This window comes from Acinetobacter sp. CIP 102129, assembly GCF_000368305.1.
GTDB lineage: Bacteria > Pseudomonadota > Gammaproteobacteria > Pseudomonadales > Moraxellaceae > Acinetobacter > Acinetobacter parvus.
In genome coordinates, this window is sequence record NZ_KB849342.1 from 1 (window position 1) to 53,581 (window position 53,581).

36 protein-coding genes and 5 pseudogenes are annotated in these 53,581 nt (G+C 39.6%); 13 read left to right on the forward strand and 28 right to left on the reverse strand.

Annotation, left to right across the window (positions count from 1 at the left end):
- The first annotated feature begins 91 nt into the window (after positions 1-91).
- The 3 genes and pseudogenes from F973_RS13930 to F973_RS13945 form a co-directional block, all read left to right on the forward strand.
- A complete protein-coding gene (locus F973_RS13930; RefSeq protein WP_004762536.1) occupies positions 92-919 on the forward strand; it encodes a copper resistance protein B in 828 nt (275 codons plus the stop codon).
- 249 nt (positions 920-1,168) lie between these two features.
- A protein-coding gene (locus F973_RS13940; protein WP_125316795.1) for an IS3 family transposase occupies positions 1,169-2,334 on the forward strand; the annotation gives its coding sequence in 2 pieces (ribosomal slippage) (positions 1,169-1,436 and positions 1,436-2,334; 1,167 coding nt in all).
- 43 nt (positions 2,335-2,377) lie between these two features.
- A pseudogene (locus F973_RS13945) lies at positions 2,378-2,608 on the forward strand (DDE-type integrase/transposase/recombinase); the annotation flags it as partial.
- A gap of 60 nt (positions 2,609-2,668) precedes the next feature.
- On the opposite strand, the gene F973_RS13950 reads toward F973_RS13945, so the two are convergent.
- Complete coding sequence (locus F973_RS13950; protein ID WP_004658364.1) at positions 2,669-2,890, reverse strand: helix-turn-helix domain-containing protein; 222 nt, start codon at positions 2,888-2,890, stop codon at positions 2,669-2,671.
- Positions 2,891-3,084: 194 nt separating this feature from the next.
- Between F973_RS13950 and F973_RS13955 the strand changes: the two genes are divergently transcribed.
- Positions 3,085-3,336 carry a hypothetical protein gene (locus F973_RS13955; protein WP_004658363.1) on the forward strand — a complete coding sequence of 84 codons (252 nt, stop codon included), beginning with the start codon at positions 3,085-3,087 and terminating at the stop codon, positions 3,334-3,336.
- A 252-nt stretch (positions 3,337-3,588) separates the two neighbouring features.
- Here F973_RS13955 and F973_RS13960 read toward each other — a convergent pair whose 3' ends face one another.
- The 3 genes from F973_RS13960 to F973_RS13970 all read right to left on the reverse strand — a co-directional run bounded on the left by F973_RS13960 (position 3,589) and on the right by F973_RS13970 (position 6,150).
- Positions 3,589-3,810 (reverse strand): hypothetical protein, encoded by a 222-nt coding sequence (locus F973_RS13960; protein ID WP_001986288.1) that lies wholly within the window; start codon positions 3,808-3,810, stop codon positions 3,589-3,591.
- Between the two features lie 33 nt (positions 3,811-3,843).
- Positions 3,844-5,043, reverse strand: a complete 1,200-nt coding sequence (locus F973_RS13965; protein ID WP_000059658.1) for a tyrosine-type recombinase/integrase — start codon at positions 5,041-5,043, stop codon at positions 3,844-3,846.
- A 393-nt stretch (positions 5,044-5,436) separates the two neighbouring features.
- On the reverse strand, positions 5,437-6,150 hold the full coding sequence (locus tag F973_RS13970) for a phosphoribosyltransferase (RefSeq protein WP_001986287.1): 714 nt from the start codon (positions 6,148-6,150) through the stop codon (positions 5,437-5,439).
- A gap of 857 nt (positions 6,151-7,007) precedes the next feature.
- Here F973_RS13970 and F973_RS15150 point away from each other — a divergent pair.
- The 4 genes and pseudogenes from F973_RS15150 to F973_RS13995 all read left to right on the forward strand — a co-directional run bounded on the left by F973_RS15150 (position 7,008) and on the right by F973_RS13995 (position 10,613).
- Positions 7,008-7,718: pseudogene (locus F973_RS15150) on the forward strand (hypothetical protein).
- 12 nt (positions 7,719-7,730) lie between these two features.
- Entirely contained in the window at positions 7,731-8,837 is a 1,107-nt protein-coding gene (locus F973_RS13980) for an ImmA/IrrE family metallo-endopeptidase (RefSeq protein ID WP_000482094.1), read from the forward strand.
- Between the two features lie 235 nt (positions 8,838-9,072).
- A protein-coding gene (locus F973_RS13990) for an IS3 family transposase (RefSeq protein WP_155756441.1) occupies positions 9,073-10,238 on the forward strand; the annotation gives its coding sequence in 2 pieces (ribosomal slippage) (positions 9,073-9,331 and positions 9,331-10,238; 1,167 coding nt in all).
- Between the two features lie 75 nt (positions 10,239-10,313).
- On the forward strand, positions 10,314-10,613 hold the full coding sequence (locus tag F973_RS13995) for a transposase (RefSeq protein ID WP_004762541.1): 300 nt from the start codon (positions 10,314-10,316) through the stop codon (positions 10,611-10,613).
- 140 nt (positions 10,614-10,753) lie between these two features.
- Here the strand turns inward: F973_RS13995 and F973_RS14000 are convergent, their stop codons facing one another.
- The 4 genes from F973_RS14000 to tnpA form a co-directional block, all read right to left on the reverse strand.
- A complete protein-coding gene (locus F973_RS14000; protein WP_004762542.1) occupies positions 10,754-11,305 on the reverse strand; it encodes a hypothetical protein in 552 nt (183 codons plus the stop codon).
- Between the two features lie 35 nt (positions 11,306-11,340).
- Positions 11,341-12,987, reverse strand: coding sequence for an IS66 family transposase (tnpC, locus tag F973_RS14005; RefSeq protein WP_004762543.1), 1,647 nt, complete (start codon positions 12,985-12,987; stop codon positions 11,341-11,343).
- A 74-nt stretch (positions 12,988-13,061) separates the two neighbouring features.
- A complete protein-coding gene (gene tnpB / locus F973_RS14010) occupies positions 13,062-13,451 on the reverse strand; it encodes an IS66 family insertion sequence element accessory protein TnpB (protein WP_155756478.1) in 390 nt (129 codons plus the stop codon).
- Positions 13,394-13,777, reverse strand: coding sequence for an IS66-like element accessory protein TnpA (gene tnpA / locus F973_RS14015; protein WP_004762545.1), 384 nt, complete (start codon positions 13,775-13,777; stop codon positions 13,394-13,396). The genes tnpB and tnpA overlap by 58 nt, the downstream gene beginning before the upstream one ends.
- 391 nt (positions 13,778-14,168) lie before the next feature.
- Here tnpA and F973_RS14020 point away from each other — a divergent pair, with 391 nt between their 5' ends.
- From F973_RS14020 to F973_RS14030, 3 genes are all read left to right on the forward strand, one after another.
- The gene (locus tag F973_RS14020) at positions 14,169-15,623 is read left to right on the forward strand and encodes a SulP family inorganic anion transporter (protein WP_004762546.1); all 1,455 of its coding nucleotides are present in this window, start codon (positions 14,169-14,171) and stop codon (positions 15,621-15,623) included.
- 670 nt (positions 15,624-16,293) lie between these two features.
- Entirely contained in the window at positions 16,294-21,342 is a 5,049-nt protein-coding gene (locus F973_RS14025; protein WP_004762547.1) for an AAA domain-containing protein, read from the forward strand.
- Complete coding sequence (locus F973_RS14030) at positions 21,335-22,723, forward strand: hypothetical protein (protein WP_000073963.1); 1,389 nt, start codon at positions 21,335-21,337, stop codon at positions 22,721-22,723. Before F973_RS14025 ends, F973_RS14030 begins: the two co-directional genes overlap by 8 nt.
- A gap of 376 nt (positions 22,724-23,099) precedes the next feature.
- On the opposite strand, the pseudogene F973_RS14035 reads toward F973_RS14030, so the two are convergent.
- From F973_RS14035 to F973_RS15540, 3 genes and pseudogenes are all read right to left on the reverse strand, one after another.
- A pseudogene (locus F973_RS14035) lies at positions 23,100-23,558 on the reverse strand (recombinase family protein); the annotation flags it as partial.
- Positions 23,559-23,604: 46 nt separating this feature from the next.
- Positions 23,605-24,309, reverse strand: a complete 705-nt coding sequence (locus F973_RS14040; protein WP_001067790.1) for an IS6-like element IS1008 family transposase — start codon at positions 24,307-24,309, stop codon at positions 23,605-23,607.
- A gap of 62 nt (positions 24,310-24,371) precedes the next feature.
- Positions 24,372-24,491, reverse strand: a pseudogene (locus F973_RS15540) (recombinase family protein); the annotation flags it as partial.
- A gap of 416 nt (positions 24,492-24,907) precedes the next feature.
- Between F973_RS15540 and F973_RS14050 the strand changes: the two are divergent.
- Positions 24,908-25,687: a TorF family putative porin gene (locus tag F973_RS14050; RefSeq protein WP_004762550.1), complete on the forward strand. Its 780-nt coding sequence runs from the start codon at positions 24,908-24,910 to the stop codon at positions 25,685-25,687.
- 55 nt (positions 25,688-25,742) lie between these two features.
- Here the strand turns inward: F973_RS14050 and F973_RS14055 are convergent, their stop codons facing one another.
- From F973_RS14055 to kdpA, 7 genes are all read right to left on the reverse strand, one after another.
- Positions 25,743-25,949, reverse strand: coding sequence for a hypothetical protein (locus tag F973_RS14055; RefSeq protein WP_004762551.1), 207 nt, complete (start codon positions 25,947-25,949; stop codon positions 25,743-25,745).
- A gap of 10 nt (positions 25,950-25,959) precedes the next feature.
- A complete protein-coding gene (locus tag F973_RS14060; protein ID WP_004762552.1) occupies positions 25,960-27,372 on the reverse strand; it encodes a glutamine synthetase family protein in 1,413 nt (470 codons plus the stop codon).
- Between the two features lie 170 nt (positions 27,373-27,542).
- Positions 27,543-28,256, reverse strand: coding sequence for a response regulator (locus tag F973_RS14065; protein WP_004762553.1), 714 nt, complete (start codon positions 28,254-28,256; stop codon positions 27,543-27,545).
- Between the two features lie 31 nt (positions 28,257-28,287).
- Entirely contained in the window at positions 28,288-30,933 is a 2,646-nt protein-coding gene (locus F973_RS14070; protein ID WP_004762555.1) for a sensor histidine kinase, read from the reverse strand.
- A 330-nt stretch (positions 30,934-31,263) separates the two neighbouring features.
- The gene (gene kdpC, locus F973_RS14075) at positions 31,264-31,896 is read right to left on the reverse strand and encodes a potassium-transporting ATPase subunit KdpC (RefSeq protein ID WP_004762556.1); all 633 of its coding nucleotides are present in this window, start codon (positions 31,894-31,896) and stop codon (positions 31,264-31,266) included.
- A gap of 21 nt (positions 31,897-31,917) precedes the next feature.
- Positions 31,918-33,972 (reverse strand): potassium-transporting ATPase subunit KdpB, encoded by a 2,055-nt coding sequence (gene kdpB, locus F973_RS14080; protein ID WP_004762558.1) that lies wholly within the window; start codon positions 33,970-33,972, stop codon positions 31,918-31,920.
- Between the two features lie 11 nt (positions 33,973-33,983).
- Positions 33,984-35,708: a potassium-transporting ATPase subunit KdpA gene (gene kdpA / locus F973_RS14085; RefSeq protein WP_004762559.1), complete on the reverse strand. Its 1,725-nt coding sequence runs from the start codon at positions 35,706-35,708 to the stop codon at positions 33,984-33,986.
- A gap of 312 nt (positions 35,709-36,020) precedes the next feature.
- Between kdpA and F973_RS14090 the strand changes: the two genes are divergently transcribed.
- Positions 36,021-36,809, forward strand: a complete 789-nt coding sequence (locus F973_RS14090) for an undecaprenyl-diphosphate phosphatase (protein ID WP_034432881.1) — start codon at positions 36,021-36,023, stop codon at positions 36,807-36,809.
- Here F973_RS14090 and F973_RS14095 read toward each other — a convergent pair.
- The 10 genes and pseudogenes from F973_RS14095 to F973_RS14145 all read right to left on the reverse strand — a co-directional run.
- Entirely contained in the window at positions 36,800-37,828 is a 1,029-nt protein-coding gene (locus F973_RS14095; RefSeq protein ID WP_081399917.1) for an IS701 family transposase, read from the reverse strand. The genes F973_RS14090 and F973_RS14095 overlap by 10 nt on opposite strands.
- A 222-nt stretch (positions 37,829-38,050) precedes the next feature.
- Positions 38,051-38,467 (reverse strand): annotated as a pseudogene (locus F973_RS14100) (AAA family ATPase); the annotation flags it as partial.
- A 64-nt stretch (positions 38,468-38,531) separates the two neighbouring features.
- Positions 38,532-39,607 (reverse strand): IS3 family transposase gene (locus F973_RS14105; protein ID WP_149931230.1). Its coding sequence is split into 2 segments (ribosomal slippage): positions 38,532-39,355 and positions 39,355-39,607, totalling 1,077 coding nucleotides; the frame shifts between segments, so codons are not numbered across the junction.
- Positions 39,608-39,806: 199 nt separating this feature from the next.
- Positions 39,807-41,846 carry a protease Lon-related BREX system protein BrxL gene (brxL, locus tag F973_RS14115; RefSeq protein ID WP_004762566.1) on the reverse strand — a complete coding sequence of 680 codons (2,040 nt, stop codon included), beginning with the start codon at positions 41,844-41,846 and terminating at the stop codon, positions 39,807-39,809.
- Positions 41,847-41,875: 29 nt separating this feature from the next.
- The gene (gene pglZ, locus F973_RS14120; RefSeq protein ID WP_004759020.1) at positions 41,876-44,500 is read right to left on the reverse strand and encodes a BREX-1 system phosphatase PglZ type A; all 2,625 of its coding nucleotides are present in this window, start codon (positions 44,498-44,500) and stop codon (positions 41,876-41,878) included.
- A gap of 43 nt (positions 44,501-44,543) precedes the next feature.
- Positions 44,544-48,080, reverse strand: a complete 3,537-nt coding sequence (gene pglX / locus F973_RS14125; RefSeq protein ID WP_004758927.1) for a BREX-1 system adenine-specific DNA-methyltransferase PglX — start codon at positions 48,078-48,080, stop codon at positions 44,544-44,546.
- A 46-nt stretch (positions 48,081-48,126) separates the two neighbouring features.
- Positions 48,127-51,807 carry a BREX system P-loop protein BrxC gene (gene brxC, locus F973_RS14130; protein ID WP_004758928.1) on the reverse strand — a complete coding sequence of 1,227 codons (3,681 nt, stop codon included), beginning with the start codon at positions 51,805-51,807 and terminating at the stop codon, positions 48,127-48,129.
- Between the two features lie 41 nt (positions 51,808-51,848).
- On the reverse strand, positions 51,849-52,424 hold the full coding sequence (locus tag F973_RS14135; protein WP_004758930.1) for a DUF1788 domain-containing protein: 576 nt from the start codon (positions 52,422-52,424) through the stop codon (positions 51,849-51,851).
- Positions 52,425-52,440: 16 nt separating this feature from the next.
- Positions 52,441-53,052 (reverse strand): DUF1819 family protein, encoded by a 612-nt coding sequence (locus tag F973_RS14140; protein WP_004758931.1) that lies wholly within the window; start codon positions 53,050-53,052, stop codon positions 52,441-52,443.
- Between the two features lie 10 nt (positions 53,053-53,062).
- On the reverse strand, positions 53,063-53,581 hold a 519-nt coding region (locus tag F973_RS14145), incomplete at its 5' end, for a WYL domain-containing protein (RefSeq protein WP_004759022.1).

Consider the following 53,581-nt stretch of genomic DNA (forward strand, 5'->3'; position numbering starts at 1 on the left):
ATGAATAAACTCATTGTAGCTCAAGTGGAAGATGGTAATTCTACAAAGACTGTTCCTCAGTCCCAAGTAAATGAGAAGGGAGTAAATCCACATGCAAATCACTAAGAATTTCTTCTCAAAAACAGTCTTATCAATTGCATTAGTAAGTATATCAAACTTAACTTTTGCTGATAACAGTACTTCGCAACAAGAAAGTAATATTACAAATGGGGGAGATAATATTATTCTGACCGCAAGTAAGAGATCAGCCCCATCTAATGATGATCATCTTAAAGAACATGGCGGACAAATTTATCAATTAACAAGACTTGAAAATGCATGGTTAGTTGATGAAGACGGTAAGGGCAACCTAGGAACAAGGTTTGATACTTTAATTGGGACAGATGAAAATCGTTTATTCCTTAAAGCAAATTTAGATAAGGCAGAAGGCAATGATCCTAAATATGATGTATCTGCACTTTACAGTCGTAATGTAGCACCCTTTTGGGATATACAAGCTGGTGTAAGATATAGTGAAGATAGAAATAACAACAGCAATAGAGTGGATGGCGTTGTTGGTATATTAGGGTTAGCTCCTTACTTCTTTGAAACTCAGGCTTATTTATACGGTGGTGAAAATAATTTCTGGGGAGCTAGTTTTGACGTAGATCGAGACTTATTACTCACCCAAAAGTTAATTACTCAACCATATATCGAAGCAGATATTGTATTCAATGATAATTCTGACTTTGCTTCTAAGACTGGTTTGTCTGAATTAAAGGCTGGTATAAAAACCAGATATGAGATTACTAAAAGGATTAGACCCTTTGTGGATGTTGCATATCAATATGAAAAAGGACAGAAAGCCACTTCTATGCAAGAGGCAACAGAGTCTGAAAAGGGATGGAAATATGGTGCAGGTATCGAATTAGTTTTTTAAAATAATATGACTTGGAATCATGAATGGTAGCTTCGGCTACTATTCATGAAATTGTTGTCATTTCCTTTCGAATCTGTAAAACTAAAAAAGCTTAAATTTTGGTCTTATCTCTATGCAGTGGTTAAAAACATGCCTATCGCTGTTTTTATCGTTTGCTATCCTTTTAGTAGGATCGGCTGCTGCTGATGTGTGCTGATAAAAACGGAAGCTTTCACTTGGTAAACTAAACGTACTCATCAGGAGTTTACCATGAGCAAAAAACCAAAGTTTTATACAGCGGAATTCAAAGCTGAAGCTATAAAACAGATTGAAGAAAATAAAGGCAATGTTTCGGAAACAGCAAGACAGCTTGGCATATCCATGCAAACGCTTTCCAATTGGTACAGCAAAGCTAAATCTGGAACATTAGTTGGAACACAACAATATTCCCCTGAACTTGCTGCTCTGCTCGAAGAAAATAAGAAGCTGAAACAGCAACTTAAAACTGCGGAATTGGAAAGAGAATTCTTAAAAAAAGCAGTAGCGTACTTTGCCAAAGAAAGTCAGTGAGGTACGCCTGCATGAAACAGTATAAAGATACATACCCAATCACCATGATGGCGAAGCTGTTAAAAGTTTCAGTATCAAGATTTTATGAGTGGTTGAAAAGTGGCTTAAGCCAAAAACAAATTCGAAGAAATCAGCAGACTATCATGGTGAAAATAGCACATCAGGAGACCAATGAAAGCTATGGCTATATTCGCCTGAGTAAGCATTTACACGCTCAAGGTGTTCAAATTAGCCAATATGCAGTACGTACAATAAAGAAGGTCAATAAACTCTTTTGCAAGCGCCATAAGCGCTTTAAAAGAACAACAAACAGTGATCACAACCGTCCCGTCTACAAAAACTTATTAGAGCAAAAATTTAACGTGAGCACTCCAAACCACGCGTGGGTAAGTGACATTACCTACATTTGGACAAACGAAGGATGGCTATATCTGGCTGCTTCAAAGGATCTTTATACAAAGCAGGTTGTTGGCTATAGTCTAAATGAACGTATGACAGCACAGTTGGTCTGTGATGCTCTTAAAATGGCTATTCGGAATCAAAAACCGCCACAAGGCTTAATTGTTCACTCAGACAGAGGCAGTCAATATTGCAGTCATGTATATCGAAATATGATTGAAAAATATGATTTTCAAGGTTCAATGAGTAAGCGTGGAGACTGCTTTGATAATGCACCAATTGAAAGCTTCTGGGGCATATTAAAGAATGAACTTATACACCATCGTACTTATGAAACGAGGGAAAAAGCGAAAGCAGATATTACAAAATACATAGAGCTATTTTATAATCAGCAAAGAATCCAAAAAGGATTGGATTTTAAGACACCAAATCAAATGGCAGAGGACTTTTACAGGTTGGCTGTCTAGAATCCTCCCAAGCGAAAGCCTCCGTTTTTATCAACACACATCAGACCTTGAGCACAGGCAGATTAAGTATAAAAATAACGTGATTGAATGTGATCATGGCAAGCTAAAGCGGATCATCAGGGCCACATTAGGATTCAAATCTATGAAGACGGCTTATGCCACAATTAAAGGTATTGAAGTCATGCGTGCACTACGTAAAGGACAAGCATCGTCATTTTATTATGGTCAGCCTCAGGGTGAAGTGTGTCTAATCAACAGGGTTTTCGGTCTCTAAGTACTTTTTAAAGGGAACATCATCGACTCAAATCTCTATTTGCAACAGTGCCGTATTAAGTTAATCTTTTTCTTCAACTTCTTCCTTAAACTCAAACAAATCATTCATCGTACAGTTAAAGTACTTACACAACTTATCGGCGACTGGTAATTCAATACGTACAGCACGGTCATAATACATACTTGTGAGCGTATTGCGATTGATACCTGTTGCATGCACCACTTCACTTAATTTTAAAATTTTTCTATCGCCCATGAGGCTAGATAACTTACAAGTAATCATATTTAAATTAATTTACAAAAAATAACTTGCTGTGGGTTATTTGAAGTTGTTGACTGAGTAATACTTTGCTAAAATCAACCTACAGCAGGTTATTACAACTTATAGAAAGTATATTTTATCCATTTCAACTAAATTATAACTTTTTAAATATAAGGATTGAACCTGCATTAGATTATTTTGTGGAGATGACCGCCGTGTTACCAAATGAGTTATTGATCAGCCAGCAAGCTCGTGACTTAGGAAATCAATTAATTAAAGAAATGAACATCAATAGAAGTTATGGAATGGCTAATTTTCTTGGAGTAAATACTTGCTATGATAATCATCAGGCTGTACTTATTTGGACATTTCAACTGCTTGAAAGGGAACCTGCCTTAAATGAATTAGCAGAAATTAAAAAATATTTTCTTTTAATCTTTCCAGATAGTGTTTATCAATTAGCCTAAGTTGTTTTTAAAATTAATTTATTAAATAAAAAGCACTAAATCAAAGAAAGCTTTATTTAAAAATACCTATTAATTCAAAAACATACCATTTACTGAATATATGAAGCATAAGTTCCTGCTCTATCACTCACTCGTACTAAAATTACATCGCTCTTTTTACTGATACTAAACAATTTATGTCCACGCCACGTTCTGCGGCTTCGAGGGCTAGTTTTTGTTGAACCACTGAGAACAAGGACAACAAACTGCCTACTATATTTTCCCGGAGAGTGGTGTAGGAACTTTTTCATTATTGCTAATCATATCAGCGACAACATCAGCAACGAGCTCCTCTATTCCTGAGAATGCTTTAGACTGATCCGCATCAAGCCAAGACAATGATGGAAACTCAGCACACAACCCAACATACTCATTATATTCTGCTGACCATGTAACACGGCAAGTATATTGTTTACTATCCATTTGAAACCCCATAATGTTTTAAGTCTATGTATAAAAGTACGATTTTCACTTAGCAGTACTTAAATAATCACCCCACCACTGCATCATTTCAGTCCGCTGGGCTAAATAGTCAGCGTGATTATAGCTGGCACGGGTACGGTTCTTATCAATATGTGAAAGTTGTGCCTCAATCCAGTTATCCTGGAACAAACCTGAGTCATTCAAAATGGTACTAAAAGTGGAACGTAGTCCATGAGAGGATAATTGATGTTTTCCATAGCCCATCTTACGTATAGCCATATTTAATGTATTAAAATGAATCGGTTGATTATGTTTCCGTGGGCTAGCAAAAATGTACTTTTCACCGTATGACCATTGCATGACGTCTTTTAAAATATCTAAAGCCTGATCTGAAAGTGGAACTAAGAAGTCGGGAATCTCATGGCCTAATATGACTTTTCGTCGAAACTGTTTAATATGCAAGGCAGGTATTTTCCAGATTTTTTCATTTAAATCAAAATGATGAGGCTCAGCCAATAACAATTCAGCCCCTCGCACGCCAGTATGTAATTTGAACAGCAGTGCTTTTTTAATAATCGGATGGGCATCCAATTTTAATAAATTTTTCTTAAAATCTGATATATCCTCCGCTTTCAAATACGGATAATTCTTCTTGATTTTACTGTTAATGGCGATTTTATTTAAACCATGCGCGATGTTGAATTCACAATAACCCATCGCTACAGCGTAGTCATAAATTTGGTTCAAATAACTACAAGCTTTCTTGACAGGTTCTTTTACTTGGCGTCCCTCTATTTTTTTGATTACTGAAACCAGGTCATAACGCTTGATGTTTTGAAAAGGTAAATCCTGAAGGTCTGGATAAATATCTTGCTGTAAACATCTTTCTGCTAACTGTAGTACACCGCAGCGGGGTGAATCATTAAATGCATTTTTCAGTTTGAACTGCAGCCACTCCTCCCCTACCTTACGAAAGGTGATGACATTAGAGACAGTATCATGCTCAAAACAATAATTATTGTCTTTAAAGTCATCTTTGACTTGTCGTGCCTTTTTCAGCGATAAATCAGGATAAAGCCCCAACTGAATGCGGCGACGTTTTTTTGTTTGTGGATCTGTATAGCGATAGCACCAAGATTTTCTTCCAGTCGGCTCAATCTTCAGGCTAAGTCCATCTTCATCGGATAAAAAACAAGTTTTTTCCTTGCAATGAGCTTGGCGAACTTTAATTTCAGTAAGACTCATGAAATTTAAATGAAACCTATCAGCGGATTGACGAGATCCATTATATCAAAATAGAAGAAAATATATATGATGCGTACACTACGCATCATATATATTTGTAATATATTGTTTTATATATTTAATATTTTAAGTATTTGTATTTTAGTAACCATTATAAGTACCACCTCTTCTTTAAGTTCCCAACAACTCACTTTTTCTGTCATCAATGTTAAATAAGTCTTGTGCTTTAAATTCTTAGATGACCTCCTCTACCCTTTATTATCATTTTTATAAAAGTAACTATATGTACTCATTAAAATTTGTAGAGCTCAAAAACAAAAAAGACCGCTATATAGCAGTCTTTTAACTTAATTAAATAATAATTAATTCATTTTCATCATAAGTGCATAAGCATCACGTTTGTTTTGACGCAATGATTCTATCTCGGACTTCGTCAGCTGTTTTACGAGAGTTGAGGATATACTTTGCTTCCCACTCTGTGAGCCTTTCGAAATCGTACCCGTAAATCGATTTCCACCATGCTTCAAGATTACCATATACATCCCTCAATTGCTGAAGAGTTTCTTTACTTAGAGCTAATTGTGATGAGTATTGTTTACCCGTCAGTGCATATGCTCCAATAACTTTATTCGTCCCAGTTGTTTCAATATGACCTTTTAATGCTGCAAAAGTACCACCTTGGGTCTGGGTATCATCAACAATAATAACACATTTATCATTGTTTATTGTCCCATCAAATGCTGGTGGGTTGGCTAATCTATGCCACCCATCACCGCCAGTTCTTGATACTTTTATAGCTTGAACTATATTCGTATCAACTTCAAGCCCAAGTTTCTTTGCTATAACTGCTGAAGTAGCTAAAGGAATCATATTACGACCGACTGCTTCCTCAGCATGTACAGGTACTATAATAGTTTCCCGACCATCGATAATTCTTTCTAGTTCAGCAATCGCCTCATCCGAAACTAAATCTTTAGCTAAAATATACGCACTTTCAACATCCCCTGCTTTAGCAGCTTCATACATGTAATGAGAGGTTGCATCTCCAAGACCACGGTCAATAACCGTTTTAGGAAACATATTCCAATCTGTGCGATATAACTTCATATTTTTAAATAAGTTTTAATGATGGCTAGCATTAAATTTTACACTAAATTTACCGCTAGCATCTCTTGGATATTATTTTTCGTATCAGGCAGCACTCTCAAAAGCCGTTTGTTTGGACAGTCCCCATGATCATACACGAGGCAGCTTCAAATACTTATGGGCCCATCCTATCCAGTTGTATCTTCTTGCATCACATGAATATTGTATACTCATTTTGACTACTTGAAAATTATGGAACAACGTCAATAAAAACAATAACTCTAGAGTCTTTAGTCGACATTCCTAAAAAGGTAAATTCAACATTTCTTTCCATATCATTTCTTTGTGTCTCTGGATGAACAAAAGAAACATAGCTTATTTCAAAGAATCGGGCTAGGGTTTTTATGCCAATGATTTTGTTCTCTTCATTAGCAATTAAAACATCTAATTCCAGATCAAACTCTTCTAATTATTTAATTAAATCTTTAACTTTCATTTTACTATCAACCTCTATGAATTATTTAAAAAATTAGCACAATGAAACTTGTGAAAAAAATGGATTTGAACAAAATTTTTTAGCAAAAAAAGCATAGCAACCAGAAAAATCTTTCCAGCAATCAACAAAAATATCCCCGTGTGCTTCCAGTTTACAACATTTTGACTACCACACTGCCCACAGTAGTAATAATAGCCTTTGATACGGCCACCGCATTCAGGACAATTTTTATGATTAATGAATAAGTTACTCAACGTCTCTTCTCCAAAATTCTTATTATCAAGTTGTAAGTGAAGATAGCACACATTTATAAAAATGTCTTTTTTAAAACATCAAAAGATGTTATAAAAAAGACATTCGCTACTTTAGGATAACTTTTAAGATGAATTTAAATCTCCTTGATGAAGAATCAATCCAACCTTCTGAACCCACGCCATGTGATTTTTTCAAAGGTGAAAATGCTATCAAAAAAGCTAAACAGTTAGGATTACCTGATCTCGAGTTAGTCAGAAACGCAATTATGATCGGTGATGCTGACTATAGAACAAATACTCACTATAACCGTGCACGCTTTATTGCACGATGGGGAAAAATTGGAGAACAGATTGCTTTACTGCTTCGACAATCTGATCCTGCTTGGATATTCCACAATGACAGCCAGCCAAGAATTGAGAATACAGTAAAGAAAATACAAATTATCTTTATGAGCGGGAATATTGCATTGGGGTTAGCTGATCAAGTTGTATCAGCACACTGTGAAAAAGGATTAATGACATTAAATAATATTAAGGAGAATCAGTCTGCTTATGATGATGAGACAAAATTGAGAACATGAATTTTATACTTTCCTTCAGCATCACATCCAGCCTATAAAGACATTGATATCCCAAATATTCCTTTTGAATTTGCATACCCAACTAGCTTCGTACAGGACTTAAAAGCGAAAAAAATTTCAATTTTACCAAGTGACCATACTTGCAGAATTGCATTTGAAATAGATAATACAGTTCCTGTAAAAACTGATCCTAAGCCAGTATTGGAACCATCTAATGAAATTAAACCAGATGATTTTGATATTCAGCTTGTAGTTTAATCTGAGGTTAATGTGTTTAATAAAGATCGTTTACGTATTGCTAAAGAATTACGAGGACTTAGCAATACCGATTTCGCAGAAAAATTGAGTTGCTCTATCTCTAAGGTAAAGCAACTTTTAGACGTGGATAAAGAAATCAATGAAAATGATCAAGATGATATATGCCGTGTATTAAATTTACCCAAGTCATTCTTTGCAGGTAATGACACACAACCACATGAAACAGACCAAATCTTCTATAGATCGGTTGCTCGTATTAAAGCACAGCATAGAAAAGCTAATGAGGCATATACTCTTTTAGCAATAAATATTAACAAGTACTTAAATCAGAAAGTAAAGTTACCTACTTTTCACCGTCCTGATTTAGATATTACTGAGTTTTTGGGTGAATCTAAGTATGCCGATCACCTAGCGTCAGAGTTGAGAGGTTTATGGGCTTTAGGTAATCAACCTATTAATAACATTGTTTCGTTGTGTGAGCTAAAGGGAATCCGTGTCTTTAGATTACCGACTGAAATTCGAGAAATTGATGCACTATCTTTTTTTGATGATGAAAGTGGTAGCCCTTTCATATTTCTAAATACATTTAAGTCTGCCGAAAGAGCCCGCTTCGATTGTGCACACGAACTTGGTCATATCGTTATGCATACGCATAACAAAAAAATTCGTGTCGAGAAAGATAATCGTGTTCTCGAAACTGAAGCGGATCAATTTTCATCTGAATTTTTAATGCCAACAGATGCATTTCTTTCTACTGCTCCACGCTATTTTTCACTAGAAAATATGATTGAGTATAAAAAGATTTGGCGAACATCCCTGAAGGCTATTAACTATAAAGCTCACAAGCTGGGATTAGTTAGTGATTGGGTTAATCGTAGTAACTCTATAAAGATCAATTCGTTGGGCTACAACATTAATGAACCTGAAGAAACTCATCGAGATGAGAGTTTGATGTTGCCCAAAATTATCTCTGTTTTAGCCTCACAACCATCTTTTGATAAAAATAAAATGCTTGATGAAATTGGAATCTCTGAAGAAGATTTTAATCAATTAACATTTGATGCTTTAGCTAAAGTTGAGCCCCCGAAGAAAAAACATAAGTTATATATTGTCGAGTAATACAAACCTTCCTTAAAAATAATGCGCCTTACGGCGCACTATTTATGCAAAATCCTGATTAATTTTTTTATGACTTCACGCCCAACGTAGTTTTGCATCCTATAAGTCATACTTTAACTGAAAATGTAACTTGCCCCATCATGACTTTTTTCATATAGCCTACTTGAACTGATGTGTGCTTAAAAAACAGGAGGGTTTAACTTGGTAAACTATACATACTCATTAGGAGTTTACCATGAGCAAGAAACAGAAGACTTACACCGCAGAATTTAAAGCTGAAGCCATAAAAGCCATTGAAGAGAACCAAGGTAATGTATCGGAATCCGCTAGACAACTTGGCATTTCAATGCAAACCCTTTCGAACTGGAATAACAAAGCAAAGGCTGGAACTTTAGCAGGCACAAAACAGTATTCGCCCGATCTAAACGCCTTACTCGAAGAAAATAAGAAGCTTAAACAACAGCTCAAAACAGCTGAAATGGAACGTGAATTTTTAAAAAAGGCAGCAGCGTACTTTGCCAAAGAAAGTCAGTGAGGTACGCCTATATGAAATCGCAAAGCCACTTATTTCCGATTATTTTAATGGCTCGATTACTTCGTGTATCCGTTTCTCGCTTTTATGATTGGCTAAAGCGAGGCATGAGTAAAAGATCAATTCAGCGAAATCAGCAGACAATTTTGGTCAAAATAGCCCATGAAGAAACCAAACAAAGCTATGGCTATGTTCGATTAACCAAGCATTTACAAGCGCAAGGTATCAAAATAAGTACGTATGCTGTGCGCCAAATAAAAAAATCAAATCAGTTGTATTGTAAGCGCCATAAGCGTTTCAAAAGAACCACGAACAGTGATCACAACCGTTCTATTTATGACAATTTACTCAAGCAACAGTTTTCAATGACGAAGCCTAATCTTGCGTGGTCGAGTGACATTACCTACATTTGGACGGCTGAGGGCTGGTTGTACTTGGCAGCTGTCAAAGATCTTTACACGAAACAGGTTGTTGGCTATAGCTTAAATGAGCGCATGACAGCCAAGCTTGTTTGTGATGCATTGAATATGGCTATTCGCAATCAGAAACCTGCTAAAGATCTCATTGTACATTCAGACAGAGGCAGCCAATATTGCAGTAATGAATATCGAAACTTACTTGAGAAATTTGATTTTCAGGGTTCAATGAGCAAAAAAGGCGACTGCTTTGATAATGCACCGATAGAGAGTTTCTGGGGCATACTCAAAAATGAACTAGTCCATCATCGCAACTACAAAACAAGGGAAGAAGCCAAAGCGGATATTACAAAATATATAGAGTTATTTTATAATCAGCGAAGAATTCAAAAAGGCTTGGATTTTAAGACACCAAATCAAATGGCAGAAGACTTTTATCGGTTAGCTGTCTAGAATCTCCCAAGTGAAAGTCTCCTGTTAATTCAGCACACATCATCTGTTACAGGTGAGTATTTTTATGCTTATGTGATGGGTGTTGCCAAACAGATCAAAGAGAAATACAACATCCCCCTCACTTTGATTGTGGATAATGCTTCTATCCATAAAAGCAAAAAAATGCAGGCATGGCGAGATTTACTGGAACAAGATTTCAATGTGAGGCTATATTTTCTTCCACCTTATAGCCCTGAACTAAATCGTATAGAAATGTTATGGCGATCAATGAAATATCAATGGCGTGAATTTAAATGGATGCCTACGAATGAGATTGTACAATGGGTAAATGGTATCTCAAGAGGGTTTGGTAATAAATACTTGTTTACTTTTTAGGAGTGACTTAAAACTATCACTTGGTTTACCTGTAAGTAAATTGAATACTTGGCATAATCCCAAATGGCTTGTTCATTGTAAGGTAAAGTGACAAAAGTAAAATAAGTCTACACAGCGCATTAAAAATACTGTGTCTGATTTTATGGTGATTCTGATGCTATCGCGATGAGTTTGCGCACTCTCTGAATATAGTATTTCGCTTCTTCATCGCGAGAGAAAGCACTGATACTGACTTTGACACCATCAGGCATTCTTAGTGTAACTATTGCAGCATCGTAAACAGGGTAGTCTGATTCCAGTTCAACTTTATATACTTGTAAATTTGAAAGGGGGTAATGTGTTAGCCTGCTTCTAAAAGGAGACTTTCTTTGAAGAATGATTTCTCTAGATATGGAATTTAACGTCAAATCAATTGAATCACCTAAAATTGCAAACCACAAAATCATAGTTGAAAAAACAAGAGGAAGGATCAAAAATCCGAAAGTTGCAAAAATGACTCCGAAAATTGGAGTATTTGTCCAATCTGTCGATTGTGCTAAGCCTAAATAGTACAAGACGAAAGGAATACAAAACAGAGACCAGGGCAGCAGAAAAAGCCGAATCCAAAAAGGAAATTCTCTTACGTAGCGTACTACATCTTCTTCGAAGATAATAAACTCCTCTGATCTTTGTAACTTATTTTTACTTATCATTTTCGTAAGCGTGCGCTGAACCCCATAGCTATTTTTTAATTTTGGTCGGGTTTCCAGCGGTGCGGCAGCAATTCTTCTATTTGGCTCACTTTATGTGTCGGCAACCTTTTCAGCACATTACTTAAATAGGCATACGGATCCAAGCCATTCAGTTTTGCTGACTGGATTAAAGTCATGATATTGGCAGCTCGTTGGCCGCTGCGCAGCGAGCCAGCAAACAGCCAGTTCTTGCGCCCCAACGCCCAGGGACGCATCTGATTCTCGACCCAATTATTGCAAATAGGTAGATTGCCATCATCCAGATAGCGGCTTAAAGCTGGCCAACGCTTCAGAGTGTAATTGATGGCCTTGGCGGTGGGAGAACTCGATGGCACTGTCAGATGATGTTGGTTGAGCCATTCATATAGTTGTTGCATCACTGGTTGGCTGTGCTGTTGTCGGTATTCGCGGCGGTGTTCTGCTGTACTATCGGTCTTTTTCCTGAGTTCTGCTTCTATCGCATACAGTTTCTGAATCATCAGTAATGCCTGTTCAGCGATCTGACTTTTCCCAGTCACATGTAGCTCATGGAATTTACGACGTGCATGCGCCATGCAGCCCACCTCAATGACATCGCCTGATTTAAAGCGTGCTTTATAACCACTGTAATCATCACAGACCAGATGGCCCTGCCAGCCATTCAGGAACTCTTCTGCATGCTGACCTGAACGGCTATCCTGAAAGTCATAGATCACCGCTTGAACTGGATTGTACTGTGTGGTGGCATAGGCCCAGACATAACCTTTCTTCGGTTTTTTCTCATCATCACCCATCCGCATAATGGTGACTGGTGTTTCATCCGCATGCAGCACCTGCTGTTGCAGCACCACCTGTTTTAAGGCATTGGCCAGAGGTTCCAGTTCTACACCGCAGCGACCTATCCAGTCAGATAACGTGGATCTGGACAGATCAATGCCAGCCCGCTGATAGATCAGGCGCTGACGGTACAGCGGCAAATGATCGGCATACTTCGATACCAACACATGGCTGAGCAATTCAGGTGAAGCAATGCCTTTATCAATCACATAGGCAGGCATCGCTTGCTGAGTCAGAGTGTCGCACTGATCACAGACCCATTTGCCACGGACATGCTGTTCCTTGTAGAACTGTGCCGGTCTGAAATGCAGTTTTTCACTGATATCTTCGCCGATACGACGTAACTGGCAGCCACAACTGCATTGGGTTGATGCAGGTTCATGCTCAATACGGATGGTGTGTAGATGATCGGGTAGCAGTCGACGTTTAGGTTTGTTGACTGTGGCTTTCTGTGTCGCTGCATCGGTTTTATCTGCATTTAATCGTTCTAATTCTAGATCAACAGCGGCAATATCTTCTTCGACCGCTTCATCCCAGAGATGGATTTGTTTTGCGGTGAGATGTTCGTTTTTACTGCCGAATTTGTGCTTTTTAAACAGCGCCAGTTCATGCTCGTATTTTTGGTTGAGAATAGAAAGATGTTGAACTTGAGCATCTAATTGCTGATTGGATACTTCAAGATGCTGAACTTTGGTATCTAATTGTTGGTTTGATTTTTCTAATTCTTGATTTGATTGTGCCAGAGACTGATGCTGCATTGCCAACTGTCTGGTAAATTCCAGCAGTTGTTCATGGGTCAGTTGGCTTAAATCAGGCAGCGTATTCATGACCGCAGTATGCCTGAGGTCATGAGAAGAATGAAATACAACATTTGGAGAATAGCAGAATGGACCAAGCTAGTTTAGAGCATTGTGACCACTTGCTGTCGTCCAATGCGCTGCCAAGGTAAACCCTGGATCAGTGCCTGTAACTGTTCCGGACTGATCGCCATGCTTTCACCCTGGTGAACCTGCGCCCAGTGGAATTTTCCCTGTTCCAAACGCCGGGCACACAGCCAGATGCCCAGTCCATCATGTACCAGCACTTTCATGCGATGGCCACGTTTATTACAGAACAGGTAAGCACAATGCGGTTTAATGTAGCCAAAGGCTCTCACCACCTGAGCCATGACAGTATCCATTCCTGCTCGCATATCCATGGGCTGGGTAGAGAGCCAAATTTCATCAATGCGGATCATGTTGCAAGTGCCTTGAGTAATTCTGCTAAAGCAGATATTTCTGATACTTGCCATTTCAAGCCAATTTCTGCTTTTGAGTGGGGTAAAGTAATTTGAACCGTTAACATGTCAGTAGGAGTAGGATCTAATGGTGCAGAGCAGGATAAGGCAATAAATGCAGGTTTATTCGGTAGTGGTGAGCGATCATTCCCAGGCTTACCATCAATTAAGCGAATCCATTTGGATACAAGATTTGTATTCAATCCATGTTGCAAAGCGACCGAAGCAATTGAAACGTCCGGTGCTTTACAAGCCTGAACGATCTGCTGTTTAAATTCAGCACTGTATGTTCTTCGTTTTTTCGCAAGAGATGCGATGGATGTCTGGTGATTTGTAGTCATAAATTTTAGTCCCCACTTGTTTTTAAGTGGGGACTAAATTAAGGCTTATAGGATGAATTCATAAGGTGTGTTCAGCGGACGCTTACTCATTTTCTTCTTGAATCACATATCTATCTTGATGGTGTTTTATTTATTATACGCTTATCAGTTTTTTTTATGGTAAACTCCTGATGAGTACGTTTATTTTACCAAGTTAAAGTTTCCGTTTTTATCAGCACACATCAACTCTAAAAAGTTCCTTCATCTTATGACACTTACGCCACCTTAAGTTTATTTATCGTCTTAAATCTGTAAATAACTCATCACTGTCTAGTGATGTGGTGTAGTCGTTTGTGTGTTGTATATATCACATCACTAGCCTATCTGAAAAATTAAAAAACAGGCTATGTTTATGTTATCTAATGTCCGAGAACAGTGGTTCTCTAACATCCGTGGGGATGTACTTGCCGGATTAGTCGTCGGTCTTGCACTCATCCCTGAAGCCATCGCATTTTCAATTATTGCAGGTGTAGATCCTAAAGTTGGTCTATACGCATCCTTCTGTATTGCCGTCGTGATTTCTTTCGTAGGCGGTCGTCCTGCCATGATTTCAGCAGCCACTGGTGCAATGGCGCTGCTTATGGTCACATTGGTCAAAGAGCATGGGCTTGAATATCTGCTGGCAGCAACAATTTTGACAGGCGTGATTCAAATATTGGCAGGCTATTTAAAGCTCGCCAAGTTAATGCGGTTTGTATCTAAATCTGTGGTTATTGGATTCGTAAATGCGTTAGCGATCTTAATTTTCATGGCTCAATTGCCTGAACTGATTAATGTGACCTGGCATGTATATGCTTTTGTTGCTTTAGGTTTAGCAATTATTTATCTATTCCCTCTGGTTCCCAAATTAGGAAAATTACTCCCTTCTCCACTAGTCTGCATCATTGCAATCACATTATTGGCAATCGCTTTAGGAATTGATGTACGGACCGTGGGCGATATGGGGTCTTTACCTGACACACTTCCAATGTTCTTGATTCCAGATATTCCTTTGAATATTGAAACATTGATGATTATTTTGCCTTATTCAGTCGCACTGGCGGCTGTAGGTTTACTTGAATCGATGATGACAGCAACTATCGTGGATGAAATGACTGATACGCCAAGTGATAAATATCAGGAATGTAAGGGACAAGGGATTGCGAATATTGCTTCTGGCTTTATGGGTGGCATGGCCGGTTGTGCAATGATTGGTCAATCTATGATTAACGTAAAATCAGGTGGCCTTACACGCTTATCAACATTCTCTGCGGGCATTTTTCTTCTTATTCTGGTTGTATTTATCAGCGACTGGCTCAAAGTGATTCCAATGGCTGCATTGGTAGCGGTAATGATAATGGTCTCTATCAGTACCTTTGAATGGAGTTCTGTCACTCAGTTAAAAGATAATCCTAAGAGCAGTAATATCGTCATGATTGCGACGGTGATTGTAGTTGTTGCTACGCATAACCTGGCTTTGGGTGTGTTAACAGGCGTATTACTTTCAGCCTTGTTCCTGGCGAATAAACTTGAAAATGATATCCAGGTGACAGCATCTTTTGAAGGAATGGCCCGTTTATATGAGTTGAGAGGTCAGATCTTCTTTAGTTCTTCTGAAAAATTCATGCAAGGTTTTGACTTTAAAGAGGATGTAAAGGATGTGATTATTGATTTGACCCATTCTCACATTTGGGATGTAACATCAGTCGCCATGCTTGATTCTGTTGTAAAAAAATTTCAAAAGAATGGTGTGAATGTCACTGTGCGTGGCTTAAATGAAGCCAGCTCTATCATGATTGATAAGTATGGAACACATGCCAGAATCTAAGCGCAGGAGATTTTACGTTTATGTAGAATCTCTAAAATTAACATAATACACGTTATGCGAAATTATTTTAATTTTTCATTAAAATTCAATTACATAATTATATAACAAAAGCCCAGCCACACCAGATTGGGCTTTTTATGTGAATAATTGTGTTTCACCTATTTCAAGATTTATGAACCTAAATTCTTACGATACTGAATGAAGCCTGTATTTTCCGCCAACTGATCGTATAAGATTCTTACCGGATAGTTGGTTTCATGGGTTAGCCAACGAAGAAAACCCATCTCTAATAGCTGCTTAACCTCTACTTTTAACTTCGATTATTTATGGGAGGATTACCGTTTCGAGCGCTAAAATTAGTGAGTTAATTGTCCGTTTTTACGGGGGCTAATATATTTAGCGTATATAAATCCAGTATATAAATTAAATATTTGCACAAAATCCTTTACTTATTTTGTTTATGAGATTAGATTTTATACAAGAAATTATTATTGGTTCAGTCGGGACCGAGGAAAGATAACTATAAAAAACCACCTAATTTGAGCAGATGCAACTCATACAGTGCGTTTAGCCCATAACCATAACCCAAACTTTATATACAGAAATTAAGTAAATTTAATTAAGTTTCTAAATTCAATGGATTCTTATATCTATTTTTTATGGATTTTTTATGTCTTTAATTATTAAAACTCAAGCAAATGGTCTTTATCAACACGAAACAAAAGCAATTGCTGATATTCGAGATGCATTTAGTATTGAAGATGAAATGCGAAGAGTTAGTCCTTGGTATGGTTATGCTGGCTATACCTTAGTTGATCCGATCTCAAAAAAAGAAGGGGAATTTGATTTAATCTTAGTGACCAACAGTGTCCTAATAGTTATTGAATTAAAAGACTGGAACGGTAAGTCTATTAAGTCTGCCAATGGTAATTGGTACATGGATGACCGTGATATGGGAGTATCACCCGTATCTACGACACGCTTAAAGCAATACATTCTTGTTAATAAGCTAAAGACTCTCAAAGATAAATTTACAGCTAACCCAGGTTTTGTACCACGGGTATATTTCTTTGTTGTAATGTGTGGCAAGGTGAATTTTTCAAGTTTGCCTGATGATGAACAAAAGCATGTAATTAGCCTTGATAAATTCTTAAAATTTGCTAATAAAAATTCATTTAACAAAGAATTTACACCTCATCCAAATGCACAGCACCTTTATAAAGATTTCGATTTAATTGACAAAATTTTTGTGCAGAAAAGTACGCTACCTAAAAAAATCATTGTTCAAAAATATAAACAAGATGATGAGCTTCTAAGTCACCCTAAAAAGTTATATACGGAGTATGAAGCTACTTCAACTATTTCACGCTCTGACAAGGCAATAATAAGACAGTGGATGTTTTCAAATTTTCAGGAATTGAGTATTCAATCACCTAAAATGAGAGCAGCATTGCTGAACCATGAGCGAGTTATTAGTGCTGAATTTAAGCAAAGCAGCCATTTGTACAATACGGCACTTGTTCCGTTAATCATGCCGGATGAGGATCAAATTACTCAACAGTACAATGAATTGGTTGAATATCGTCAAAGTCATCTTAGGTTTAACGATTTTATTACTACAATCTCTCCTAATTTGAGTGACGATGATAAGTTAAATTTAATTCAGATTTTACTAAGCAAATTTTCTGCAATGCACAACCTTGGTATCTCTCATGGAGATATTAATTCGCATTGTATTTGGATATCGCCTCAGAAAGATGTGGCTATTTCACACTTTTTGACATCAGATGCTAAGAATATAACGAATAATATCCGTGATTTACAGCCAACCCTCTCATTTGTTGCTGATGGTACACAATCAGAAATTGCTAATGTGCAAGCGTTTAAAAAAGACGTATATATGTTAGCTGTCATTGTATGGCATTTGTGGTTGAATATTCGCTTAACGCCAAAAGCTTTAAATAATATATGTGTTAATAGCGATCATTGGTTAGCGGATTTAGTGAAAAGAGCTATAAATCTTGAAATTGAAGATGCAGGCCAGTTGCTCAGAGAATTCAATGCAAAACGCCCCGTTCAAGTCGTAGAATTTATAGCGGATACTTCATTTTTAAATGAATATATTACGGCAGAAAGGCTGAGTAGATTATATCCTGAAGATGATGAAATTTATGAAGATGATGATAATGACGTTATCTTATATCGTTCAGGTGACTTATGTGTCAAAGAATGGTCTGATGTCCATGTAAATGAATTGTCATCTAGCGATATTTTGAAATATCAGCACTTTTTTGAGCGTATTAAGGAAGCTAATTCTCAAAACTTATCATATTTACCAAGCATTGAAAGATTTGGTATTTCAACAAAATCAAGATCGTTATTTCTGGTTAGCAAGTTCGTTGAAGGTATAACTGTAGACCAAATTGAGACTACGAAAGAGTCAAGATTACTGCTGGCAGCTAATTTAATTGAGGCCATAATCCATCTACACAAATTAGGTTTGCCAATCGGAAGAATTTGCCATGGAAGTGTGTTATTCAATTTGGATGATAACAGTTTTATTTTTAATGACATTATTGATATTAATGAATATTTAGATCACGAAAGTGCGTATTATCCATCACATATTGATAATCCAACAAGTGAACAGTGTCAAAATTATGCAATTATGAGACTGGTATGTGAAATTCTTGGATTCGATATAGGAAATGATAGTTCAGAATTTAAATGGGTTAGCGATGCTGTAAATATAGAACTTGAGGAGTCTGAATATCCTTTAGGGGATTTAAATCGCTTATTAGAAAGTATTGAGACTGAACAAGTTCATGGTGATACTCCAACAATCCGTATTCCTGTACCTGATAAATTTTCAGAGCTTCAAATTTTTGCAGATAACAAACGTATCTATGTGGGACTAGAAAAGGGACGTAATGCCAGTGATATTGTTGTCAAGATGCAAGGTGTTGGGGGGGCAATACAGTTTATTCTAGATCCAATTAGTAAGACTATACGCTTCGTGACGGGAGTGCGTGAGTCAGATGTTGTTCCACACTATGTCATAGATCAGGCTGTGCTTGAAATAAATGTGGCTCTTGATATTAAGCATTCTGTTGGTAGACCCGAATATACTGAATTCTCACAATTTCTCTTTAAACTTGATGAGTTTTCAACAGCCGTTAATGATGTTCTTCAAGAGCAATCTAACGATCAAGATGAAAGTATTGATGTATGTAACAATTTACTATCATCTGATGCCTTGATAGTAGATGAGCAGCTACTTTCAAATGAAAAACAACCTCTGGTTGAAAGTTCTTCAAAATTTACTGATATTGACAGTCTAAGCGATGAAGCTCAAAAACTAGCTGCTTTAAATATTGATACTAAGAAGCTATGGAAAGCAATTTTAGAGACTGAGACAGAGGCATTACCATATATCATCTTGTCACAACCATTACATTTGGTTGATAGCAAAATCTATATTGCAAGATATGAAGATGACAACGATGTATTAGATAAATTTCCTAAAGATTCACTTATCAGCCTAATACACAAGACAGTTGATTTTAATGGTGAAGATAGGGAGTTCCGAGTAGGTGATATTGATATTCAGAATTCACTCGCAGGTGAGTTAAGAGTTAAAGGTGTTAAACATGCTGATAAAATTAAGGTTGGTGAAGTTTTATATTTAAGAACGAAGGCTGATAAATCTTCATTCTTGAAACGAAAAAATGCCTTAGAGCAGATTCTAAGAAGACAATCTGATATTCCGAACCTGGTTGAATATTTCGAGCCTAATTCAGAAATTAATCCTATCCACTATGACATTACTGTCACTGATCGGGACTTTGAAAGATATGACCAATATGATCAACAAGGCGAAGTCATTGTTAGTCTAAACAATCTCCAACGAGAAGCTTTCCGAAAATTAATAAACTATGGACCGGTTTCAATTTTACAAGGTCCCCCAGGAACAGGTAAAACTGAATTTATTGCAGCTTTTGTGCATTTTCTATTTGAAAAACAGAATGTTAATAATGTCTTGATGGTCAGTCAATCACATGAGGCCGTTAATACTGCTGCGGAACGCATAAGAAATCACTCGCATCGACTAAATACACCGTTGGAGATCGTCCGTTTCAGTAACAGAGAGAATGCAGTATCAAATAACCTTAAAGACGTATTTTCTGATTCGATTATATCAACACATCGCAATCTATTTTTAACTGAAATGGAAGACCGAGTTCTGTCTTTGAGTCAGTCAATAGGTGTTGATAGAGATTATTTGGCATGTGCTTTGTTCCTAAAAGTACATCTGTTTGGTCACTTATCTAGAATGTGGGTATCAACTGAATCAGAAGATAATAAATTAATCTCAAAGGCTGAGTGGAATAACCTATCAACGAAGCTTATTGAAAGACTTAAGGATTATTCAAAAGAATTGCATACTGCATTATTGGGATGGAATAGTCGTCAGGTCTTAGATCGAGAAAATCAAATATGGGAGATGCTTGACGAGGTTTTTGAGGTTCAGGGTAAAGCTGTGAATAATGCTAAAGCCCTTGTACAAATTGCTTTCGACTATGATCAACTTATAGATAGTCCAAATGCTAATTATGAAACTTACCTTTCTAAAACTAGACAATTTATCTGCGGTACATGTGTGGGTATTGGACATCACTCAATTGATATTGCGAACCAATCATTCGATTGGGTAATTATTGATGAGTCAGCGAGGTCAATTTCTTCAGAGTTAGCTATTGCGATGCAATCTGCTAAACGCATTCTATTAGTGGGAGATCATAAACAATTACCTCCATTATATTCACCGGAACATGCTAAGGCTCTTGGTCGAAAGTTAGGGTTTACAAAAAACCGTATAGAAGTGAACTTAAAAAGTGATTTTGAACGATTATTCAAATCGCCATATGGCAAGGCTGTTCAGGGTAAGTTATTAGTTCAATATCGTATGGCTCCAGCAATTGGAGAAATGGTTTCTGCATGTTTCTATGATAAGGAATTAGTAACAGGCGTTATTGAGCCTCTAGGTAAGCCTTATCAAGAGAAAATGGTTCGAGTCGTACCAAATATATACCAACATTGTTCGGTTCAAGAATTACGTTCTACAGTCACATGGGTCGATACGTCTGACAAATTTAGTGATGGTGTTGGAACGACTTTCTTTAACAAGCATGAAGCTCGTAAGATTATTGGCTTATTAGAAAAAATTTATGCAGATGAGGAGTTATTAAAAGAGTTAAGAGAACGATCTAAGCCTAATGAACCTCCGATTGGCATTATATGTATGTATGGTGAACAAAAGCGTTATTTACGCAAGCAGTTCAATTCTAAGTCCTGGAATGAAGATTTTAGATCATTAGTAAAAATTGATACTGTTGATAGTTACCAAGGTAAAGAGAATAGAATCATTATTTTGTCTGTAACTCGGAATAGTCCAGATAACAAAATTGGATTCATGAACGTGCCAAATCGAATTAATGTTGCATTATCTAGGGCAATGGATCGTTTAGTTATTTTTGGTGCTTCACGTTTATGGAATATGCCAAAACATCAAGAATCACCGCTTGGCGAAGTATTTAACTATATCAAAGAGCATTCAAGCGATAGGACAAGCTACCAATATATTGCTGATAGAAATGCTGAATCCAAACTAAACGCAAATATCAAAACAAATACAGGTCGAGGTATTAGTCATGAGTAATTACAGCATTCCATATCATGATGTTGATATTTTGATTCCGGCACAGAAGTTTGAAATAAAATTCAGCTATACATCAAGCCAAATGCCAAACTTTATTGATTCAATGGTTATGCGTTTACTGCGTATTAGTCCAATGTCAGTCAAAAACATAGCAAACTTTTTGGGCATGAATCAAAGGGAGTCTCGGATTGTTTTAGATCAACTCATTACAAATAACGAGATTGAACTTAAACAAGATGGTTTATTTCATTTGACGAACAAATCAATGAAATATTTTACTACTGTGGATTCGATCCCTAAAATTGCATCGATTTTGGAGCATACACATGGTCTAGTTTATGAGCTTACTAATTTTAATTACATTGCTCAGAAGCCTGACACTAATATGTACGGCTTAAAACTGATCGCTTCAAACGAACATGCAGCAAATAGTGAAAGCATTGTTCGAGATAGATTCCAAAAGCAATTCTACCAACTAATTGAAGACGAAATTATCACCCTAAAAAAAATGGATGGTAGACCTGTCATCTACAAAATGGGTACGGTGAAAAAGGTAACAGAATGCACAGTGCGCAAGTCGCTGGATCTTAATATCGATGCTCAAGCCGATCCACAACCTATAAAAGTTTTGGACTCTATTATGAGCGATGAGCTTAAAGATAAGACTTATCAGGCTTTAGGGCAGAGTAAGAAAGGGAATAATATTCGAGATATTGTGAAGAACCTTGAGGGCTTTGAGCAGTTAAATTTGCACCAATATTTTAAAGATGGTCGTTTTTTAGCACCAGTCGCATTATTTGATAGCTTAAACCCTGTAGAGAGCAAAGCGAGTGATGAAAACCACCTGTTTATTGGACCTTGTTATAATCAAGGTAATTCAAAACTAATATTGAACAAAATTAAAGATGTTCTCACGAAGAATCAAGCTGTAAAGAATATTTATTGGTTAGCTCCAGATGATGCCTTTTGGGGTAAATCTCTTAGATTCAATACGTTCGTCGGTGCTTTGGGGCAACTCAAAAATAAACAAAATAATGAAATACAGCTTAAGTGTTTCTTACCGATGTCAGATGAGCGAGATCGTGTTTCCGTACATAATTACCGAAAGATCATTTCAAAAGACCATCAAAAATATTTTTACGGTATTAAAGAAGGTTTGCTCGATGGTAATTTTGAAATCATCGTAGTTGAAAACGAATTTGCTATAGTAATTTTACATGTATTAGATTCAGAAGCAGATTTCTTGACCTCATTCCCAATAGGCTCAATGAGCTATAATAAGACATTGGTCAGCAACTTAGTCAATTTATTTGATGCTTGGCAGCGTCCTAAAGAAGAAAATGGCATTAGTTATGGTCCAATTTTCAAGAAAAATGTCTAATAAATAAAGAAAAATTACATCGCTCTTTTACTTATTAGGGCATGTACTTTTCGAAAAGGGCTAGTATTACTAGCTCTTGTTTTATTGTATTTATAGGGAAATTGTGGAGAAAAAAACGTAAAAATCAAATCTAAAGAGACTGTAAATTAAATTGTGTAATTGCCTGAATTTGCTATGTTCATATTCACAACGGAGTCAGGCAACATTTAGCCCCCGTAAAAAACGGACAGTTAACTCGCTAATTTTAGCTATATTAGTTCGGACTTGATCGTACATTCTTCTTGAAAAATAGAAAGTTACCCGTTTTGATAAATGTGTCGAAATCTTAATCAAACAAAGGGAACTGGGCTGCCATCACTCTCTAGACAATTTTTATTTAATCTCTTTGCAAATACCTATACACAGCCTGTCGGCTGATGCCAAATGCATTTGCTAATGCAACTTTCGATTTGTATTTTCCTTCTTCCCAAGCTTGTCGTAAGGCTTTGGCCTGATCGGGATTCAATTTATGGACTCGTCCTTTATATTTCCCTTGAGCTGCTGCGAGCTTAATCCCTTCTTTCTGACGTTCTAAGATAATTTCCCGTTCGAATTGAGCAAAAGCGCCCATGAGCTGCAACATCAGGTTATCCATCGGAGTGGCCTGAGCTGTGAAGGTAATATTCTCTTTGACAAACTGAATAGCAATTCCCCTCTTTACGAGTTGATCAACTTCAGTGACTAAATCCTTCAGACTCCGAGCGAAACGATCCATAGAGTGAACAACAATCATATCCCCTTCACGCACATAGCTGAGCATTTCCTGAAATTTCGGGCGGGCAGTATTTTTGGCACTGTTGCAAATAGAGATTTGAGTCGATGAAGTTCCTTTTTAAAAGTGCTTAGAGACCGAAAACCCTGTTGATTAGACACACTTCACCTTGAGGCTGACCATAATAAAATGACGATGCTTGTCCTTTACGTAGTGCACGCATGACTTCAATACCTTTAATTGTGGCATAAGCCGTCTTCATAGATTTGAATCCTAATGTGGCCCTGATGATCCGCTTTAACTTACCATGATCACATTCAATGACATTATTTTTATACTTAATCTGCCTGTGCTCAATATCTACTGGACATTTTCCTTCTCGCTTTAACCGTGATAAAGCATGGCCATAGGTCGCTGCTTTATCTGTATTGATGACCCGTGGAATTTGCCATTTTTTCACCGTATTGAAGATCTTTCCTAAAAAACAATAGGCTGATTTACTGTTCCGTCTAGCGGAAAGGTAAAAGTCAATCGTATGACCACGTTGATCAACTGCACGATACAGGTAAGTCCATCGCCCCTTCACTTTGATATAAGTCTCATCCATATGCCATGAATGTAAATCTGTAGGATTACGCCAATACCAGCGTAAGCGTTTTTCCATTTCTGGAGCATAACGCTGAACCCAACGATAAATTGTGGTGTGGTCAACATTCACACCTCGTTCAGCGAGCATTTCTTGAAGTTCACGATAGCTGATGCCATATTTACAATACCAACGAACAGCCCAAAGAATGATTTCACCTTGAAAGTGCCGACCATGGAAGGGATTCATCTGCTGTATCTCGAAATAAATAAGATATTTAGCTTATCATGTCAGCCTATTTGCAACAGTGCCGTATTTTTTCCAGAAGCCTTATCGATAAAAACCCGGTCGACCTCAATTCCCTCAAGTTGACGTCCAATATTCTGGTCAACAGAACTGACTCTGACATATCCCACCTTATGACCTTTCATCTTACACCCTACGAGACGCTTATTTCTGCTTATTGTAAATAATGAATATTATATTTAAAAGTTACATGTAACGTATGGATAAATTTTATTTAAATGAGACATAAATTCTGGGGTGTTGTCAGTGTTACTTTAGGGTATGCCTTTTAGTTACATAAAATTAGCTTTAATAATTATTTTTTTCTCAGATATGTCACGTGAAACATAATTTATCATTAATAAAAAAACCCTGTATTCATTGGCGATTTTTTTGATTAGTTAATAGGCTTTGAATTCTTAAGCATGATTTGAGTTAGTTAGAATAATGTATACATCTTGATTTTATATGAATTTTACGTAAAATTTACGATAATTTTATTATATATCAATAGATTAAAATCTAACATACATCACTCTACTGACTATTTATTCAGGATGTTATGAAAAACCTGCACAATCTATTTATTTGCCTCACGACACTATCTTCAAGTTACGCTTTAGCTTCAGATAATGGTAAACCTGCTGATTTAAGCTTTTCTGGGAACGTTTCACTTGCGAGCGAATATCGCTGGCGTGGTCAGACTCAAACAAAGAATGACCCTGCATTACAAGGCAACTTTCTTTTAAGCCATGCTTCAGGAGTTTATTTTTCTATATTTGCATCGAATGTAGATTTTGGGGACGAAGCACATTTAGAATTGGATCCTCAAATTGGCTATACAGCACCAGTAACATTAGGATCGATACATCCCACAGCAGATATTGGCATGCTTCGCTACAATTATGTCGGCAACAGTGATTTAAATTATAATGAATATTATTTCAAAATGATTTTTAATGCCTTACTGTATCAAAGCGACAGCCTTATACCAAGCATAAGCTATACCAATAACTATGGCGGCAAAGTAACCAGTGAGAGCATGGGTAAAGATATCTCAAACTGGTATTTTAATGTATTGTATGCAACCCCTATCTCTCAATCTGATTTTGGTGCAAATGCAAGCCTAGGCTATTCAAAAGCAAGCGAGGAAATTTATGGTTCTGAAGCGGAGGACCATTTTTTTGATTGGAAAATAGGTGCAACTTATGCCTATAAGCCTATGGGAATAAATGCAGAATTAGCAGCGATTGGTAGCAATTTAAATACCAAAGGTTTTACAGATACAAATAAAAAAGGCGTAAGAACAGCAGGTGTATTTACGCTGACAAAATCTTTTTAAAAACTTAAATGCCAATAGTATCAACAGTACTATTGGCATATTTATTTGACTTTGGTTATACCAACATATGCGCTATCTCTTTTCGATTAAACCCTCTCTCACTCAAGATTAGCCTTATCAATTTTTGTATTTTTTCTGAGGAATGATCATATTTCTGCACTAAATCATCTGCATCCATCTCTTGCAAATTATATTTTAAATATAAATCTTCATTGAGCTGCTGATTTCCAGAATCATCAATAGAACTGAGTTTAAAATTCATATTACGTCTGCTAAACATCCCAATGCTGTTCTATTGAGGTAATCTGATGATGAATATGTTGATACTCCGCACGTTTAACCGTACACCACAACTCAATAAAGTCTTTCCCTACATATTTTTCTAAAATGGCATTGCCTTGAAAAAGTGCCAAAGCATCCAGCTGATTCGTGCTCAAAAAAACAGGCTCATTATTGGATTGGCTCACGTCCTTTGGTATTTCTAAAGATTGCGTTAACCCATGCAATGCCCCGATACAGATCATGGCAACAGTTAAGTATGGATTACAATCTGCACCTGCAACACGGTATTCTAAGCGCTGATTTTCATTGTCGGAACAGGGTATCCGGATGGCCACATTACGATTATTTACCCCCCAATTCGCTTCTAACGGGACATGGTTGCCCACTTTGAACCGTCTAAATGAATTTACATTGGGTGCAAGAACTGCCATTGATGAGGGGAGCAATACAATCAAGCCACTAATCGCTTTCAATAACTGATGTGACAGCAAATTATTATTGTTTCTGCTAAAAATATTTTGATGATCTTGATTGAATATACTCATATGAAAGTGCATACCGCTGCCAGCTTTAAGCATATCTGGCTTTGCTAAAAAACTGGCTTTCAGTCCATTTTTTACAGCAATTTGTTTGATTGTGCGTTTCAACATCATGATCTGATCGCATAGCTTAAGGATGTTCTCACTATGCTGAATATTGATTTCATATTGCCCTGAAGAGGATTCGGATACTAAGCCTGTAATATGAATGTTCTGTAAAATGGCAATACGTTCAATTTCATCTAAAACTTCTTGATATCTATCTTGCACATTCACATCAAAACATTGATTTAGATATGTGGTATTCGAACTACAAGCACTATCACCATCCACCAAATAAAATTCTAATTCAGCGGCCATACAGGGATAAAAGTTTTGTTGGTGTAAGCTGTTTAAAACTTTTTTTAAAATATTGCGGGGTTCAACTGGGCAATCATTATTTTGATCATCTTTCATGCTCAGAAATAACTGTGCATTTAATTCTGGTTTTAAAGCACAGGGTTGTAGGCTGCCGGGTACTGGCTTACATAAACAATCAGGCTCCCCTATTGATCGACCTAAACCTGTTTCTTCAATTATTTCACCATTAAGACTCATCGCATAAATGGAGAGCGGGAAATAACTTTCTTGTACAACTTTTTTTAAACATGCGATATCTATACGTTTACCACGGACATGCCCATTAAGATCATGTAAATAAACATCAACATGATTGGTATTGGGATAGCGATCCAGATAACTTTTTACTTCTTCTAGAAATAGTAAATCTTCAGTATTGTTACATTTTAGATTAAAGGGTGTCGAATCTTGGATTAATTCAGCAACGTCTACAATATTGTGTTTCTTCATGAGTAAAGCACTCATAATTTGATCCTATCAAACTTTGATAGCTATCAAAATAAAACAAGTTCTCCCTAAAGTAACGTAAACAAAACGTAAAATAAAAGTGTTTAAAAAAACACTCCTTAAATCTTTTTATCACGTCTAAAAACAACAATATCAGCCCACAAAAAGAATAATAAATTCCTTTTAAATCAGTAAGTATTTAAAAATCTCAATCCAACACCGGGTTCAGTAATAATATATTTTGGCTGAACAGCATTATCATTTAATTTCCCTCTTAATTTAGCGACTAAGATCCGCAAATAATGAGTATCTTCTTGATGCGTTGGGCCCCATAGATCTTTCAGAATTTGAGGCTGAGTAATCAATTGACCTTTATTCTTCGCTAACAAACTCAGCAGCTGATATTCTTTGCGTGTTAAAGAAAGCAATTGCTGATTGAGAAAAACCTGACGTTTAGAAAAATCAATTTTTAATACGCCATCATCATAAACAGCTGAATCTACGACCACATGCTGCGCTTGGCGAAGCAAAACACGTATTCTTGCCATAAGCTCTTGAACACTAAAAGGCTTGGTCACATAATCATTTGCACCTGCATCTAATAGTTTTACTTTTTCTTCCTCATCAGCACGTACGGACAATACAATGACTGGTGCGTTAGACCAGCTTCTGAGCTCAGACAGCACATCAAAACCATCTAGATCAGGTAAACCTAAATCTAAAACTACCAAATCTGCACCCTGCAAAGCCAACAGTTCTAAGCCTTTTTGGCCGTTTTCAGCCAAAAGCGTTTTATAGCCCTGTGCTCTGAGTGCGATGTCTAAGAATTTTCGGATCTGGTTTTCATCATCAATAATCAGCACATTGGCCATCGCACTTGCAGATACGTTTTGCTCTGACATCAGATCTCCTTATTGAATTGAATAGAATACTTCACGCCACTTGCTGTATTGGAAGTTGCATGCGAATACAAGTACCTTGATTATTCTTGCCTGATGATGCCATGATTTTCCCCATATGCGCACCTACAATCGCTTTAACAATAGTTAGGCCCAAACCTGTGCCATATTGCCCGCGGTCACCGCGCTGCATTGTATAAAACATATCAAAAATACGTTCTCTCTCATCTTCCGGTATGCCCTGACCTTGGTCGGTAATGGCAATTTCAATCATATTTTCATTTATTTGTGCTATATCAATGATTACTGCTTTATTTTCTGGCGAAAATTTCGCTGCATTTTCTAAGACATTAAAAATTGCCTGTTCAATCAATGCAGCATGTACAAATAAGCTCAAAGATTCTTGAGGCGCATGTAGCTCGACCAAAGCCTGCGGCATATAACGCTTTAGTCGGCGTATAGCTGAACCAATTAATTCATCTACGCCAATCCAGTCCCGCTTCAAGCTTAAACCTTCATGTCCTAAACGGGTCATGTCCAATAAGTTTTGAATATAGCGGTCTAAACGTTCGCCCTCTAAATGAATCGCTTCCAGTAAACTGTCCTGATCTTTTTCATCCATCGAATGGCGGTAACTACTCAAAGTGTCCGCTGCGCCAATCATAGAGGCTAAAGGTGATCGCAAATCATGCGACACTGAAGATAAAAGCGCTGAGCGCAATTTTTCTGTTTCAGAATTCACATTGGCTATTTCTAAGGCCTTGGTAAGTTGCGTACGGGAAATAGCTTGTGCAATATACTCCACCATAATTTCAGCCAATTGTTTTTGTTCAGTATTTAAAATAGTTTGAACATTCGGGAATTTTAATCCAACCACCCCTAAACATTGCTTAGAAGCCAACAACGGGAGAAACCACCACTCATTTTCCGTGAGGGTTTGTGTAAAGCGGCCAGATGGCTGATGGTTTTTTAAAGTCCAATCGGCCGAAATCTTTTCTTTATCACTGATATTTTCTAATGCTGTTTTCGCTTGTGATGTTTCAGGGAAATAAATCCAAACTTCAGCATTTAAGTTTTTGCTCAGGCTATTTTTAGCAATCTCCTGTACTTGGGTTAAATCTAACGCTGTGGACAGCTTTTGCCCCAAATCCTGCATGATGCTGTTATAGCTGTTTGCCGTTTTAAGGGCGGTCACCTGTTCTTTCAAGCGTGAAGCCAAACGGCTCGAAATTAAGGCGGCTCCCAAAAATGCAACTACCGTGACTACACCCTGATGTGCAGAGATCTGAAATGTAAATTGTGGTGAAATAAAGAAAAAGTTATAGGCTAAAAAGAATAATAGGGCAGAAAAAACCGCTACTAACATTCGTGTTTTTGATGCAACGAAAACTACTGCGGTAATAAAAATAACGGATAGATCATTTATACCAAGATACTTTTCACCCAAGCTTGCTATTCCAATGCTGATGACAGTGGTCGCAAGCACATACAGCATTTCCCTAATCGAAAAAAATGCCCTTTGATTGAAAACTGAATGATATTTTTTATCCGCAATAATCGGCACAATACTGAGTTCAAAATTTGGCTGATATTTCAGTAATTGATCGATCAAATTGGGCCTTAAACCCAACGAAAACTTTTTCTGAACAGATTGCGCTAGAACCAAGGTCGAAATACCGCGATCCATGACATAATCAAATAAAGTTTTTGCATGCTGCTGGCCATAAAGGATTTCGGTCATGCCGCCCAATTGACGCGTTAAATTCAAGGCTCGTTCTATTTCACGGCTTTGTGAGTTTTCTTGTTTATCGATGACTTGAGTATCTTCAGAAAAGGCTACGACAGTCCAATTTGCTAAACGATGTTCTGCAATTCGGCATCCTGTCCGCACTAAAGCTTCAGAATGTCCACAGCCATCTACCATAACTAGAATATGGTTTTTTAAGGGAATTGGTACAAGCCCGTGAATAGCAAAGTTTTCCCGTACATTGCTATCGACATGGCTAGCAACCGTTTGCATGGCCAATTCACGTAAAGCGGTTAAATTGGAACTGTTAAAAAACCGCTGCAATGCCTGTTCTGCTTGTTCAGGCACATAAACTTTGCCTTGATTTAAGCGTTCCAATAATTCATTGACTGGCAAATCAATTAGGCGAATATCACGGATACGTTCGAATAACCGATCTGGCACCGTTTCGGTGACGCGAACCCCTGTAATTTGATATACCACATCATTCAAACTTTCTAAATGCTGAATGTTCATGGTGGTAAAAACATCAATACCTGCATCTAATAATTCATTGATGTCTTGCCAACGCTTTTCGTGGCGACTGCCTGGCATATTGGTATGCGCAAATTCATCAACAAGAACGATACTGGGCTTTTTTTCAAGAACGGCATCTAAGTCTATTTCTTCAAGTTTATGCCCTTGGTACTCAATGATTTTACGCGGGATAATCGTGAGCCCTGCAACCAAATTTTCGGTTTCTGCACGACCATGCGTTTCGACATAACCAATAACGATATTATTGCCCTGCAAGGCCAAATCATGCGCACGAACCAGCATAGCAAAGGTCTTCCCCACACCGGGGGCTGCCCCTAAAAATATGGTTAAGCGCCCAGATTGATAACGCTGAGTATGTTGTAGCAAAACATCTGCTTTATTATTTCTATCGTCCATAAAGATATCTTTTGTCTTTGAAGAGTGGTCACCAGGTTATGCCAAAATAAATGAACCACTTATTTCTAAAAGCTTAGATTCATTGCTTAAAATATTGGCTCAATATCTGCCCGAATCCGTATTTAAATCAGCAGTGAATATTGTCTCTACATTTATAACAGAGAAGATTGAGGTGCCGATTATTTAAAAAGTCACTCTCACCCATTCATACAATACATTCCCCATCAGTCCTGACAAGGAATGCCTAGCGCTATTGAATATATTGTTCTTAAACATCATACAAGCACATCAAATTGCCAGCTGATGACCCATATTAATTTCCAATCTGAATTACTTTCCAATGTGATCCAAAGCCAAATTCAGTTCAAGCACATTCACACGTTCAGCCCCCAAAATGCCTAAAGTAGGCTGAACCGTATGTTGCTGTACCAATTTCAGCACATCTTGCTCAGAAATCTGTCGTGCTTGTGCCACACGTTTGACCTGAATCAACGCAGACTGCACACTTATTTCAGGGTCTATTCCACTGCCTGAAGCGGTCACCAAATCTGCTGGAATTTTTGATTTTTCAATCTGTTCCTGCGCTGCAATTTGATTTAAACGTTCATCGACTGCTTGGTGCAAAGCTGGATTGGTCCTCGCCATGTTACTCCCTGCCATTGCCATCGGATCATAATTTGAAGCCGATGGGCGTGACTGAAAATACTGTGCCTGAACAAAAGGTTGTGCAACCAGACTTGATCCCACAACCCGATCTTTCTCCACAATCAAACTACCATTGGCTTGATGCGGAAAGATCATTTGACCCAGTCCTGCTGCAACTGAACTATACACAAAACCGCATAGCCCCAAAGCAACAATACTTAAGCCAATAGATGCACGTGTTAAACCTGCCAATGATGAGTCAACCAATTGACTTTTTTCCAATGGATTATTTTGCAATGCATCATTTTCAATATTCATTTTTTTCATCCTCACAAATTTTTAAAGTGATAACAATGGACTGATCATCAGATCAATCACTTTGATTGCAACGAATGGCAACAACACCCCACCCACCCCATAAATCAACATATTTCGGCGTAACAATTGTGTAGACGTAGACGGTTTAAACTTCACACCACGTAAAGCAATTGGAATGAGTAATGGAATGATCATGGCATTAAAAATAAGTGCTGAAAGAATGGCGCTTTCAGAACTGCCCAAGTGCATCACATTTAAGACATTCATTTGCGGAATAGCAGCAACGAACAATGCAGGTAAAATTGCAAAGTATTTCGACACATCGTTGGCCAAGGAGAAAGTGGTTAATGCACCTCGGGTAATGAGCTGCTGTTTCCCAATTTCAACAACTGCCAGTAATTTGGTTGGGTCTGAATCCAAATCCACCATATTGCCAGCTTCTTTGGCCGCTTGCGTACCTGAATTCATGGCGAGTCCAATATCTGCCTGTGCCAAAGCAGGTGCATCGTTGGTCCCATCCCCGACCATCGCCACCAAATGCCCTTTATTCTGCTCTTCACGAATACAATGCAGTTTATCTTCAGGTCTTGCTTCAGCAATATAGTCATCGACACCTGCTTCCGCTGCAATGGCTGCCGCAGTTAAAGGGTTATCCCCTGTGACCATGACGGTTTTGATGCCCATTTCACGTAAGCGCGCAAATTTTTCTTTAATCCCTTGCTTAATCACATCAGAAAGCTCGATCACCCCTAAAAGGTTTTGATCTTTCGCGACCACCAACGGGGTTGCACCTTTAGATGCGACTTGCTCTACACGGGCTTTGAGTTCGCTATGGTTTTCAAGGGTCTGTGATGCAAATTTAAGAATCGCATCCAAAGCCCCTTTACGTATTTGATGACCATCTGACAAATTAATGCCTGAAATACGCGTGGATGCATTAAAAGCAATAAATTCCGCCTGATCTGGGTCAACCACACGTTCACCCAATTCTTTTGCCAAAGCCACCACCGATTTACCTTCAGGTGTGGGGTCTGCAAGTGACGTGAGAACCGCCGCTTGGCGAAGTTCAGACTCTGTCACACCTGCTAGCGGATAAAATGCAGTTGCCTGACGGTCACCATAAGTAATGGTTCCTGTTTTATCCAGCAACAACACATCCACATCACCCGCCACTTCAACCGCTTTACCCGACTTCGCAATCACATTAGCCTTTAAGGCTCTGTTCATACCCGCAATCCCAATTGCAGGCAGCAAGCCACCAATCGTGGTTGGAATTAAACATACCAATAACGCAACCAAGACGATTGGATTGATTTCAATATTCAGAAAATGTCCAATAAAAGGCAGACTTCCCACCACGACAATAAAAGTCACCGTCATCACAGTCAGTAAAATACCCAATGCGATTTCGTTCGGTGTTTTTTGACGGTTAGAACCTTCAACCAAAGCAATCATGCGGTCGAGGAAACTACTTCCTGCTTCGGCCATCACTTGTACAACAATACGGTCGGTTAAAACCTTGGTTCCGCCAATCACGCCCGACTTGTCTGTGCCTGCTTCACGTAATACAGGTGCAGACTCCCCCGTAACAGCCGCTTCATTAATGGTGGCAAAACCATAAATAATTTCACCATCAGCAGGAATCAACTCTCCTGCACGAACTTCTATCAGGTCATGCATTTTCAATAAAGAAGCCGCAATGTGTTGACCATCAGTATCATCTTTATGCTGAATCAAGCGTGCAGTCAGATTCTGACGGGCCTGTCTTAAAGAGGATGCTTGACCTCGACCTTTGGCTTCCGCCACCGCTTCGGCATAATTGGCAAACAGGACAGTGATAAATAAAATAAAGGTGACCAATAAGCCAAAAACTAAATCAGCTTTCCCCATCAAGGTACTGACCAAGGTAATCAGCGTCCCGAGCCACACAATCGCCATGACAGGATTTCTAATCGCATGTTGTGGAAGCAATTTAATACATGCATTTTTCCACGCTTCAGCTTGGAATAATGTTGACGTATTTTCTTTGTTTTGAAAATTTTCTTGATTCTGAACCGCTTGTTTTGAATGATTCATTGTACTCACCCTTACCCCTGTACCAATAACAAATGATCAGCAATCGGCCCTAAGACGAGGACTGGCATAAACTGTAATAAAGTCAACATCACCACAATCGCAATCAGTGTGAACGCAAAAGTGGGGGTTTCAACTTTTAAACTACCGCTACTTTCAGGTGCCTGACGTTTCGCAGCTAAACGTGCTGCAATCCACAATGGAATAATCAGTGTCGGGAAACGACCCAGTAATAAAGCCAGACCACAACTTACATTCCACCATACGGTGTTATCGGCCAAACCTTCAAAACCTGAACCGTTGTTGGCAAATGCAGAAACATATTCATACAGCACTTGTGAAACAGCGTGGTACTGCGGATTACTATTGCCTGTCAATTCAGGGAAAAATAAAGTCACAGCCGTTAAACTTAAAATCACAATCGGCTGGATCAAAATGACCACTGCCAACAATTTAATTTCACCTGCTTCAATTTTTCGGCCTAACAATTCAGGTGTACGCCCAGTCATTAGACCCGCAATAAACACAGCCAAAAACAGGTAAATAATGAATTGCTGTAAACCACAACCAATCCCTCCCCAAATGGCATTGATCAGCATATTGGATAAAGCCACAAACCCTGTGAGTGGTGCAGATGAGTCATGCATCATATCGACAGAACCATTATTGACTTGCGTGGTCACGGCTGCCCAAAGTGCCGAGGAAGCTTCGCCAAAACGAACTTCCTTTCCTTCCATTGCATAAAGCTGTGTGGCTGTAGATGAAAGACTCTCAGACCAAATTGCACTACTTGCCGAAATAACAGACATCAACAACATTGTGCCAAAAACAAAGCCAGCAAATTTTGCACGCTTGGTGAAAAAACCCAACATGAAAATCACAGAAACTGGAATCAGAAGAATCGCCAACATTTCTAAAAAGTTTGATAATGGTGTTGGGTTTTCCAGTGGCACACTACTATTCGGCCCATACCAACCACCACCATTACTACCCAACTGTTTAATAGCCACCATTGGTGCAACTGGACCCAATGGAATTTTTTGAGTTTTCAATTCTGTCGTTTGATCGATGACTTGAGCTTCAGGCCCGCCTTGAAATGTAGATGGCACCCCTTGGCTATTCAGCAACAATGACCACACCATGCACAATGGAATTAAAAACCGAAACGTTGGTCGAATCACATCCGCCCAATAGTTCCCGATATTTATGCGCTGAACTTTATGATTAAAACTTGCATTCTGATCTGCTTCTGACAATGTATTCGATTGCTTATAGAACAACGCACGGACTGTTGCGACAACTATCGCCAAGCCCATCATTGGGGTAATGATTTGCATACCAACAATACCCACCATCTGCGACAAATAAGACAGTTGAGCCTGCCCTGAATAATGTTGCTGATTGGTATTGGTCAGAAAGGAAATCATGGTATGCAGCGCCAAATCCCATGACATATTGGGTGCATTGTTCGGGTTCAATGGCAAGCTGGCTTGTGTCATAAATAAAACCCAAGTCACCAATCCAAGGACCAAACAACTCAGTACGAAACTCAATGAATAGGTCTTCACGTTCATACCAAGTTTAGGATTGGTTCCCAGCACTGCATAGATTGGTTTTTCAATCCAATTGAACACAGGGTCAATTTTCATCTCACGATTTTGCATAATTGCCGCGAGGTATTTCCCCAAGGGATAAGCCAAAATAGTGACTATTGCGAGCAGTAAAATAAACTCTAACATGGCATTTCACTCCCATTTATCAGAGCTAAAAACACCTTACAGTTATTGAGATATCTATCATTTTGATTATTTTGTACAAAGCATATTTTTGGATGCTGTACTTTTTGATGCACTATGAGTATCGCACTCATCTTTTCCATCCTAAACATTGGGATATTCCACAGCTTAGTATGAAAAATAGCTGCGTAAACTCTCTATTCACAACTCAGACCCTGCCGTAAAAAAAGCGTAAAAATTTAGCTACGCTCATTTATAAACAGTGAAAAATAGCTTAAAAATATGGAAAATTTTAACTCTTTACTGCATCTATTTATGGATAATCTTGCACTGCTTAAAGCCTTATTTTTAGGTTTAATTGAAGGCTTAACCGAGTTTTTACCTATCTCCAGTACAGGACATTTAATTCTCTTCGGACACTTAATTGATTTTAAATCAGATTCTGGACGTGTGTTTGAGGTTGTTATTCAATTTGGAGCAATTTTGGCAGTATGTTGGCTTTATCGACAAAAAATTATCGCATTGATTCGAGGCTTTTTTTCAGGTGAGGTGCATGCAAGACGCTTTGCAATCAATGTATTTGTGGCCTTTCTTCCTGCCGTGGTTATTGGGGTCTTAGCTGTCGATTTTATTAAGCAAGTGTTGTTTAGCCCATTGGTGGTCGCTTTTGCCTTAATTATTGGCGGACTTATTATTTTTGCAGTTGAAGCCAGAGAATATAAACCAAAAACTATTGAAGCCACGGACATTAGTTTCAAGCAATCTATCCTTGTGGGTTTTGCACAATGTGTTGCCATGGTTCCTGGTACATCTCGCTCGGGTGCAACCATTATTGGTGGCATGCTATTAGGCTTATCACGTAAAGCAGCAACTGAGTTTTCTTTTTTCCTTGCTATGCCCACTATGTTGGGGGCAGCAACTTATGACTTATTTCGTAATGCTAATGTTTTAACTTCAGATAATTTAGTAAATATTTCTGTAGGTTTTATGGCTGCATTTGTTGCAGCCTTATTGGTCATCAAAGCTTTGGTTAAGTTTGTAGAAAAACACTCATTAAGAGTATTTGCTTGGTATAGAATAGGACTTACGCACTATCATTTATAGATTCTCTGTGGTAGCAGATGATTTTTATCGAGAATAAAGTCATCAATGAAGTCTTTGATGATTGGTCTAAATAATTTCTTCTGCCAACGATATACATTTTCAAAGATCCGCTCAAACTGGTTCTTTTGTATCTCGACGTAGGCCATCAAGGCTGAAAAAATATGATTCAAAATCAGTTTAGATCGTCTTACCTGAAACTTTTCAATATGACAAACCTGTTTAATCACTCGGTGATATTGTTCTATTTTCCAATGACTTGAATGTAATTCATGAAAACCTTCAAAGGACAATAAATCATCTTCATCTTGATGCACAATATAAAACCTCTGCTGTTCTTTTAACTGAGTCTTAAATAATTGTACAAAGCCAAAATCTTTGAGCCAGACCACTTGACCCTGATGGAAATCTGGCAATAAACGCAGTTGAAACCATTGTCCTTTTTCTGGGGAAACCTTACGGTTACTGTCGACACCAAACATAAATCGAATACCATATTTTCTTATGGTTTTTAGATTTTCAGTCGATGAATACCAACTATCACCTGTAATAAATTGAATCTTTGCACCCCAACTGAGTACTTCACTTAACATATCCATAAAGTAATCATTCTTGGTTTTACTTTCAGATTTGTCATAAATTCGGAAATTAATTGGAATATTTTGACCATTTTGATCTGTCGCATACAAGGTAATGAGATTAATACCTTTGACGGATCGGTGGTGTTTGCCTGACCAAAAATAGCTAACTAAGTCCATATGCTGACTATACGGTTTATCTAAAACAGTATCATCAATACTGACTATAAGTTTATTATTATCAATATGTTGAATTGCTTCTTGATATAGGTCGTGAGGTATGTAGTCTTCACGCTCTAGAAAGCGATTTACACTATCATGCGAGATGTTATAAGTCTCGGCAAGTTGTGTGCAGCTAATAGAGTTCGGTTCTGTCATGAGAAAGCCCATATAAATGGGTAGAGTACAGGTTGCTGTAGAAGCATGTTTAATTCGTCTAATCACAGATACTTTATAAAGCATTTTAATACTTTTTTGAATCTGTCAATGCGTAAGTCCTATAGAATTGTCTTGGGGATACTTATATTGATTATTTTTTAGAAAATACCAAAAAATTAACTTAATTAACCTCAATCGCGGATAAGCGACTGAGTTGAAAAATACAAGGACTAGAGTAATCAGTTGAGTTACCACACCAAACTCACAACTCTAGTCCTGATGATAATCTTAGAGAATATTCCATGAGAGTTCTTCTTTAACAGGAGGTTCAAATAGAGCAGCCCACTTAGCCAAGTTATCAAGATTGACTTGAGGAACTGTTGGAATACATAGCTTATTTCTTTCAATAATTCTGTTTCTGATTTCGTCCAGATTCGTATCTAAGAAGTGAATTTTAGTAGTTACTCCCCACTGACTTGCCATAGATCGATAATTATCTCTTTCAATTTTTAACCAGAAGCCATTTTCAAGAATTACACTATTTCCAGATTTCAGTAATTCTTGAGCAAACTGCCATTGTAGTTTTTCTACTCGAATTCTTATCTCATCATCATAGAAATCCAAACCAAGATCATAAAGCCATTCATCTGGAGAAAAGCGTATTGCCTTACACTCTTTTGAGAGTTGCTTGGCTAAAGTTGTTTTCCCGGAACCTGGGTAATACCCCCATTTTTAATTGAACTAATGAGTAGAAAATCCAAAGCCCTTGTTATTGTTTAAAATTAGGTGGACAATCATTTACTGACATATGAGGTCGTTCATGATTATAAAAGTACTGCCATAAGGTTGTACAGTCTTGAACCTCACTAAGCTCTCTAAATAAATATTGGTTTAGGCATTCGTATCGAACTGTGCGATTAAATCGTTCAACATAGGCATTTTGTTGAGGGTTACCTGGCTGAGTGAAGATATGCTCAATATCATGTTGATCACACCATTCTTTCATTAAATCGCTTATATATTCAGGCCCATTGTCGGATCGAATATGTTTAGGTTTGCCTCGCCATTCAATTAATTGGTTAAGCCCCCGCAGAACACGTTCAGCCGGTAATGAGAAATCAACAAGGATATCTAACGATTCTCGATTGTAATCATCAATGACGTTATGCACACGGTAGCTACGCCCATCACTGAGTTGATCATGCATAAAATCCATTGACCATGACTCATTCTTAGCTGTTGGTACTGCAAGGGTTTCTGGTTGTTCTCGTTTAATTCGTTTGTTGGGTTTAATCCTTAAGTTAAGTTCAAGCTCTTTGTAGATCCGATATATGCGTTTGTGATTCCATCCATAACCTTTTACATTGCGCAAATACAGATAGCAGAGTTTAAAACCCCACGTTTTATTTTCATTTGTTAGCTTAATCAACCACTCAGCGATTTGAACATTTTCCTCTTTCAAAAGGGCCTTATAGCGATAACAGGTTTGGCTAACATTAAAAATTAAACAGGCCATGCTGATAGAAATCTTAAACTGCTCAGCAGCCTGCTGTGCAAGAGACTTCCGCTGAACTGGCCTTAAAACTTTTTTGAAAGAGCATCTTGTAAAATGTCAGATTTAAGCCGCTCATCAGCATACATACGTTTTAAACGGGCATTTTCAGCCTCTAATTCTTTAAGCCTAGTCATCATGGAAAGATCCATTCCGCCATATTTAGACTTCCACTTATAGAAAGTTGCGGTGCTCATTCCATGCTCACGGCAAAGGTTTGGAACAGGTGTTCCTGCTTCAGCTTGTTTCAAAATACTCATAATTAAGCTGTCTGAATATTTAGCTATTTTCATAGAAAATCTCCTTAAATCAAGGGTATTCGATTTTCTACTTTTAAGTCCAATTATTTGCGGGGAGCATTACCCCTGGGTAATCCCCCCCTAAAATACTAGCTCTTTAAAAGAGGCAGTATTATGCTTTTACAACATGGTGTTTAACTTGAGAAACTGAATTTAAAACAATCTACTGTAACTCTTCCAGACAGATATGAAATTAATCCACCCCTAGCCCTTTAAACACCGCATCTACCGGATCTGCATAGAAGCTGGTCTGGAACTTGGTAAACAGTTCCACAGGAATCGTTGGGATATCTGCCGCACTACTCATTGGCAAAGCAACCTTCTTGGCACCCGCATCAAAAGCAACTTGCAGACATTCGGCAATACTTTCCACCGGTGTCACAGAACCACCCAAGCTCATATCACCCAGTACCACCATCTGACTTTGTACCGATCGTCCTAACAGGCTAGAAGCAAAAGCCACTAAACTTGGCAGAGCAAGATGGCTGAGCGGGCCGGTATTCTGTAATTCTACCACATGTAAGTGGAAATCATGTTCCAGCACCTTACTGCCCCCCGAGATCCGAGATGCATTGGCCTTGAAGTAGTCAAAAGCAATCTTGACCTGTTCTTTGGCACTACTTGAATTCCATAAGCCAGATGTCGCCAACTTTCCTGAACCTTTAGTGACTTGAAGTTCTAAGCGGTATAAGCCAGGCATGCCCTTATTACTAAGGCCAATGGTATACAGGAAGCCTGGTTTAGCAGGACCTTCGGGAATCAGTCCACCACCACCCTGCTCTTTTACAGATACAAAATGTTCTTCTAGGGTGTCATTGTCGATATAGCTAAAATGCACATCATAGAATTCCATCCCTCCAATTTTCTTCAGCTGTTCTTTGACCCGACGGCGCACCTGCAGCGCATATTCCAGGCATTGCCGTACATCTTCTTTGTTAAATTGACCATGTGGGTAGAGCAGCTTCATCAATCCAGAAACCGTCTTGCGAACGGCGATCACATCACGCTGATTCAGGTTATTCCCTAGCTTGAAGTACTTCTCAATGGCATCCGCAAAACTGCGCTTGCGCATTTCCCGGAAGAATTCAGCCAGATAATCAACAATCAGGCCATAACGGTTGGTAAAGAATTCCGGGCGCATTTTTGGAATTTCCCAACCTGGGATATAGGCATGAAAGCGATCAAAGAATGCCGAATCGATCATTGCTTCAGGAAAAGGAGCCAATAAGTGGCTAGTCTTCACCAAGGATTCAACACTTTGGTTAATATTACCCACAAAAACCATCGAAGCTGAGGCTTCCATCTGTTCACGACCACGGGCAAAAGATCCTGAGGCCATGTAGTCTTTCATGATCTGTACGCCATCTTTGTCCTTAAAGGAAATACCGGCGACTTCATCAAAAGCTACCACATCCCATAAGCCTACCAGACCAATACGGCGGCTACTCATGTTATAGAACAGGTTGGCGACAGTCGTTTGCCCACCAGAGACTAAAATACTATTCGGTGAACACTCTTTGTAAATATGGCTTTTCCCGGTACCGCGTGGTCCCAGTTCACAGACGTTATAGTTATTTTCAACGAACGGAACCATACGCGCTAATAGGTGCCATTGCACGTCCTCTTTTAACGAAGCCGGTTCCATGCCGATGGAACGGATTAAACTCTCGCGCCACTGATCCGTGCTTAATGCTGCTCTGCCACTGAAGAGTTCATCCATATTCATATTCGGCATTTGAATCGGCTTGAGTAAGCTCACCCCAAATGGAGAACTAGTCTGCCCTTCTTCAAAATAATAACTGAGCGTAGCAATGACCCAGATACCACCAACTAGTAATTTTTCATACTCTTTGACGATGCCTGCCGAGATTTCGGCATCTTTGATGCCCAGATTACTAAATGATGCTTCGTATTTGTCTTTACGCTCATTCAGCTTTACGGTCACCCGATCAATGACCTTATAACTGCCCCGTTCACGAACCAGGGATTTCACCTTCTCAGCTTCATCAGGTCGTACATAGTTCTCTGCCAGAACCGTCTTTACGTTACGTAGTCCCTGTTCAATGATCTCTGGATCATCCGAGGCACAGTACATTCCCAGCAGGTATTCAAGTACATAGACCGGGACATTGGCCCCTTCTTTGATCAGTTTAGTCAGATCCTTACGTACCACCCGCCCAGCAAAGTGTTCATTCAGCAGCTGATCCAGTTCTTTATCGTTAGCAGATTCCATGTAGGCTACGCTCTATCGTTAATTCGTTATTAGAAGAAGTCATCGGTAAATGCCAGATCAATGGTGACCTTATAGCGTTGCATCTCGATATTCAGGTCTTTGTCCTTCAGTACCAGGAAGTAATCTTTCTTACGGTCAAAATCAGTGCCAGACAATGACAATCTGACCTGTTTGACCCGATCGGCAACAGAATCGGTAGTGCTATCAAAAGTCAAAGTTTCTTCACTGGAAACTTTAAGATCCCCATCATAAATGGCAATGGATAAAGTCACTGGCATGACCAGCTCACTGACAGCTTCGGTTTGCATCAAATCAAACTTCTGGATGTTATTGACCATCTTCAGCGTGGATTTGGTAGAAATGACCTCAACTTTACGCTTGGTCCGCTGTCCAGCCTTTTCACCACGTAGCTGTTTTACCATCAGTACCGGCACCACAATTTCCTGAGGCATGATGCCGCCATGCACGAAACGTGAGCCTCCTACAAAATGGAAACGGTTCGCCCCTTTTGGAATCCAGAAATCAGTCGCAGATAATGTGCCTGCCGTAGCTTGGGTTGAGCCTTTCCAGGCTTCCTTGCTCTCTGGTAAACCATGCCCAATCACATAGCGTTTTTTGCTCTTCAATGTATTGGTAGGTTTTTCAGTCAAGCTTGAACGATCCGCAGATTCCAGTTTACTTTGCTGGAACAGAAAGCCATGGTCGGCTGTAATCAACAGGGTGGAAATATTGAAGTGCATTAAAATTTTACGGCTGAGTTCGGTCAGCTCTTCAATGGCATGTTCTACCGCCATAAAGGTTTCTGATTCTGTCGAGGCGCTGTCACCGCGTGCATCAATCACGTTGTGATAAACGTAAATCAACTCATAGTCTCTAAGTGCTTCACGACCTTCATCACGCGACCAACCTTTTACCATTTCAGCGGTAACCGCCAATCCATTATAGGCCGCCAGAATTTTGGATCGTGCTGCAGTCCCTTTGCTGGACTGCCCATCTACTAAAACATCATCCCCTGCGGCCTCTTTGTACTCCAAAGTCTGATGCGGCAATAACGAGGCCATGCCAAGTGTGGTGTAACTTGGGACAACGCCCAGCTGTGAAGACAAGGTCGCTTCGGAATAACGCTTTTCATTAATACGATCACGCAGCTCTACCGCAGCTTCATAGCGAAAAGCATCACTGATAATTACCACAATACGGCGTTTCGTTGCAGAACTGAGTAAGGGTCTGACGTGAGTATCGTAGAAGTTCTGCTGATTTGGGATATCTGCCACTTTCCAGACATTCAAGCGTTGCTCAGCTTCAACCCGCTCTCCCCAGTTACGTGCCAAGTGGTCAATAAACCAGTAGGAATAGCAATTTTCCACTTCTTCATCAAGTTTTTTCAGGATATCGACATGAGCGCGTTGAGAAGCAGCACTGTAGTGGCGATAGGCCATATCAAAGCGATACAACTCTTGCTCGTAGGCTTTATACAAGGCTTCGTTGGAGTCGAAATAGAACCCAGAATCAAACTGCTGTCGCAGGCTGAACAGCTCAATCGCTGCCTGCAACGCTGTATAGACGGTACGGTATTTACGGCGGGTTGCATCGTCCTTATGTTTGGACGCCCAATAGCCATCCAGACGGGTAGAAATAACCGTTCTGAAATGTTCCAGTTCAGCTTTGGTTGCTGCAGGGATCTGGCTGGCCAAATCAACAATGATCTTTTGTTCAATCACTTCAAAGGTCATGACATCGAGCAGCTGCTCCAGATCAAAAGCCCCGACCTTTTCTTGGATCCGCAGTGCATTCGCCACGGTCTGGGAGAGTGTATCGAAGGTTGGGTAGTATTTGGAACTGTCTCTCCAGCGCGACAAAAAGGCTCTAGCTGTTGCACGGGAGCTGACGGATGACATCACCAGTTCCTGAGCCCATAGCGGTATATCGCCCAGGCTTTCACAGAAACCTGTGCTCATCAAACGGATAAAGAACGTACCGAGCTTGAATGGTGCTTCCCCATTCAACTCTTCAACCGATGCTGGATAACCAATTTCCGCCTGTAATGCTGTGACTAAAGCTGGCACCAGTTGGAATTTTTCCAGTTCAGCAAAGGATTCTGGATTGACTTCCAGAGCCAGGTTCTGCTGTACCATTTCATCTGCCAACGCCAGGACAATATGCATAAGTTCGGCACTGTCAGCCTTGACCACAGCTGCAATCATGGCCATATCCAGATCCTGTGCATCTGCATCAGGCTGGATATAGCGTTTCAATGTACTCAGACGGGCTTTGGCTTTAAGGAATTCTTCACGTTTGGCCAGATGTTCTCTTAGACTCTGCTGCTGTAAACCCAGCTCATTAAAAATAATCGAGAAACGATCGGCATAGAAGCTGCGTGAATACAGCTTGATGTCCAGTAACCAGTCTTTTTCGGTTTCAGGCTCAGCACTGGGGAAATACAGCAAGTATTTACCCTGCTGATCCTCAAGTTCCAGTTTAAGCTTGATCGCCAAACTCGACTCTTCTGCCATATTCAAAATCTGGACATCATTTAGCTTTAGGGCTTTGATTTCTTCAGTAAATGAATGCTCTGCATCGTACCAAAAGACAATTCGGTGCTGTTCAGTATAAAAGGCTTGTTCCAGGCCTTGCTGTAGTTGACTTAAGTTCATGCAACCACCTCTGCATGATCTAGTGTGGAAGAAAAGCTATTCATCACTTTTCCCCCGTCACTGCTTTCACTTCAGCCAACAAGTCCCCAAACTTGCCGTAGTTTACTTTCACTCCATCATCCAGATCTAAGCTAATACGCTGATCGGCATAATGGCGCAGTTTTTCTTCAAAGCTACTCAGTTCAGCCTGTTGCTTATGCAGATTTTGTAGTTCTTTCTCTTTACGTTTAATTTCAGCAGCGGAATCACTGTTTTCGATTTCACTTTGCAAAGAATTAACCATCGCTGCCATTTTTGAAATCAGTGGCATGACATATTCAGTACGCATACGTGCCAAAGTGCTTTCGTTATAGCGGTGCAAGTACACTAACGCCTGGAAAGCACCTTGTTTACCACTGCTGAATAACCAGTAGATCGGGCGCTTTTTATAGGTCTGCATATGGTCTTTATAGAACTTGCTGGCTAGGTAACGGCGAATGGTGTCTTCAGCGGTTTCACTGGCTTTTTTATCCAAGCTTTCTGCCAGCCACAGCATATTAGCGTCTAGTGTGTCTTTACCCCAAACCGCAGTTAAAAACTCTTGGATACGATGTGTTGCATCATCTTCAAACCAATGCATTTCGGTCAGTGGAATAATGCCATCCGCATCGGCTGGGAATGTTTGGTAACGGCTGGCATCGAAGTCTTGATTACCTGCATGGGCATAGATCAGACCTGGTTCATCCAGGCTATAACGTCCCATCATGCAGCCAAGTGCATAGGAGACTAACCGCTGGCTGTCTTTTTCACGGTTGGCACGGGTTAGGGTGATTTGTTCATCCGGTACATCTGGTGTGAGTTCGTCCTGTAAACCATAAGCTTCTATAAACAGTTTATTGTTTTCTTCTTCCAGATGTTTCATTTCAGCGACGGCGTTCGCATTTTGCTGTTGCCATGTATTAAAGGCTTGTTCTAAATTTGGCTGCTGATTACTAATAATTGGGTTTTGGGAAAAGTCCCATGAGGTTTCATAAGAGTCCCAATCTTTTTTTGCCAAGTTAATCGCGTTACTAGACACTTCTATTACTTTTTTATCTACAACACTGATAACTTCAGGCAATGCAGCAATATGTGAAGTCTCGAAATTTAGGGTTGGAGATAATACCTCCAATTGCTTTACGGTTACTTTTGAATTTAACTGTGCTAGCAATTTAAACTCTTGATCCAGATTTTCCAAGAATACAGATGCACCAGCTACATCAAAAATTGATCCAACAGGTTGCCATCTAAACGAAGGAATACCACTAGAAATTTTTGACCATGTAACAGAGGATTTAAAATAATATGCTGCATTTTTTACAGTTCTTGTTGGTGAACCATAGAGATCTTTAGCATAAGAAAAAATCTCATCACCCGCATTTTCCCAGTTTACTACGTATTCAATATTCCCATACCATTTTCTAAAATTTCCTCCTTTATTATAAGGAAACCATTTGGCTGTTGAGGCTTCTGCTATTTTTTTATCTTCTGCATTCCAATAAGATTTTTCTTTCGATACTTCAAACCAAACTCTTAGGAATCTATTATTATCACTAGTTTGGCAACCAACCCTAGTTGTACCTACAGAATTAACTTTATTTTTTTCAAAACCAGATAAAATCTTTTTGCTTAACCAATAAGCCACAGGACTTCCAGGTATTTTATTAAAGTCATCTGGCTTCGTATTATAAAACCATCCACACTTGGGATTTTTAATCGCTTCTAATGTTTTAGGTGCCTGATTTTCAGAACCTTTAAAATCAGATAAACGAATATATGAACCAGTAAATTCTACAATATGTGCTTTTGCTAATGTAAATGTACAAATTGGAACCGTTGCTCCATCAAAACCAGAATATTCAAGCTGAATCAAACTTGTGATTGTTGCATGATCAATAAAATGCGTACGCAAATTTTCATACGATGAAATAAACATCCAAACAAAAGGTGACATAAAGCCAAGCTGTCCACTTTCTTTAGTTAGCTGCAAATCTCGGATCATAAATGCTGAAAAAAGATCTTTTTCATAACCCTGATAGTTCTTTTTTAAATAGTTTTTAAGATTTGGATTTAAGTACTTGTTGCCCATATACGGCGGATTCGCAATCACGGCATCATATTGTTTAGCCAGTAATTTAGCTTGTTGTAGTAAAGGCAATAACTCTTGTGCTGACTGCTGTGCAAAAATATCACCTGATTCTAATGCTGTATTCAGCTTGCTTTCTAAATCAGGTAGTTTCTTAGCGAATGCTTGAGGAATTTGAATCAAAGAACCAAAAGTCGAAGCATATTCAAATAAATCTAGCAGTTCTTTTAAATCGGTCTGAGCAATACCAGTACTTGCCAAATCCTGACTGAATGCATCCAAACGTTCTGGCTGACTATCTTGTAACGCAATAATATTCAGCTTCGGTGGATTGCTAAATAAACGGCGGTCATCCTCACGTGCTTTCATCAATAACGCAAAACTCGCCAACTGTGCTGCACGGGTATCAATATCAATGCCGTACAGGTTGTTTTCCAGAATCAAACGTGGAATATCACGGCTACGGTAACCACGTTCTAAGTAAATCGCTTTTAAGCAGTCATAGGCTTCCACCAGAATATGCCCCGAACCACAGGCCGGATCGAGTACCGTAATGCTTTCAGGGTTTAAAGTATCGCCATCTTCACTGATCCTCACATCAATCAGCTGTTTTAACTGGGCATTGACTTCATCGGTCTGTTCCGCTGGCTGAATATAGTATTCCCATTCACTGGCCAGCGTACTATCAGGCTGTGCCATCATCCATAAACGACCGACACTGTTCTGTACCAGATACTTCACAATCCAATTTGGCGTGAACAATTGCGTCGCAGCAGGAATGTCTTCACTTTTGACGACTTTACCAATCACTTGATCTTTCTTTTCAGAAATATAGAACTGATACAGCCAGCCAATAATCTGTACATCCGACCAATCTTCTTCCGGAATACTGGTCACTAAATCACGGATCAAAGAGTCGGTTTTGGTCAGGTTATCCGGTAACAGTAGTTCAGACTCATCAGAAACCTGTTCAAACAAGAGTGGCATGACCTGATTCAATGCATGGCATTGGGCCAGTAATAGCTCACGATACAGTTCTTCGTCTTTATTGCCATCCAGTTTGAGTTCAGCCACACGGCTGGCATCTAAACCTGGTAGGTCAATATCCAGACATTCTTCCAAAATCTGTGGCAAGCCTGCACTACCATCGGCACTACTGAGTACACGACGGCCATGATCCAGTAAGCCTTTGCATTCCATGTAGCGAATCGCACAGAGACGGTTAAACCAGCTGTAAGCGATATAATCAATCGTCTGCTCAAAACTGCTGGTTTGAATGCGTTTGATCAGCTTGTCACGTGGTTTCATGACGGATAGCGGAAAAACCTGATCGCCAATCAGCAGCAAGTCGCCTTTCTGTTCAGCCGGTAAAATACTGTCTGCGGTGATGCCATATTTGGCCGCCTGCTTGCGCATCGCTGCGATAAAATCATTACGTGCTTGCGGTGCGTATTTTTTAATATTACTGGTATTCATCTTTAAACCTTTAATTAATGACTGATGCCGATATCCCTAAGCCCTGTTAGCGGATACGCACACGCTTTTTATCACTCACAATTTTTTTCAATTCAGCTTTGAGTGCGTCTACAAACTGATCCACTGATTCTTCTGTTTCCAGGTAGACACTACTTGAACTTTTGCTGTAAATGCTGGCGACATCAACTTCGACAACAGGTTTCGGTGGCACTACGGCTGTCGCAGGCTGTACCGGACTCACAGCAGGTGTTGATGTAGCTGGGCTGGAGGTGGTTGCAGTGTTGGTTATACTCTCGGCTTTGCTCTGAGCCAATTGTGCCGCTTTGGCCTGACGCTGGATTTCCGCCTCAACTTCGCTTTCCAACTCATACAAGGCTTCATCAAAACGCTCGACGCTGGTTTGGGTTTGCAGCATATAGATGGTGGACAGGCTAGTTTCCACTTCAATATCCGTTTTCAGCAGTTGTAGTGGGCGTAATAGCTTGTTACTCAGCTCAGCGCTAGCGATGCCACTGTTTTTGATCTCAGCTTCTAACTGCTTGATCTTGTCATCAATGTGTTCTATTGCCTGATTGCGCTTCTCAGTCAGCAATTGCTCATTGACGCTTTCCACTGTGCGAACCAAATCAGCCACTTTATTTAACAGGCCATAGGGCGATTCAAGGGTCGAAATACGGTGTAATTCGGAGAGGGCTTTTTTAGCCACCTCATCACTGCCCAGTGCCTGTTTGTTCTTCTCAAAATGACGTAAGGCCTGTTGCAGTTGCTGCCAGCTTGGCATCTGGTTACTGAAGAATTCATGAATATCACGGTAGTCTTCTTCCAGATCCAGATAGTCGTCCTTGTTCTCAACCACGGCCTTAAAGAAATCGAAGCTGTCGCTATTGGCCAGCAGACGTTCCAAAGTCAGAATCGACTTTTCAATCACTTTCTTGCCTGGGAACTGCCCGACATCAGTTTTACTCTTATAAGACTTAAAGTTGGCTAACCAGTTTTTAAAATGTTGGGTATAGAATTCAAATAGCTCTTTCTCTGTCGCTGGTCCCATAGCCGAGAATAGGTCTTGGGTGAGTTGGCGTGCCTGTTTCAACACCTGATCATCAGTCTGGCGTTTTTTAATGATCGACACATCACGGCGACGGCGGCTGTTTTGTAAAGGCTCAAAGGCATCTTTTAACTGTAAGCTGCCGCCATTTAACTGCAGAGAAATCCGCCCCATCGCAGCCAGCTGACCCACCAATAGTAAAATCTCGGCATCCGGCCAGCCATAAGGACGTTTGACAAAACGATCTATCACATCTGAGACTAGAATACGCTCTGTACCGGTGGCCCGTAGTGCAATGTACTGCTCCACTTCCTGTAGGGCTTTGGGATTGCTCTGACCGCCATCCAGAGACAATCCGAGCTGCGCCATATCATCCACAGTCAAGACGGCGTTCAATTCACGCCAAGCATCCTGCTGATAGACCTGCAGATAGCTCAGTTTGGTATACGTGTTTTCCAGCAAATAACGACAAGCCTCATCCAGCTTGGTGGTTGGACTTGAAGATGAAAGTTGTAGACGTTGACCCAAGGCATAACTTTCCGCGTCCAGCAACATTTCTTCGACCCGGGCACGCAGGCGTTTTTTACGCTCCTGATTCTCACGGCCACGGTCTGCCAGAATACGGGTGATATCGGACTGAGTGCCATCATCATTTAAACGGATAAATTTATTGGTTTTCAGCCAGGTGCGCAGTTCATTAAAGAACTGTTTATCATCTGCCAGTTTAAACAGCACTTGTCCTTCGGCCTGAGTACTTTTACCAATACAGTAAGCTTCAGTGTAGAGGTTATATTCCGTATCTAGTGGAGAAATGATTTCAACTTTCAAATCGCTCTCATACTTCCCATCCAGGCTATGGCTATCTAGGAAACGACCAATCTGATAGTCCATCTTGTTGGCTTGATGGCGGTATTTGTTCTGATCGCGCAGTAAATCTTTAAAGATCAGATTGGCTAATTCTTTGTTTTCTTCCGAGCTAGCTAAATTAATATCCTTAATTTTTTTAGTAATATCCCTTTCTTCATTGGTCAGGAACAGGAACTCATCACCATTCCTCGTAATCAGGCTCTCTTTTTCCAGACGCTGCAGGCTCTCTTCAATCCGCTTACGCAATGCCAGCTTATCTTCATCAATTTTCTCAATCGACAAAGTCACCAGGTTATCTAGCGTACCTTTGATGATATCGACATAGCGGATCATGAACAGGGTACGCAGCATCTGCACATCAAAACCATCCAGGGTCTTATTCTGCCCTGCCTGGTCGATGGTACGTTTAACCGCTGTATCTAGGAAGCCTTCGACTGAAGTATAGAAGTGGTGGAAAGGAACCAGTGCCCCGACTTCATCTGTGGCAATCGCATTCGCGGCCATCTGGAACGCATCCAACATGGACCGTTCACCATAGGCCAAGTGTGCACCGGTCGCACCGACTTTACGGATTTCTTCAAATACTTTTTGCACCAGCTGGAAATGGTACGGCGCAAAAGGATAGTTATGAATAAAGCTGTCTGGCCCCTCATAGTTCTTGAGGGTTGGGCCTGAACGGTCAAAGGTAATCTGATTTTTTAAGATATCGCCCTTTTGCTCAAACACCGATCTGAGCAATGCTTCTGCTTCTGGGGTTTTACGTAATAAACGTTTCTGGATGACTTCATCGGTATTGGAACTGGACAGTGATAAACGGGTTTTAAAACGTCCAGCAATCTTGGAGAAGTCATTGGCTTTGGAAGAAGACATCTCACCTAAAACAGCATCGATGTCTGCCTGTGAGGTGACGATAATCCAAGCGCGGCCTTTACAGATCGTACCCAGGTTTTCAGTAATGGTTTGCAATGTCAGCATCAAGCGGGTATCGCTGCCAATAAACTGCCCCACTTCATCGACCAAGAACAACATGCGTTGCTGGGGTCCTTTGCTGTCCAGGTATTCTTTCACCCACTGACAGAAATTTTCAACCGAAACACTAAAGGTCTGCTCAGAATCCTCAAACCATTTATGCGCAGCTTCTGCTGATAAGTTGAGGGCTTGGGAAATCGCGGTTTCGACATCATCCTGATAGAACTGATAGCCATCACGTTCTTCTAGCCAAGACATGCCGCTAGATTCTTCAAAAGCCTGTTTAAAGCGCTCATACACCCCTTTCTGGCTCAGGTGACGTTCCATATGGGCAATATGTGGATGGTCAGCACTAAAACCCTGATATTCGTTAAACACGCGTAAAAACACATTCAGAATCGGATTACCGTCATCATTGGAGCTGGCTTTACTGTCGATGTTAAACAGGATGACATCAGCATGATGGCTGACGGCCTTGCCAATATCTGCACGGATAAACGCATCACGGATTTTGCTTTCATCAAAGAATTCGGCAGCACTGCGTTCGTTACCTTCCGCGTCACGTGCCACTTTATTGGCCAGAATATACGACAAGGTTTTCAGGAAATGTGATTTACCTGAACCAAAGAAGCCTGAAATCCACACACCGACTCGGTTCGCAATCGAAGGATCGCTTAGATCTGTGCCATAAGACTGGAAAAAGTCCCGAAAATGCTTTTCCAGCTCATTGGTGACCACATACTCATCAAGTTCCTGATATACCGTGGTATTGTCATTCTGGTCTGCCTTGACCACCCCGTTTATCGCACGATCTAATGGCTTGTAAAAAAGTTCTTTAATATTCATCTCAATCCATTTCCCCGAATTTTTATGGCTATTTGTCGTGCTTATGGCACTAATCTGAAGGCTCTGTAGTAATTATTGCTTGGAATTTTTCCAAATAAACTCATGGCCTGACCGTCGTAATACCCCGGATAAAACAATACGACTGGTTTATGCCCCAGCAAGGAATGCAAACTGTTTAACAAATGATGTGCACGTAATAGTGGCCAAACCGACCCCACCCCGGTCATCAACACTATATCTTGCTCATTGGTGGCATATTTGCTCACCAGATACGGCGCAAACTTATCCATATGCAGTGGACCTTTCAGAGCCTTGAGCAGTGCCTCATCGCCTTTGGCTTTTTGCATTTGGATCGCTTTATCAATGAAATTGCGCTCAGCCAGGTAATCCACCACTGCTTGTAGCAGATTAATATTCACCACCTTCAGCTGACTGTGTTTTTTCTCCAGCATCCCTTCCAGAAAATGAAGATATTCGCGGACTTTCAGCTCATCTTCAGGTGCATAATCAAAAATCCAGAAGCCAATTTCATTGCCCAGTCCTTGCCCGGTGAGAAACTCGGTGGAAAGAATTCGCTCTGGAATCTGGTTCAGACGCTCATGTATTGTTTGACTCATTGCTGCCCCTCTACAACTACCGCGTCCATAGCGACACTTCCATAGATCTTTTAATGCGTTGTTTATAATGTTCTTCCAACAGGCTACGCAGCTCTGCTCTGACGATCACGCGCTGTAACTCCAGCTTACGGGTACTTTTTAAGTAACCGGCTTCTGCCAGCATGCGAAACACCACCTGCCCCATTTTTTTCTTGCTGGACTCTTTCCATTCGCAGATATCCGGATCGCGTTGTGAGCGCTCATCCAGAAAGTCTGACCAGATATAACTGTCCAAGTATTGCGCCTGGGAGATATAGGCATCCCTCATCACCGTTTCCATAAACTCAAGCAGCAACAGGTTGCGTTCCAGTGCCCCACAAAAAGCCACCTGGGTCGCCAGCTCATCATCCCCATCACGCAAAGCTTTCCAGAAATCAGGCTCTAAGCGCTCAAGACGCTTACGAATAGCGGTGGCATTGCGTTGAGCTGAAGCAGGCGTTCTTTTTTGCAGAATATTGTCAATCTGAATGGCCTGATGCCATTGTTCTGGAGTCGCTTCTCGTAATAACAGATCCGCGATCAGCCGGCTTTCACGCACCATCAGGGAGCCACCAATCAGGTCACTGTCATAATGAAATTGTTCTAACATGGCCAATCTCCTATGAGGCCTGATCAAACAGGTAAGACGACAGCTTTTCGATATCTGAGCGTTGTAGTACCAAGGGATATTTCAAGGCATCTTCCGCCTCAGCCAGCGTGATCGCGGCCTGATATCGCTGCAAGGTATAGTGAGCCAGGGCTTTTTTCACCGGAATCTGTAATCTGCCATCAGGCATGCCGAAGTCTTTTTCGACCAGCGCTTTTTGAGCTTCATTCAATTTTGGATTAGGGATCAGCGTCAGTAGAATTTCTTCATGCCAGTGTTGATCCTGAACAGGGTCTACTGTATCAATCGCCACCACAACAGGTGTGCGATCAATCCTGGAGAGTAAAAAGTCCTTAAACTGCTTGCTCTGATGGCAATAGGCACGGACATGCCAGCGAAAACCGGTATACACCAGGGTGTGTGGGGAAATCATGCGCTCATGCCACTGCGGATTCTGCATGGAGGCATAAATAATTTTGAGACAGCTTTGTGTTCGACAGGCACGCAACACTTCCCTGATGACTTCAGGACG

Coding starts and splice junctions, on each gene's coding strand:
- F973_RS14055 (WP_004762551.1), bottom strand. CDS start 25,949: ATGAATTTTAAACTCAGTTCTATTGATGATTCTGGAAATCAGCAGCTC.
- brxC (WP_004758928.1), bottom strand. CDS start 51,807: ATGAATATTAAAGAACTTTTTTACAAGCCATTAGATCGTGCGATAAAC.
- F973_RS13995 (WP_004762541.1), top strand. CDS start 10,314: ATGGGTGTTGCCAAACAGATCAAAGAGAAATACAACATCCCCCTCACT.
- F973_RS14030 (WP_000073963.1), top strand. CDS start 21,335: ATGAGTAATTACAGCATTCCATATCATGATGTTGATATTTTGATTCCG.
- tnpC (WP_004762543.1), bottom strand. CDS start 12,987: ATGAATACGCTGCCTGATTTAAGCCAACTGACCCATGAACAACTGCTG.
- pglZ (WP_004759020.1), bottom strand. CDS start 44,500: ATGAACTTAAGTCAACTACAGCAAGGCCTGGAACAAGCCTTTTATACT.
- F973_RS13950 (WP_004658364.1), bottom strand. CDS start 2,890: ATGATTACTTGTAAGTTATCTAGCCTCATGGGCGATAGAAAAATTTTA.
- pglX (WP_004758927.1), bottom strand. CDS start 48,080: ATGAATACCAGTAATATTAAAAAATACGCACCGCAAGCACGTAATGAT.
- F973_RS13960 (WP_001986288.1), bottom strand. CDS start 3,810: ATGGGGTTTCAAATGGATAGTAAACAATATACTTGCCGTGTTACATGG.
- brxL (WP_004762566.1), bottom strand. CDS start 41,846: ATGGAATCTGCTAACGATAAAGAACTGGATCAGCTGCTGAATGAACAC.
- kdpB (WP_004762558.1), bottom strand. CDS start 33,972: ATGAATCATTCAAAACAAGCGGTTCAGAATCAAGAAAATTTTCAAAAC.
- F973_RS13965 (WP_000059658.1), bottom strand. CDS start 5,043: ATGAGTCTTACTGAAATTAAAGTTCGCCAAGCTCATTGCAAGGAAAAA.
- kdpA (WP_004762559.1), bottom strand. CDS start 35,708: ATGTTAGAGTTTATTTTACTGCTCGCAATAGTCACTATTTTGGCTTAT.
- kdpC (WP_004762556.1), bottom strand. CDS start 31,896: ATGAATATTGAAAATGATGCATTGCAAAATAATCCATTGGAAAAAAGT.
- F973_RS14040 (WP_001067790.1), bottom strand. CDS start 24,309: ATGAATCCCTTCCATGGTCGGCACTTTCAAGGTGAAATCATTCTTTGG.
- F973_RS13970 (WP_001986287.1), bottom strand. CDS start 6,150: ATGAAGTTATATCGCACAGATTGGAATATGTTTCCTAAAACGGTTATT.
- F973_RS14060 (WP_004762552.1), bottom strand. CDS start 27,372: ATGAGTGCTTTACTCATGAAGAAACACAATATTGTAGACGTTGCTGAA.
- F973_RS13930 (WP_004762536.1), top strand. CDS start 92: ATGCAAATCACTAAGAATTTCTTCTCAAAAACAGTCTTATCAATTGCA.
- F973_RS14020 (WP_004762546.1), top strand. CDS start 14,169: ATGTTATCTAATGTCCGAGAACAGTGGTTCTCTAACATCCGTGGGGAT.
- F973_RS14135 (WP_004758930.1), bottom strand. CDS start 52,424: ATGAGTCAAACAATACATGAGCGTCTGAACCAGATTCCAGAGCGAATT.
- F973_RS14065 (WP_004762553.1), bottom strand. CDS start 28,256: ATGTCAGAGCAAAACGTATCTGCAAGTGCGATGGCCAATGTGCTGATT.
- F973_RS14000 (WP_004762542.1), bottom strand. CDS start 11,305: ATGATAAGTAAAAATAAGTTACAAAGATCAGAGGAGTTTATTATCTTC.
- F973_RS14140 (WP_004758931.1), bottom strand. CDS start 53,052: ATGTTAGAACAATTTCATTATGACAGTGACCTGATTGGTGGCTCCCTG.
- F973_RS14090 (WP_034432881.1), top strand. CDS start 36,021: ATGGATAATCTTGCACTGCTTAAAGCCTTATTTTTAGGTTTAATTGAA.
- F973_RS14025 (WP_004762547.1), top strand. CDS start 16,294: ATGTCTTTAATTATTAAAACTCAAGCAAATGGTCTTTATCAACACGAA.
- F973_RS14070 (WP_004762555.1), bottom strand. CDS start 30,933: ATGGACGATAGAAATAATAAAGCAGATGTTTTGCTACAACATACTCAG.
- F973_RS14050 (WP_004762550.1), top strand. CDS start 24,908: ATGAAAAACCTGCACAATCTATTTATTTGCCTCACGACACTATCTTCA.
- tnpB (WP_155756478.1), bottom strand. CDS start 13,451: ATGGCAAGTATCAGAAATATCTGCTTTAGCAGAATTACTCAAGGCACT.
- tnpA (WP_004762545.1), bottom strand. CDS start 13,777: ATGACTACAAATCACCAGACATCCATCGCATCTCTTGCGAAAAAACGA.